Source organism: Maribacter spongiicola, assembly GCF_052119685.1.
Classification (GTDB): Bacteria; Bacteroidota; Bacteroidia; order Flavobacteriales; family Flavobacteriaceae; genus Maribacter; species Maribacter spongiicola_A.
Genome location: NZ_JBGQOO010000009.1, coordinates 115,343 through 155,995, shown reverse-complemented (window position 1 = coordinate 155,995; position 40,653 = coordinate 115,343). Strand labels below are relative to the sequence as shown.

Below are 40,653 nucleotides of genomic sequence, written 5' to 3'. Positions count from 1 at the left end.
CTTAATTCTTGTTCCTCTCGTTCAGGTCTTCACCCGAACTCGATTCTTATCTCCACAATATTTCAATGAACTTCTATCCACTCCGCATTAAATCTCTCGATTTCTTTGCTTCGTTTCCCTTAGGTGTTTCCCTAAGCGGCTGCAAATATACAACTGTTTTTTAACCTGACAACTTTTATCGAAAAAAAATGTTTTTCTTTTTTCTCCCAGACCTAATCAACATATATATGAACCTTTTTCCAACGCCCGATTCAGATATTATCCTCACCGTTTGCGGGGTGCAAATGTACACACTATTCTTAACTACACAACACTTTTTTAAATAAAATAAACAAAGTTTTTTAACCGCTCACTAACTGCATGATTTACCGAGGGTTAGGAATGACGAAAAACACATAAAAATCAAACAACAATGATTATCATAATACACAATACACTTACCAACGATTAAACTGGTTTTTGATTCTGATATTAAAACTGCAACAGAAACCCTAATAAGTGGTTTCAGCTTGTCATAATGTTAGATTTAAGACATAGAAAATATTGGAAACAGCGCATGATTGCATGTCAAAATTCAGATTTCAACTTCAAATATGTCTAGAAACTTATTTGGAAGTAATTGATTCTAAATATTACTCCTATATAGAGTATGGATTTCTTGTTATTAAACAAGATTGTAATCACATTACAACCTCATATCGTCAGTTATAATTTTCACTTAAAAATTGCTTCTGTCGCTATAAGATATAAATATTACCACCTATATTATATATAAAGTAAAAATTGAATTGATATATATTGTGTTATTAAGCAGGTTTGAAGCTTATACATTCAATAAATCTCTCAAAAACTCACGCCCAACACCTGATTTAAAATATTTCTCCTTATTACGTGCTTACAACCTTGTTTCAAATTCTTCTGAATACAATAAGACCCAAGGAAGAAATCCTTAAGTAGATTTATTCCTCCCTCAATTATGTTGTTCTATTATTTTCTGAAGATCATTGGTCATTCCTTTATAAAGACGCCCATCCACTTCACTTCTTAAAACATAATCATGATACATAACTTAAAATAAAAAAGGTCTTGCAAATGCAAGACCTTAATTTAAAAGTGTGACCTCGAAGGGATTCAAACCCCCAACCCTCAGAGCCGAAACCTGCCTGCCGGCAGGCAGGTCTGATGCTTATTAATTCAATAAATTTCTCAAAAACTCACGCCCAACACCTGATTTAAAATATTTCTCCTTATTACGTGCCTCTAACCTTGTTTCAAATTCTTCTGAATACATTAAGACCCAAGGAAGAAATCCTTTAGTAGATTTATTCCTCCCTAAATTATGTTGTTCTATTCTTTTCTGAAGATCATTGGTCATTCCTTTATAAAGACGCCCATCCACTTCACTTCTTAAAACATAAACGTGATACATAACTTAAAATAAAAAAGGTCTTGCAAATGCAAAACCTTAATTTAAAAGTGTGACCTCGAAGGGATTCAAACCCCCAACCCTCAGAGCCGAAATCTGATGCGCTATTCAGTTGCGCCACGAGGCCATTATTTATTTAGCAATTAGCAAGCACTTACTTATGCTAATTTCTTTTTTACTATTGTAGATATCAATTTACCGTCTGCTTGACCGGCTAATTCTTTAGAAACGATTCCCATAACTTTTCCCATATCCTTCATACCTGAAGCACCTATAGCATCTATAGTTTGTACAACAACTTTTTCTACTTCTTCTTCCGTAAGTTGTTCTGGCAAAAATTTCTCGATAACTGCAATCTGAGCTAGTTCTGGATCAGCAAGATCTTGTCTACCCTGCTCCGTAAAAATTGCAGCACTATCTTTACGCTGTTTTACCAACTTTTGAACAATCTGAATCTCATCATCTTCAGTAATTTCGCCAGCTCCACTTGTACTTGCTACCAACAATGCAGATTTAATAGCCCTAAGCGATTCTAGTGCTACTGAATCTTTTGCTTTCATAGCCAATTTCAACTGCTCCATTACTCTTTCCTGTAAACCCATTTGCTCTTTATTTTGGTCTGCGAAGATAAAAAATAAAACCCGAAAACTAACTTAGTTTTCGGGTTTTAAAATTATAGTAATCCTATTACTAATCTACATTATCATGTAAAAAAGAGTTATTAGAACGTAACTGAATATCATCATTACTATCGCCACTTAACGATGTTCTAGAAATCTTCTTTTCTCTAGGATTTTCGTTCAAATTAACACCTTGTCTTTGATATGCCGGCTTCTTTTCGTCATAACTGGTAGGTGCGTTATTTTTAAATTTATAGTTAAAATCTTTCAGTTTTCTTCTACGCTCATCAGCTCTATCTCTCAACAATTCCTCAATCGGAGTTTCCATTGGATCTAATTGCTCTTCTGGATGAATTTCTCTTCTTGGCGCTACTGTCTTTTTCTCGAAAATTAATTCATCTTCAATAACTTTTGGCTCATATTCTTCTGCCTTAGACCTTGCACCTGTCAATTTACTTTCTAGTTGCATGTAGTCATCTAAGCTATAGCGCTTTTCACCATTCTTATTATACTCTAATACCGGCACAATTTCGATACTATCGTTAACATCTATATCTTTTACTTCATCATGTAAATCGAACATGATTACATTTTCCTTTTCTTCTTCATCTCTAGCAGATGATTCGAAATTTATTGAAAATTCATCTTCTTCATCTTCAATTCTTAATACTTCTGGCTCTACGACTTCGATATTTCGAAAAGATGACGGTGCATCTACGATTACAAAATCTTCTTCAGATACATTTTCCGCCAATACTTCCTCATAAAAAACATTGAAATTTTTAATATAGTTCGTTGTAGGTATCAAGTCAAAATCTGCTTCCTCAACGAACTCATACTTTTTTACGGGTTTGACTTGTTTTACCTCCTCTTCCTCCTCGTCCATTTCTAAAGTATGAACAGTTTTAGTATTAGATAACAACATTGCCTCGGCACGTTGCCCTTCTTCCAAAGTATGAATGATTTTTTTTGATTCGGTATTTACAATATCATCTTGTTGCTCAATATTAAAACCAGTAGCAATTACCGTTACGGCAATAGCCTCACCTAAGCTTTCGTCTTCACCAACACCCATTATAATGTTTGCACCATAACCAGCTTCGATTTGAATATGATCGTTGATCTCACCTATTTCATCAATAGTAATTTCTTGCGAACCAGAAACAATCAATAACAATACGTTTTTAGCTCCTTGTATTTTGTTATCGTTCAATAACGGAGAATCTAATGCTTTCATGATTGCCTCATTAGCTCTTGCCGAACCAGATGAAATAGCAGAACCCATTATAGCAGTACCGCTATTGGATAATACAGTTTTGGCGTCACGTAAATCTATGTTTTGTGTATAGTGATGTGTTATAACTTCTGCAATACCTCTAGCAGCAGTTGCTAAAACTTCATCAGCTTTAGAGAAACCGGCTTTAAAACCAAGGTTACCATAAACCTCTCTTAATTTATTGTTATTGATAACGATTAACGAATCTACATTTTTGCGTAATTTTTCGATACCTCGTTGTGCTTGCTCAACCCGCATTTTACCTTCGAATTGAAACGGCATAGTAACGATCCCTACAGTAAGAACATCCATTTCTTTAGCAAACTTAGCAATTACGGGAGCAGCACCAGTTCCTGTTCCCCCGCCCATACCAGCAGTAATGAAGATCATTTTCGTAGTTGTATCCAACATACTTTTAATTTCTTCCATACTCTCCATGGCAGCCTGTTCACCTACTTCAGGATTGGCACCAGCCCCCAAACCTTCTGTCAATGATACACCTAATTGTATTTTGTTAGGCACAGGACTATTATCTAGGGCCTGAGAATCTGTATTACAGATTACAAAATCAACTCCGTTAATTCCTGCTTGGAACATGTGATTAATGGCATTACTACCACCGCCACCTACACCAATGACCTTTATAACGTTGCTTTGATTCTTTGGTAGATCAAAGGAGATATTATCAAATTCGATGTTCTTGCTCATATTCTAATTATTACTGGTTATGTATTCTCTTATGCTATGCTTATTACTCTGCGTTATCTAAAAATTCTTTCAACTTTTCAGACCACTTGTCAAAAACAGATTTTCTTTCTTTATGTAGGTTCGGGCGTGCTATAGCTTCTGTTTCACGTTCTGCGTATACCAATTCCTCTTCCTGTTCTTGCTCTACTTCTTGTATAATTTCTTCTTGCGTCAACTTCAACTTTTCTTGGTTTTTAATGGCATTCATTAAAAGACCTACAGCTGTTGCGTATAACGGACTTGCGACTTCTTCGTCAGAATCACCTGCCAAATGTTCGTTCGGGTACCCTATACGAGTATCCATACCTGTTATATATTCAACTAACTGCTTTAAATGCTTCAACTGGCTTCCACCACCTGTTAACACTATACCTGCAATTAATTTCTTCTTTTGCTCTTCGTGACCGTAGTTTTTGATTTCAACATAAACTTGCTCTATAATCTCAACTACACGTGCATGAATTATTTTAGAAAGGTTTTTCAAAGAGATTTCTTTTGGCTCTCTACCACGTAAACCTGGTATAGATACAATCTCATTATCTCTATTTTCTCCTGGCCATGCAGAACCAAACCTAGTTTTCAACAACTCTGCCTGTTTCTCTATAATTGAACAACCTTCCTTAATATCTTCTGTGATTACCCCACCACCAAAAGGTATTACAGCAGTATGCCTAATAATACCATCTTTAAAAATAGCCAGATCAGTTGTACCACCACCTATATCTATCAGTGCTACACCTGCTTCTTTTTCTTCTTGACTTAACACAGCGTCTGATGATGCTAATGGCTCTAGTGTTATGTTTCCTAAATCTAACCCTGCACTTTTAATGCAACGACCTACATTCTTAATAGAAACTACCTGACCAACTACTACATGAAAGTTAGCCTCTAGCCTACCACCATACATACCAACAGGCTCGCGTATTTCAGCTTGCCCATCAACCTTGTATTCTTGTGGTAAAACATGAATAATTTCTTCACCTGGTAGCATAATCAATTTGTGCACTTGATTACATAGTAAGTCTACATCTTCATCTCCGATTACTTCTTCAGAATCTTTTCTGGTGATGTAATCGCTGTGCTGTAAACTTCTAATATGCTGCCCGGCAATACCAACAACAACAGATCCGATTTTAAGTCCAGAATTTGCTTCTGCCTCTTCGACCGCTTGTTGAATAGATTTTATAGTTTGTGTAATATTGTTTACTACACCTCTGTGTACACCTAAACTTTTGGACTTACCGATACCCAAAATCTCAATTTTACCATATTCGTTTTGTTTCCCGATTATGGCAACGATTTTCGTTGTTCCTATGTCTAAACCGACTGAATATTTAGTTTGTTCCATTTTCTATTATATTTTAGTGCACACCACCTGGTTATTGAATTCTAAACTTACTACCGCATAATCTTCTAAGGTCTGATCCTTGTTCGCTTTGGCATAAAACGCCTTAAAATTGCTGAACTTAGCTTCTAAATCTTCAATACCGCCTACGTTCACAACAAAATTGTTGAGCCTTAATCGCAATTGATATTCCTTCTCACTTTTGATATGAATACCGATTACCGATTCACGAAAAAAATCATCCTTATTCACATGTTCCAATATGACATAGACATCCTCAAGGCTTTTACCACTGATATTGCCTGTTATGATGGGAACTCTTGCTGAATGATTATTTGAAAAAGGCATCCTCTTTCCTTCATCATCCAAATAAAACTTTGTATCCCCCTCTATGCGTCCGATTGGTTTGCGTTGAACTATTTTTGACGTTAGCTCACCATCTATTGTTAGATAGACTTGGGCACTTTTTACCATTTCATTGGCCTCAAGGGCCTTTTCTACAGTATTCAAAACTATATTTTCTTTAGGGACATTTTTGAGACTACCGTAATTTTGTATTAACAATTTATTAACCGTCCCCTCTGTGAGGTACAAATTCTGATCCCCAACGAATTCTACCTTCATTCCCGAAACGTTCTTAGCGTTATTTCGTTCATTAGAAAACGCGTATAACCCCATGATTACCAGAACCAAAGCAGCTAACTTTATTAAATTCCAATTAACCTGCATACGACATTTCTTTTTTTATGTTTACCACTTCTAAACCTATATCTCCAGCTCCCATTGTTATTAAAACTTCTGGATTCTGTTTTTTTATCTCAAAAAGGATTTGTTCTTTCGAAATTAATTTTCTATTGGTATTCGTCATCTTTTCTAACAACCATGCTGAGTCAACACCTGCAATCGGTTCTTCTCTAGCCGGATAGATATCTAGTAACAATACATTTTCGAACTGCGATAAACTTTCTGCAAATGCATCTGCAAAATCTCGTGTTCTTGAGAACAAATGAGGCTGAAAAATTGCCAGTACTTTTTTATTCGGATGCATTTCCGAAACTGCTTCAAAAACGGCATTTATCTCTGTTGGATGATGCGCATAATCATCAATAAAAATAAAGTCTTCATTCTTAATTTGATATGAAAAACGCCTTTGAACACCCTTAAATGTCGCTAGTGCCTCAGCAAGGCGATGCGGCGGGGAACCTGCTTGCATCGCCATTGCGAAAGCTACCAAACCGTTCAACAAATTATGTCGCCCAGGTTTGTTGAATTCAACCCCTTCTAGTTTGAGGTCGGGGGTCTCCAAATCGAATATGTAGGTGCCATGTTCTATTTTTATGTTCCGGATGCAATAATCCGAATCGTCTTCTATACCATAGGTCAACCCTTCTAAAGGCAAACCATTACGAACAAATAATTTACCGCCTGGCTTTAAGCGTTTGGTAAAATCAACAAATGTTCTTTCCAATTCTTGCGCATCACCATAAATATCAAGGTGATCAGCATCCATTGACGTAACACAGGCTACATTAGGCGTTAACTGCATAAATGAACGATCAAATTCATCTGCTTCTACTACCGAATACTCTGTTCCTTCTAAAAGGAAATTGCTATTAAAATCTTCTGATATTCCACCTAAAAAAGCGGTCATTTTAACACCTGTTTCTTGAAGCAAATGCGCCAAAATACTTGAGGTCGTTGTTTTACCGTGTGTACCCGCAACTGCCAAGCAGAAAGAGTCTTTGGTTATTAAACCTAAAACCTCTGAGCGTTTTTTAATCGTAAAACCATTATTTAAAAAATACTGATACTCTGAATGTTTTGAAGGTACTGCCGGTGTATACACCACCAAAGTATGTTCTGCATCATTCTTATATTCTTGTGGCACTGCATCGATATCATCTGTATAGTGAATATCAATACCTGAACTTGCCAATTCTTTTGTTAGCGGACTCTCGGTTTTATCGTACCCGGCAACCGCTTTATTTATGAACGCAAAATAACGCGCCAAAGCAGACATACCTATGCCCCCTATGCCTATAAAATACACCCTATGTATTTGCGTTACGTTCATCTTATTTTATCAATTTTTCTATTTCATCGCAGATATCAGACGTGGCATTCGGTAATGCCAATGCCTTAATATTCTTTGATAATTCTTGTTGCTTTTCTGCAGAATTCAATACCGATTCGAATTCAGATTTAAATTTTTCGTCCAGCTCTTTTTCTCTAATCATAATCGCAGCCTCATGCCCAACCAACGACAATGCATTCATGGTCTGGTGATCTTCTGCTACCACTGGCGACGGAATAAAGAATGTTGGTTTACCTACCAAACACAATTCTGATACCGCACCCGCACCTGCTCTTGAAATAATGAAATCTGCCGCTGCATAGGCTTTATCCATAGAATTTAAAAAAGCATGCACTTTACTATTTACTGACTGATGCAATTTGTAGGTATCGTAATACCCTTTTCCACATTGCCATATTACCTGTAAGCCTAATGCTTCAAAATATTCTAAATGATCCGCCACCAATTGGTTGATGCGTCTAGCTCCTAAACTACCACCCAATACCAACAAAACTTTCTTATCGGCATTCAATTCAAAATACTGTAAAGCTTCATCTTTACTAGCTTTCAACTCCACCAAATCTGAACGTACAGGATTACCCGTTTTTACAATCTTATCTTTCGGAAAAAACTTCTCCATGCCATCGTAAGCCACACAGATTTTTTCCACTTTATCTTTTAATAGTTTATTAGTAATGCCTGCAAATGAATTTTGTTCTTGCAACACACATGGTATCCCTTTTACGGTTGCCATCTTTAACAACGGACCACTAGCAAAACCACCCGTACCAATTACGGCGTGTGGATTAAACTTCGATACGATGCTATTTGCTCTCATTAAACTACTTATCAATTTTATTGGAAACAGTAGATTTTTAAGGGTCAGTTTTCGCTGAATTCCTGTAATCCACAATCCTTCTATTTTATACCCTGCTTGTGGTACTTTCTCCATCTCCATTCTATCCTTGGCACCTACGAACAAAAACTCAGCATCAGGATACCTCCTTTTCAGTTCGTTCGCTATAGCTATGGCAGGATAAATATGTCCGCCAGTACCTCCTCCTGATAAAATGAACCTATAATTGCCCACTTAAAATCTCTAAAGGGTTCGTTTCATCCATATCAATATCATTGCCAGAAGCACTCTCCTGAGCTATACTTTTATTACTTGCACTTAATATGATGCCTATCGCCAAACAGGTCATCCAACTTGATGTTCCTCCACTACTGATCAATGGTAAATTCTGACCTGTTACCGGAAACAACTCCACAGCTACCGCCATATTGATCAATGCTTGAAATACAATAGGCAAACCAACCCCCAGCACTAACAACTTACTAAAGACCGATGCGCAACCATTGGCAACTACCACTATTCTAAAGAGCAGAAACAAATAATACAACATGAGGATAAATCCTCCTATTAAACCATATTCCTCCACTATAATCGCATAAATAAAATCTGATGAACTCTGTGGTAAAAAGTTCTTCTGCACACTTTTACCTGCTCCTTTACCCATTACTCCGCCAGTAGCTATCGCTATTTTTGCTCTTTCAATTTGATAGGAGCCTTCGGTATCTTTAGGATTGGAGAAGCTATCTATACGGCTCATCCAAGTATCTACCCTATTCGGAAATAAATCTGGAAAAGCTTTGGCCGTTAATACGAAAATGGTCAGAAATAACATGCCCGCCCCAACAATGCCTAACAGGTATTTCATAGGATATCCTCCTAAAAAACACAACACCATAACCATGGCAAATACAATAGCAGCGGTAGAAAAGTTCGCCGGTAAAATAAGTGCTACCACCAAGAAAACTGGGAGCCATAAAGGCAATATGCTTTCTTTAAATGTTATTTTGATTTCTCTTACTTTAGAAAAATACCGTGCTACATATATCATTAATACTACTGCCGCCAAATTCGAGGGCTGAAAACCGAAACCTACCAATGGTAAACGGATCCAACGACTATCATTGGTACCACCACCAGAGGTGCCTTGTGCCAAAACGAATATGAGTAATACCAATACTATTGGCAGGGCAATCATTGAAAGCCCTTTAAAAAAGTGTGTCGGTATTTTATGTACCCCATAAATAATTCCAAAGCCTAAAAACAACAGTATGGCATGTTTTACCAAGTGCCCCACTGGGGTACCGTTACCTACTACATATACCAAATTACTACTGGCACTATAGACTGGCAAAAATGAAAATAACGCCAAAAGTGCCGCAATGGCCCAAATGGCTTTATCTCCTTTTATATTTTGGAATATGTTCAACACCTTATAGGTTTTTTACACAGTTCTTAAATTGATCTCCGCGATCTTCATAATTCTTAAACAAATCGAAACTTGCACATGCTGGTGATAACAAAACAGTATCGCCACGTTCTGCTATTTTATAAGCAACTTTCACTGCTTCATCCATTGCGTATGTTTCTACCAACAGATCCACCGCATTACCGAATACATGCTTTATTTTTTCATTATCCTCTCCCAAGCAAATAATTGCTTTTACTTTCTCTCGTACCAAAGGCATTAACTCCATGTACTCATTGCCCTTGTCTACACCACCTACGATCCATACAGTAGGGGTTTTCATGCTATCTAATGCGTAATAAGCAGCGTTTACGTTCGTTGCCTTTGAGTCATTGATATATTCAACATGATGTATCTTTAACACCTTCTCCAAACGGTGGGGAGCCCCTTGAAAATTAGAAACACAGGCTCTTATGGTCTCCTTACGGATGCCAACTAATTTTGCAATTGTTGCCGCTGCCATTGTGTTCTTTACATTGTGCTGACCTTCTAAGGCCAAAGTGTCTTTAATCATGCTAATAGTGTCTGTTGTTGTTTTTATTATTATCTCGTTTTGTTCTATAAATGCGCCTTGTTCAAATACTTTGTTCAGTGAAAAAGGCATTAATTTTGACCTGACCGGGTTTTTGTTCAACCATTCTACCAAAACGGTATCATCTGCATCATAAATCAAATAATCGTTTTCGTCTTGGTTTTTTGCTATTCTAAATTTTGATGCGATGTAATTTTCAAACTCATAATTGTACCGATCTAAATGATCTGGCGTAATATTCGTAATCACGGCTATGTGCGGTTTAAAATCTACAATACCGTCTAGTTGAAAACTACTGATCTCGAGCACGTAATACTCAAAATCATTCTCTGCAACCATTTTCGCATAACTATCACCTATGTTACCCGCCATACCTACATGTAATCCGGCATTTGCCAGAATATGGTTGGTTAACATGGTAGTGGTTGTTTTACCGTTGCTTCCCGTTATACCAATTATTTTGGCATCGGTATATTTTGATGCAAATTCTATTTCTGATATTACAGGAATGCCTTTCGCCACCAACTGTTTCACCAATGGTACTTTGTCTGGTATACCCGGACTCTTCATTACCAAATCGGCTTTTAGTATGCGGTTTTCAGAATGCTGTTCTTCTTCCCAATCAATTCCAAAATGTTCAAGAACGTTTTTATACTTCTCTTTTATTTTTCCTTTTTCAGATACAAATACATCGTATCCTTTTTTCAATCCTAAAATGGCGGTTCCTACACCACTTTCTCCTCCGCCTATAACTACTAACAGTGCCATTATCTAATTTTTAAAGTCACTATAGTTACAATGGCCAATAGTATTCCAACAATCCAAAAACGGGTTACGATCTTACTCTCGTGGTATCCCATTTTCTGATAATGGTGATGTAATGGCGACATTAAAAAAATACGTCTGCCCTCTCCAAATTTTTTCTTTGTGTATTTGAAATATCCTACTTGCATCATTACTGAAAGCGACTCGGCAAAGAAGATTCCGCATAACACGGGAATCAATAATTCTTTACGTACTATAATTGCTATAACTGCAATAACACCACCTATGGTTAAACTCCCCGTATCCCCCATAAATACTTGTGCCGGGAAAGCATTGTACCATAAAAACCCGATCAAGGCACCTACAAAGGCGGTAATGAATACCAACAATTCACCTACTCGTGGTATATACATAATATCTAAATAATCAGAGAATATGATATTACCAGATACCAGGGCGAATATGCCCAGCGTAAATACTATTATTGCCGATGTACCTGCCGCAAGGCCATCTATACCATCGGTTAAATTTGCGCCATTCGATACTGCAGTCACGATTAGAATAATAACCGGTATAAACAATAACCACGCATAATCTTTTGCATCATCACCTGCCCATGCTATTAAACTCTCATAATCAAACTCATTGTTTTTAAAGAAAGGAACCGTTGTCATGGTCGACTTTATCTCCTCTCCTTTTACCTGCTCTACGGTGTACGCTTGCGTAATTATTGTTTTGTCGTGATCACGCATGGTTACCTCTGGGTGAAAATAAAGTACTGCACCTACGATAAGCCCTAATACAACTTGACCTAATACCTTAAACTTACCTTTTAGACCTTCTTTGTTCTTTTTGAAAACTTTGATGTAATCGTCTAAAAAGCCGATTGCCCCCATCCACAGCATGGTGAATATCAACAACATGATATATATATTTTCTAATCTTGCGAAAAGTAATACCGGTATTAAGGTGGACATGATAATAATAACACCGCCCATTGTTGGCGTACCTGCTTTTTGCTTTTGACCATCTAAACCTAAATCGCGAATCGTTTCGCCTACTTGTTGTTTTTGTAGAAAAAGAATAACACGCTTACCGTATACTGTCGCAATCATTAGCGAAAACAGTATAGCCATTGCCGCACGGAATGTGCTGAACTGAAACAGTGACGCTCCAGGCAACTGGTATTGTTTTTCTAAATATTCGAACAGGTAGGTTAACATATAATCTGTATTCTTTGCTACTAAGCCTTGGTTATTTATCTAAGCTATTTAAAAGCTCTTTTACTATTTTAAAATCGTCGAAATCGATACGTACACCGTTGGTTTCTTGATAGGTCTCATGACCTTTACCGGCAATTAATATGATGTCGTTATCGTTTGCCAGTTGACATGCCGTTTTAATGGCTTGCTCCCTATTTTCAATAGACAATATTTTCTTTACATTCTGTGGCTCTACGCCTGCCTCTATCTCTGCAATAATCTCAGTTGGGGACTCGGTACGAGGATTATCAGAAGTGAAAATAATTTTATTACTCAATTCTGATGCGATATTACCCATTACCGGACGCTTTGATCTGTCTCTATCGCCACCACACCCCACAACGGTGATGACGTTTTCATTTCCAGTTCTCAACGTGTTGATTGTCTCAAGCACATTTTTTAGGGCGTCCGGCGTATGGGCATAATCAACTATTGCCGTAATTTTTTTCTTTGATATGTAATATTGAAACCTACCGTCTACATTTTCCAACTCGCTCAATAAGCGTAGGGTTTCTAATTGCTCCAATCCTAATAAATCTGCCGTTGCATAAATTGCCAGCATATTATACGCATTGAAATGACCTATTAATCTTGTCCACAATTCATGGTCATTGATTTTCAACAACTGACCGTCGAACTGATTTTCTAAAATCTGCGCTCTGTAATCTGCATAATTCTTTAAGGCATAGGTCGCTTTTGTTGCCTTCGTATTTTGCAACATTACCAACCCATTTTTATCATCGATATTGGTCAATGCAAATGCCGTTTTTGGCAACTGATCGAATAATATTTTCTTGGTATCGCGATACTCGGCGAATGTTTTATGGTAGTCTAGGTGATCGTGAGACAGATTCGTAAAAATCGCACCTTCGAATACTAAACCTTCTGTTCTTTTTTGATGAATACCATGAGAACTTACCTCCATAAAGCAAAACTCTACACCGGCATCGTTCATCATCTTCAGATGCTTATTGATTACCAATGCATCGGGAGTGGTATGTTTTGTTGGTAATTCAGTATCATCGACCATAATTTTAATGGTAGATAACAAGCCTACTTTGTAGCCTGCTTTTTTGAATAACTGATATAATAAACTAGATACCGTTGTTTTACCATTAGTACCCGTTACCCCTACTAATTTTAAGTTCTTAGATGGCGTACCATAGTAATTAGAAGCCATCAATGCCAAGGCCTGATTACCGCTTTCTACTTCTACATAGGTAACATCATCTTTCATATCTACAGGCAATTGCTCGCAAATAATTGCTCTTGCACCTGCTGCCACGACTGCATCTATATATTTATGACCATCGGTCAATGTGCCTTTTATAGCAACAAAGGCATCACCTTTTTGCACTTCGCGAGAATCGAAACGTACTGATGCTATATCGCAAGAGGTTGTACCGCTAACAGCAGTAATACGCACTCCATATAATATGTCCTTTAAATGCATCATATTAATTCTAACACTATTTTTTTCACCGAGCTTAAATCGGTGCCTTTAGAAATTGACTGGTTCTTCACCTTACCGTTTCCTTTTACTTCTACTTCAATACCTAAATTTTCAAGAATCGCAACGGCATCCATACCACACATACCTTTTACATTTGGCATTGATGAATATTTTTGTTGTGCTACCTTATAGTACCCTTGGTGCGAATCTTCATTTTTAGCGATCAACACATCTTTTACATCTACCTCGCTTGTTAATGGCGATGTAGCATATACTTTTTGTGCTACAGATTTAAATACGGGACCAGATACATCGGCACCATAATACCCCACACTTTTGTCTGGCTTATGAATAACCACGATACAGGAGTACTTCGGATTGTCTGCCGGAAAATAGCCTGCGAACGAAGAAATATATTCGTATTTCGATCTATCTCTAGATACGTAGTTCGTTTGCGTAGTACCCGTTTTACCTGCCATAGAAAAGTTTTTAGAGTACATACCATGACCGGTACCGTGCTCTTTCTCTACTACATTCTTTAATATCTGTTGTACTTTTTTAACCGTTGACTGAGAACAAATTGCAGGGTTCAAGACTTTTTTATCGAACTTCTCGATAGTCTTGTTCCACTCCTTCACTTCTTTCAGCAAACGTGGCTTTACCATTTCACCATCGTTCGCAATAGCATTATAGAATGCCAATGTTTGAAGCGGAGTTATAGAAACCTCGTACCCATATGCCATTTGCGCCAATGAAAGTCCTGACCACCCTTTATCGCCAGGGTACCGCAATACAGGTTTTCCTTCACCAAGAACTGGTAACCCCAATTCTTTATGAATACCCATACTCATTAACCTGTTCACATATTTTTCTGGATCGTTCTTATACCCATCATGTATCATTTTTGCGAATGCCACATTCGACGATACTTCAAAAGCTGTAGACATAGTAATTTTACCATGACCGCCACGCTTGGTATCTTTAATAGTATGCTTATATAATTTCCAAGCTCCTTTTTCTGTATCGATCACAGAACTGGTATCTATCACCTTATCTTCTAATGCAGCGACCAAATTCACCAACTTAAATGTAGAACCTGGCTCGTGCGATTCGCCAATGGCATAGTTTAAACGCTCGTAATATTTACCGTCTGCAGTCTGCCCTAAGTTCGATATTGCTTTTACCTCGCCCGTTTTTACCTCCATAACGATTACCGTACCGTGGTCTGCCTGATATTTTTCTAATTGGCCCAATAATGCATGATGGGCAATATCTTGTATATTAATGTCAATAGTAGAATACACATCATACCCATCTTTTGGTTCAATGATATTATCGTTACCGATCGGTTTCCACTGTCCCTTTGCGATTTTTTGCTTTAAACGTTTTCCAGAAATTCCTCTTAAGTATTGGCCAAAAGCACCTTCCATACCTACACGGGTGTAATATCCGTTCTCATCTACACGCTCATACCCAACACTACGCTCGGCAATTTTACCTAACGGATGCTCTCTTTTGGTATTCTGCTCAATGATCAATCCTCCTTTAAAAGCACCTTTATTAAACAGCGGAAATTGCTTTACCGCCATATATTCAGAATAGTCTAGGTTACGAACGATAAGTGCATACCTATTTTTATTCTCACGTGCCTTTCTTAGAATTTGCTGATAGTGAGAAGATGTTTTACCGAAATTCTTGGCTAAGGCATCTGCCAATGGTTTTACATTCGCTTTAAAATCTTCGTTAGATACCGTTACAGCATCAAAACGTATGGTGTATTTAGAAACCGATGTTGCCAAAAGACTACCATCGTCTGAATATAGATTACCTCTATTCGGCTCAATGGTGAACATACGCTCAGTACGCGTATCTGCCATTGCCTGATATTTTTCGCCGTCTACTACTTGTATAGATACCAGTTTAAACAAAACCGCACCTGCAAAAAGTACCATGAACCCGGCTACTACGTACAGTCTTTTTAATATGCTTTTATCTGTTGCCGCCATTAGTCCTCCGCATTTAAAGATTTCACCTTAATTTTCTGTGGGGGAGTTTCGGAAGGGAACAACCCTTTTGCCGAAATTTTACCGGTAATATTCGATTCTAATTTCAGCTGTTGCACATCTGATCGCATATCAACAAACTCGTTACGCAATTCTTTTACCTCTTCATTCAATAAAGCGATACGGTGTACTTTTTGATCGGCACTATGCGAGCTACTGATCATAACTGTTGCCAAAAAAGAAATGAAAATAATGAACAACCAATTTTTAGGGGCGTCACCGCTCACCAAAAATTTGCCCTTCAATAGGTCTAATACACCCGTTTTCATTTTATTTTTCGCCATTTCGCTCTGCTATCCTCAATTTTGCACTACGTGCCCTGTTATTCAATTTTATTTCTTCTCTGGTCGGTACTATCAATCCGCCAACCTTTTTCAACGGCACATCTATATTGCCGTAAAAATCTTTTTCTGGTTCTCCTTTAAACTGACCTGCTCTAATAAATCGCTTTACCAGCCTGTCTTCTAAAGAGTGGTAGCTAATAACACTTAGCCTACCTTTTTCATTCAATAATTCTGGCACTTGCTCTAAAAACTCTTTTATGACCTCGATCTCTTGATTCACCTCTATTCGAATCGCCTGATATATCTGTGCCAATATTTTATGCTGCCTATGCTCTGGTAAAAACTGCTTCAACGCTTCTTTCAATGCATCGGTAGTTTGTATCTGCCCTTCTTCTCTAGTTGCAACAATTACTTTTGCCATGGCGTTTGCGTTTCTAATATCGCCGTACTCGAACAACACTTTACGTAAATCGTCATATGAGTACTTGTTTACCACCTCAAAAGCCGATAATGTATTTCGCTTGCTCATTCGCATATCTAAATCTGCATCGAAACGGGTAGAGAACCCTCTTTCCGCTTGATCGAACTGATGCGATGAAACTCCGTAATCCGCAAGAATACCATCTACCTTCTTTATGCCATAGAACTTTAAAAACTGGGCGATGTATCTAAAATTTTCCGCTATCAGCGTAAATCTTGGATCACCTAATGTATTTGCCTGCGCATCTTCATCTTGATCAAAAGCATATAACCTGCCTTCTTTACCCAACCTTTTTAATATCTCTTTCGAATGACCACCACCGCCAAATGTTACGTCTACATACACGCCATCTTCTTTGATGTTTAAACCGTCTACCGATTCTTTCAGTAATACTGGGTTATGATACATCTCCACTTGGTTTTTCACCTAACATTACACGCTTGGCCAACTTTACTTTCTCTTCTTTTGTTGCACTTATAGATTCATCGTACGCTTTCTTATCCCAAATCTCTAATCGCTTACCTATTGGTGCTATCACCACTTCTTTAGATATGCCTGCCAATGAAATAATATCTTTTGGTATCAATAATCTACCGGTCGAGTCTACTTCTACTTGTCGCAACCCTGCCGTATACATTCTTATAAACTGTAGGTTCTCTTCATCGAACCTGCTTTTCTCGTTCAATTCTGCCATCACTCTGTGCCACTCATATGCCGGGTACAACTCCAAACACTCGCTCAAATATGATTTTTTAATGAAAAACCCATCTTTTAGGATCGGAGCCACTTGATTGCGCAGCGCAACTGGGAGCATAATTCGCCCCTTAGCATCAGCTTTACAGTTAAATGTCCCAAAGAAATAGATGTCCAAAATGGATGTGTTTTGTTTATATAACTCAAATATATAAATATTATTACCACATTTTACCACTAAAAACCACTTTGTTAATAAATTACCCCACTTTTGAACACCTTTTTGCACTTCATCGATATTTATAGGAAATTTTTACCACTCGGGCTTTATTTCTAGAAAATCTGAAATCTGAAAGAATCAACAATTCACCTTATCGAAAAGAGTTGTTTGCTATTCTCGGTAATTACCTATATTTGGAGAATTACTGATGAGTAGTGTGCATGGAAAACGATTTGATCAACGAAGGAGGATTTAAGTATATAGAGAAAGGCGAAGGCAAACCCATTATTATTCTTCACGGATTAATGGGCGGACTAAGTAATTTTCAGGGAGTATCAGACTATTTTCCTCCGAAAGGGTACAAGGTTCTTATTCCTGAATTGCCCTTATACGCTATGCCGATGTTAAAGACAACGGTGAAGAACTTTGCCAAATACCTTAAGAAATTTATAGATTATAAAGAGCTAGACGATGTTATTCTTTTAGGCAACTCATTAGGTGGCCACATTGGTCTATTACATACTAAAATGTACCCAACCAAGGTAAAAGCGTTGGTTATTACCGGTAGTTCTGGTCTTTATGAAAGCGCTATGGGCGACGGTTACCCTAAACGTGGTGATTATGAGTTTATTAAAAAGAAGGCGCAAGATGTTTTCTATGACCCAGAAGTTGCTACCAAAGAGATTGTAGATGAAGTTTTTGCTACCGTTAACGACCGTATAAAATTGGTGAAGACCTTGGCAATCGCAAAAAGCGCTATTCGTCATAACATGGCGCAAGATTTACCGAAAATGAAAACCCCTACTTGTATTATTTGGGGAAAAAATGATAGTGTTACCCCACCAGATGTTGCCGAACTGTTCGATGAGCTTTTACCTAATTCAGATTTATTTTGGATGGATAAATGCGGACATGCACCGATGATGGAGCACCCAGACGAATTCAATACCATTCTTGATGAGTGGTTGACGAAAAACAATTTCTAAATACCCTACGAATGAAAATAAAGTCGGCCGACTTTGTAATGAGCAACTCTGATGTTGCCAAATGCCCGAAAGAGCCTTTACCCGAATACGCCTTTATTGGTCGTTCAAATGTTGGTAAATCTTCTTTAATTAATATGTTGACCGAGCGTAAGAGCTTGGCAAAAACATCTGGCAGACCTGGTAAGACCCAATTGATCAACCATTTTAAAATCAATGAGAATTGGTTTTTGGTAGATTTACCTGGCTACGGTTATGCCCGTGTTTCTAAAAGAGATAAAAATACTTTTCAAAAATATATCACCAATTACTTTTTACAGCGAGAGCAGCTTGTTTGCTCTTTTGTACTTATAGATATTCGCCATGACCCACAACCTATAGACCTGGAGTTCATGCAATGGATGGGTGAAAACGGAGTACCTTTTGCCATTATCTTTACCAAGGCAGATAAATTAAAGCCAAAAGCTGTTGAGCGACAAGTAAAAAAATACCTAGATCAGCTAATAGCCGACCTGTGGGAAGAAGCACCGCCACATTTCGTAACCAGCTCAAGCCACCGTAGTGGTCGCGATGAAGTACTGGCATATATAGATGATATCAACGAGAAGTTTTTCGAGGCAACGAAATAGTTGTTGGTTGTTCGTTGTTGGTCTTTGCGAGGAGCTTTTCGCGACGTGGCAATCTGTTTAATGTGTGTTCTGTATTCAGTTTTCAGTAACAGTAGGCAGTTTTTTGTATTAAGTATTAAGTACAAAGTACTTAGTTGTTCGCGCTAGTACTTCGTACTGTTTACCTTTTGCTATTCACTTTACACTCCACATTCATTACTTAATACTCTTTACTTAGTACTTTGTACTTCTTACTTTGCACTTTGTACTTTCTCGCCAACGTCTTAGCGAGCATAGCGCGGCTATCTGCTTGTTTGGAACAAAAATCAATTCGGCTACGCTCAGCGACCGAGTAAGACCAACAACCGACAACCAACAACTATCAACCAAAACCAAATACAAAACACACATTCAACAGATTGCCACGTCGCAAAAAGCTCCTCGCAAAGACGAATATTTAAATTTCCCTGTCATAGCGAGCAAAGCGCGGCTATCTGCTTATTTGGAACAAAAATCAATTCGGCTACGCCCAGCGACCGAGTAAAACCAACAACCAACAACTAAAACCAAATACAGAACAAACATTAAACAGATTGCCACGTCGCGAAAAGCTCCTCGCAATGACGAACAACCATCAACTAAGCGTAGCGATCAACTCCTCCACCGTCTCCATAGCATTTAACTTCTCGGCAGACACCAAAACCTCTAAATCATAATCTGTTTCTACCAATATAATAGGATAGGTATACTTATGCCCAAACTTACTTTTGTACTTTTTTTGAAACTCATCTTTATGAAAGAATTCTAGCTCGTAGCCTTGCGCTAACAAACTTTCTCTAAACGCTGTCCATTGTTTGTTCTCTGTGAAGTTGCCGAAGGTTAATGTGCAGAGTGCGCAGTCGTACGTATCGGGACTCACAATTTTATGGGCGAAATCTAGCATTTTGCTACCAGCATCGCTATTGGCATTATAGATAAATAGAATTTTATTTGACATGAGCTTTTGGTCGTAAAAATACCCAAAACATACATAATTTTTGACCAATTATGGTTTCCCGTAATGTAGTGTGAAATGGAAATTGTAGGTTTATTCTTTAGTGGAATATTAGAGTTATCAATTATATACATTTCTTTAATTAACAAGATATATGTAGTTGTACATAAATCAATACGTTTACCCACTAGCTTAAAAAACATCGCGAATGAAATTAGAAAAGTTAGAACTTAGAGGATTTAGAAAGTGCAGTACTATTGACATTCAACTTGGAGATGCTACTTTCCTAATAGGAGAAAATAATGTTGGAAAATCATCAATTTTAAAAGCAATTGAATTGTTATTAACTGCAAATACACCTACCGAAGAGGATTACTCTAAGATTTTCAATGTAGACACAAATTGCATAGAAAATTCTAGCACAGAAATAGTTCTAGTTGGAACATTTAAAGATGTTCCTATGGAGGCTGACGGATGGACTGGCTTTAAAGGAAGGGTTTTCATAGAAAATAATAAAAGAAAAATTAAATACAGAAAAACTTTCTCAACAAATAAACCAAAATATGAAATTTGGGAACAAGACAAAAAGTTAAAAACTGCGATTCTTGATGGAAATAAAATAACTATTGACTCAATAATTGCTAGCGGAGTTGAAGAAGCCTTATTAAAACAACATTTCGGAGAAATTGAAAATACTCAAAATCTTACAATCACTAAACACAAAGGACTTCTTGAAACTTTTGTACCTGCGTGGGACTATCAAGAATCTTTCAATTGGATTAATAATCCAGGAGGTATTCCACAAAATGTTATATCCAAATTACCAAAGTTCATATTAATACCAGCCGAGCATAAAGCAAATGAAATTGATAGTGATAAGAAAACCGCACTTGGAGAAGTTATGTCTACAATCTTTGATGATGTTGTAGAAAGTTCAGAAAATTTTGATAAAGTCAAGGAGTACTTTGGTGAATTAGAGAAAGAAATTGATACCGAAAATACTGATACAATCTTTGGTAAATTAATGGTTAGAGTTAATACCACAATTAAATCGATCTTTCCAGATTCTGAAATACAAGCTAAAGTCAATCTTTCAGACCCAAGTAGTTTTCTAAAACCCAAATATGATATTAAATTAGGTTCTAATATTATGACTGACGTATCATATCAAGGAACAGGTATGATTCGTTCAACAGCTTTTTCTTTACTAAAATTCAGAGAAGATTGGAAAAAAGAGCGTGATGGAGATTTGAGAAATTTAGTTATATGTTTTGAGGAACCAGAACTTTTTTTACATCCAAATGCTTCAAACCAAATGCGAGATACCATTTATGAATTAGCTGGCTCAAGTAACCAAATAGTTTGTACATCGCATTCACCATATATGATTGACCTTTCGAGAGAAAAAGAAAATCAGGTAATCAATAATATCTCTATACAAAGTGATTCTTTTGTAAAATCAACAGCTTTTTCGGTTACTGAAAAATTTCTAGAGTTACAAGATAACGATAGAGATTATGTTAAAATGCTTGTGAAAATAGATGACTATTTTGCAAGAGCATTTTTTGCCAAAAAAATTGTAATTGTAGAAGGCGATACAGAAGACGTTGTTTTAAGAAAAACAATAAGTATTCTTCCTAAAAATAAGAAAGACAGAATTGTCTCGGACTATCAATTTATCAAAGCTAGAGGTAAAGCTACTATCCCACCACTTCTAAGATATTTTAGTTCATTAGGTATAACTGAGTATTTTGTTATACACGATAGAGACCAAGGAACACCTAGAGCTGAAGACGTTAACCCAAGAATTTTAACAGCGTTAGAAGAATCGGAAGATAAACGTGTAATGCTCAAAGAAAATATTGAAGATACTTTGGGTTATGTTGCGCCATCAAAAGACAAGCCTTTTAAAGCTCATTTAGAAACAAAGGATTGGCAGAAATTTGATGATATTCCTTTGGACTGGCAATCGGTAATAAATAAAGTCTTCAAAGATTATATGTAGAAATTGTATGGGTAAAAGTGTTTACAAGAAATAATGCAATTCATTGCTAACGCTAAGGTTTGGGTGTTTTTGGAAAGTTTCCAAATTTTAATTAATAACAACTTTCCAAATAAAAAATAAAAAAACTTAAAAACAAACGAAAATGAAATTATTAATAACGATCATATTATTTTGCGGAATTAAATCATACGCATCTGGTTTTAAAACCTTTGTTCCGAAGGAAAATGGATACGTTCCTGTTGAGATAAAAGTTGAAAAAAAATCAATAAATAATATCTGTAAATTTCTTAGTTACAATTCAGAAGAATTTTACACTTACAATGATTTTGATTTAAAAGACAATAAAATTTTTATAGTGATTTTCAAATCATTTTCAAATAAAATTATTTGCGTCTTAACCGAAGACATTGTCGATTCAATTGAACAAAAAGATGTTGATAGTTATCTGGTAAACTTCAATTTCAAAGATGATTTTAATTCATATGATATTGAAAGCACTCTTGAGGACGGGGTGAAAAATAGATCACTTTCAAAGGAATTTTTAAGCGAAGTACTTGACATTCCCATAACTGATAGCGATTCCTTTATTGCTATAGAAATTGGTTACGAATTACATTTTAAAAATGATATCCTTTCTTCTTACAATCCATCCGACGGACTAAATAAGTGGACAAAAAGTTGGAAAAATGAAACGCCAGAACGCTATCGAAAATATTACAATGAAGCATCTCGACACCAAACAAACGATACGGACATTTTAAAAGAATTGAACACTCAATCTGATGCATTTGCCAATACACCAGACGGTGTTAGAAATGAATACATAAAATTTCACACTAGCAATAGCGGCATTGTTAATTACAAAATGTTACTAGTTTCTCATTACAATGTGACGATTAATATAGACGAGTTTAAATTGATAAATAAAGGCAGATATGAACTATCAAATGAATTTAAAGACCAGGGCAATTACAGAAGGACAACTTTTCGAGTGAATAAAGGACTATATACTTTTGATGAAAAAGGTAAGTTCATTAATTCTTACATATCGAATTAAAAAACTATGCCAGACCATGGCTATAAATAATTGCTTGTTCTTGTTTACATCTAAAAACCAGAAGTTCTATGAAAAAAATAATCGAAATTATCTTATTAACTTTTATTATTTCTTGTAGCAATAAACCAAAATATGACTACATACTAATAAGTGAAGTAACCGACAGAGCCTTTAACAAAACAAGCATTGAAATCCAATTAAAAGAAGAGTTAAGCGAAGCAGACTTAAAAAATATTGCACTAGAAATAAAAGGCAGTAGAGATGATTTTGATAAAATTTGGATTTTTTACTTTCTGCCTGATCAAGAACCTGGGAATGGAGCTTGGGCTACTACGCATTTTAAACCGGAACTAAATGTAAAAATTCTCGGAGCAACCAAAGAAGCTTCGGTCAAAATGAATACAACTAAAGTTACAGGCGAAATAGTACATTCTTGGTTTGAAAATGACCCCATGCTTCCAAACAATAAGTATTTGGTCAAAGAAAATGACAAGCTATATATGAAATCGATTTATGCGAAAAGCAAGTTAGCTGGAGATAGTGGAGAAATGAAAGAAGAGGTTTTTATAAATAAATTAAAAAACGGGACAACAAGGTTCGATTACAAAAATAATCACGGAGAATACTATCTAATTGAAAAGAATGGAAACTTAGGTTTGTATGATGATTCTGGCAAATTTATGGAAGCAGAAAAGATTAATTAATCATAAAACATAGAAAGTTTTAATTAATTGAAAATAAGATAATTGTACAAACCACATCAAAACAATAACCCTAGCAACTATTATAATGAGGTATTTTCAACTAACATGCTTAGCTCTTCTAACATCCTTATTTTCTTACTCACAAACAGATAAGAAATTAAATGAATTAGAAAATCAAAAGAAAAATATTGAACTAGAGGTTGAAAACTTAACCGACTCAATAAGAAGTATTGATTTAAAAATAGCACAAATAAGGTCCCAAAAATTCTTGGACAAAATAAAAGATTCTTCACTTACTGCTATTGCGAGAAAAGGAGCTAAACTAAAAAACAGACCTAGTTTATATGCTGACATTATTTCAACTTTTATAGAAAACAAGGAAGTTATTATTCTAGAATATCACGACAGTTACTTTGAAGTATGTCAAGGCTCACTTTGTGGTTATATGAGCGAAATTTGGATTAAAAGTAATGACTCAACTTCCGAATTCATTAAATCAATTGACACAGAAAAAAAACTTAATAATAACCTTAATAATACTCCTTCATCTTTCAGTACATCAATAAAGAGTACAAATTCAAGTAGTTCTTCATATAAACCAAAGAGATATCGCTCTTCTAGAGCTTATTATAGAGGGTCAAGAGGCGGTTGCTACTATATAAATTCAAGTGGCAATAAAAGTTACGTCTCTAGAAGTTTATGCAATTAATACTAAAAACAACGTTAGCTAATTACACTTATAATAATTGTTGTCTTTGAGCTATTTCATTTTAAATATTTTCCAATTTCAATTTCTGCACTAAGCAACTAATCTTACACAAATACGTTTAAAAACATCATGAAAAAAACACTGTTAGTATTAATTATAGTTCTGACTTCAAACTTCGCTGAAGCTCAGTTTATAAAAAAAAAAATCAATAAATGCCCAAATTGGATATGGTATTAGCGCACCATTCAATAGCATTGACGAAATCGCCGACAAAGGTATTTTTCTACAAGGCGAACTCGTATTAAAAGTCACTTCGTGGTTTGAACTAAGACCATACGCGGGTTTTATATTGACAAATTCCAACGGGAAAGATTTATATAACAACCCAACTTTTGAAAAAGCCGAATCTAAAGCGGTTTTACTTGGTGGAAAAGCAAGAGTTCGTGCACCAATACCATGGGTTGCACCTTACGTTGAAATTGGACTAGGAACTTCTATTGGAAAATTTGAAACATTAACAGCTTTTGACAACGTTGATAAAGGTGGAATTATTTACCATATACCTTTTTCACTTGGTCTAGAATTGGGAAAAAATAATAATGTTGATTTAGGACTAGCATATTATTTTCAACCATCGGTCGAACAATTCGTTGGCGCTTTTGCAGTCGGAGTTACATTTCTGTTGAATACTAAATAATATGGTTTTAAAAATACAGTAAATAATTTATTGCTAGTTCTAACATACTTACGGAAATCAGAAGCAAAGAATACTGAAACTAAACTATACATCAATTATATTAGTTGTTTTATAAAAGCATAATCCACAAACACAACACATGGAACAACAAGGCTCAGATATCATTGCAAATAGATACCAAAAATTTATAAAAACGGTTTGCGAAACAGACATTGTTTATGCGCTACAAAATCATGACGGTTTTGCAACCTCAGCATCTGTGCAGTATGATGATGAAAATGACAGACCTGTTGGTGTACTTTGCTTTTGGGCAGAAAGTGGCAGAGCGAAATCTTGCACTATAAACCATTGGAGCAACTACCAAATTACAGAAATAGCATTAGTAGACTTTATCGAAAACTGGGGCGTGGGCATGGAAAATGACGGAATTATAGCCGGCATTGCCTTTGACCAAAATATGTTCGGCTACGAAGCAAAACCCCTAGATTTAATTCTTGCCTTAGTTGCTGAAATAAAAGCTACCAATAAAGAACTACCGCTTCAAAAATTCGAAAATATTGCTGATTTAGAAGAGCAGGCGAAAGAGGCGAATGGGTAACTAATAAGCGAAACGTTTATACTTGGTTTAAATTAGTATTACAATTATGAAGAAACTATTCGCAGCAATTCTTATTAGTCTTATGAGCTGCAAAAATAGCTCGTCAAGCACAACTTATATTCTGGGTAAAAACGATATTGAAATAACAGATTCTAAAGAACTAAATATTAATAATATTGTCAATGGAATTGACCCTATATTTAAAAGTCAAGGCTTAAATATTATTCTTGATAAAACGTATTCTGAACATTTTGAAGAAGATAATCGCCCAAATATATGGATATTGAATACAGCCGTTGATTTAAGTGTAATTGAAAAAGAATTATCTAAAACATATGAAATTCTTAGTCAAGCCAATACAGGTGATGGAACTAAGGATAAAAGTTTAACTCATAATTTTATGTTGGAATTTGATTCAAAACAGTATTCTATACTATTTAACACTAAAGTCATTAGGGATAAAACATATACTATATATTTCAAATCATTATCTGGCGAAAGTCTAAAAATGCGCGATGTTTATTTTAAATTTATAAATGAATTAAAGTAAGCTTACAGAAATCAATTTCTGAATTTCAACGCGCTTTAAACCAATCTAAGAACATGCCAGAAGCTCATTTTGGAATGGCAAAAGCATATGGTAAAACTGGAGAAATAGAAAAAGCCAAAGAGCATATTCAAAAAGCCGAAGAGCATATAGCCTCTAAACGTGAGGACCATTATAACGAGTTTCTAAATGAAATCTATTTGAATGAAATTTTAGATTTTAAAAAATCTTTAGAAGAATAGCCTTCAATCAAAAAACCACCGACCACCAACTTTAATAACCAAAAATGAAAAACTTAAAAATAGTAACAGCGCTTCTGATCGTATCATTCTTTATTTCTTGCACAGAGACTCCAAAAGAAACAGAAGAAACAAGTACAGAAGCAGCACCAATAACGCCACAAAGTTCTAGTATAAAAGTATTGAACTTTGCTACCTTCCACATGGGGTACACCAGCGATGCACACACCATGGACTTTGATGAAAACAACGAAAAAAACAAAGACTCTATTCACCAAATAGCTAAAATGCTCTCTGCGTTTAAGCCTACTGTTATTATTGTAGAAACCGTACCTGAATACAACGAGACTTTACAAAAGAACTACGCTACTTATTTAGAGGCGCCAGAGACTAATTTTGAAGAACCAAATGAAGTTGAACTTCTTGCTTTTGAATTGGGAAGACTAGCAGGTGTAAAACGTATTTATGGCGTTGATCATAAAATGGAATACAACTATGCTATTGGATCAGAAATTACAAATGCAATTGATTCTGTAACCTACAACGCATTTATGAAGAATCCGTTTGAGTCCGTTCCTGGTCAAAATATTTTTGAGGAAGGTATATCGTTATACGAGAAATTAGCTCGAATGAACAATCCTAAAATATTGGATCTACTTATTACCGCAAATGCTGACATGCTCACCTATGTAGGTACTGAAAATGGTTTTGAAGGTGCTGATGAAGCCGCAAAGTATTATCAGAGAAACCTAAGAATATACGCTAACCTAAATAGACTTAAACTAGCCCCATCTGAAAGGGTTTTTATTATATCTGGCGGAAGCCACACTGCTTTTCTTAGAGAATTTATGCGTAGAGATGCGAAGTACGACATGGTTGATACGTTTGAGTATTTGAAGTAGTAAACACCAGAAATCTATCCATAAAAGAGGTTATTCTAAAACTTGAAATTTTAAAAACTCTATGCTACACCTTATCGTCGGTAATACAGGATCCGGTAAAACGACCTATTCCAAGGAACTGAAAAAGAAAACCAAAGGTGTAATTTTCTCCATAGATACTTGGAACAACACCTTATTTCTGCCAGATAAAACGGAAACTGACGGATTAGAATGGTTTTTAGAGCGTATTGAGCGTGCAGAAACCATGATCTTAAATGTGGTAACGCAATTAGAAGAATCTCATATAGATGCCATTTTAGACTTGGGCTTATCGAAATTTGAACACCGAGAAAAGTTTAGAGCTTTTGCTGTATCTAATGGGTATAAGATTACTCTCCACTTTTTAGATATTTCTAAAGATACCAGATGGCAACGTGTACAACAGCGCAACACCAAAAAAGGAGACACTTTTGAGTTTGAAGTTACTCAAGAGAATTTCGAATTTATGGAAACTTGGTTTGAAAAACCTACCAAAAATGAACTTATGGGTAGTGTTGTTATCACCGAATAATACTAGCTTTGCGGAAGCGTTTTCGACTATCTATTTTTTTTAAAAACCATACTGTCAACCAAACCAACTACTTGAACGTAAAACATACCTTCGTCAACTTTTTTCTTAAGACCAGTAGTAAGCAAGAATGCCATGAGGTACTAACCATTTGGAATACGTACTACGCTGCATTATCTGAAAAACATCAAGAGTCTTTTGTAGTAAGAACACTACTGTTTTTAAATACTACAGATTTTGGTTCTACAGAAGGTTTTGATCTTACTACCGAAATGAAACTGGTAATTTCTAGTGCATTCGTTCAAATTACTTTTGGCTTAAAACAAGATATACTTAATATCTTCAAAACGATTTTCGTTACTCCGTCTTCATACGCATACACTAGCAGAGCTATTTTTTATGATGGTGATGTAAATATGGTGACCAAGCGTGTAAACCTCTCATGGCCCGCTGTAGAAAAAGGCTTCGTTATTACCAATGACGGGTTAAACATTGCTATTCATGAATTCAGCCATTGCCTAATTATCGAAAATTCTAAGGGTTCTTATTTCTCGAAAGTATTTAACGATACAGACCTCAACGCTTGGAAAGAATTGGCTACTCAAAAAATTCCGCTTATTCGCGAGGGTAACTTTACTATTTTCAGGGACTATGCCGGCACAAATTTAATGGAGCTTTTTGCTACGGCGTTAGAAACTTTTTTCGAGCAGCCACATGAGTTTTATTCATACGCACCTACCTTTTACCGTACTACAGCCAAAGTGCTAAAACAAGACCCTAGAAACGGTAAAAATCCGAAGTAAAGTACCTCTAAACAAGATACTAGCTATTTAAAGGAGATCAATCGTAAGTTTCGAGGTATTCTTCAAAGCATAAAAATCTCGATTATCGAGTAAAACAATACCAGCAGTATTGCGTTGTATTTCATGGTACACTAATTCACTTCGATTAAAATAGACTATCATCTTATGAAGAAATCGCTACTTTTTATCGCATTAATCTTATGTATACTATCCTCATGCAAAGAAGGTTCAGTTGATAAAACAGAACGCTCTGGCGAACCAGATGTTTACAATGTAGAAGACGATGATGCTAAAATGAACCAGGCTATGGTCAATGCCAAAAATTCTATCGATGAATTTAAGAATGCTCTTGCCAGCGACAACCCTAGTTTTGAATATTTTACCATCAAACAGAAATTCAATGCCGATGGTGGTGACGAACATATTTGGGTGGGTGATATTCAGCTCATAGATAACGATTTTATGGGCATAATTGCCAATGAACCTATATACACTAATAAAGTTCAATTAGGTGATACTATTACCGTAAACCCTGCTAATATTAGTGATTGGATGTACTACGACGACGGCAAAGTGGTCGGCGGTTATACCATTCGTGTTATTCGCGACGCACTATCGCCCGAAGAACAAGCTCAGTTCGATGCTGAAAACGGACTGATATTTAAATAATTACTTCTTCTTTTTTACTTTTCTACATAACATAACTAGCTGTATTTTATTGAAATAAAACGTACATTGTAGTTGACAATCAAATCAACCAATACTGTATGGAAACTATAAAAAAAACCTCGAAAGGCATCTTGTGGACTTCTTATATTCTACAAGGCATTGTTATTATTATGCTCTTAATGGGCGCTGTAAATAATGTTTTACAAACCGAAACGGCTGTTAAAGGAGCTGTAGAAATGGGATATCCATCAGAATATGTCATGCCTTTGGGCATTATTTTATTAGTATCTATTGTTCTATACGCCATGCCGAAAACCATGTTTATCGGTGGTTTGCTTGTAACCGCATGGTTAGGTGGTGCAGTGGCTACTCATGTAATTCATAAAGACCATATGACCTTAACTATTTTTCCGATTATTTTCGGTGTTCTTGTGTGGGTAAGTGTTTTACTCAGAAATAAGAAGTTGCGCGATTTGCTATAAAATCAATTGTATTTTTCAGTTCGCCATCTGGTTATCGTCTTGGTATGAGAAGCGTCATAGTTCTAGTTGCCGTTCATTATTACTTTTGAAAAAAGTACCATGCAAAAGATATCTTTTACCGAAAATTTAGATTTCAACGATACTAAAATTGTTACCAAAGTGCTATTGGAAACTTCGTTCTCAAAAGAGATTCGTATTCTATTGAAAAAAGGGCAGGTCATGAAAGAGCATAAAGCTCCTTTCCCCATCATAATACATATCGTACAAGGTGAAATTGAATTCGGAGTAGAAGGCACTCATCACACCCTAAAGCAAGGAGATATCATTACCTTAGCTGCAAATGTTCCGCACGACCTTTTAGCGAAATCTGACAGTATTGTTCGACTTACACTTTCTAAAAAAGATGCAGCTGAACGGGTAGAAAAAGTTGTTGCCGATTCTTAAATAAAGACCATGAGCGAAATTACCAATAGAGAAGATGTTAGCAAATTGGTGCATACTTTCTATGATAAAATACGGCAAAACGAAATGCTAGGTCCTATTTTCAACGGACATATTACCGACGAACAATGGCCTACCCACTTAAGCAAACTCACCGATTTTTGGGAATCGAACCTTTTTGGCGTCCGTACTTTTCGTGGGAGTCCGTCTAAGGCACATGTCAACGTCGATAAAAATCTTAACCATACCATTTCTCAAAATCATTTTGCACAGTGGTTACAACTATGGTCTGAAACTATTGACGAACTGTACGCGGGTGAATTGGCCAATAATGCAAAAGATATGGCCCGTAGAATGTCGACAGGGCAGTATATTCATATCTGGCAAAGTAGACCGGAGGAATTTAGGAATTAGGATTTAGGGGTTGGGATTTAGTAGGCAGTATTCAGTAACAGTTGGCAGGTTCAGTGTTCAGTTGACAGGGTGTTAGTGAATTAGTTTGATAGTGGATTAGTATAAATTTGCTTTTGGCTACTGGCTACTTAAACATCAACAATTTAGCTTTGCTAAATACTACAGTAAAAACAAGTCTATTCTCTATTTTCTAAATTCTAACTTTACAATAGATACTTAATACTGGCTTTTGGCTTTTGCAATAACAATAATTTAGCTTTGCTAAATATTTAAATCAAAATAAATCTATTCTCTATATTCTATTTTCTCTATTCCAACTTCGTTATAGTTACTTAAGACCTTGTACTCTTCACTTAATCACTGAATTTAAATAGACATAACAGCCATTGACGAAGCGAGTATGCCAAATCTATTTCGTAAATTGAACATGAAATAATTTGCTAATTTTCAGTATTATGAATTTTCTATCCCCTACCTATTTTTTTGATTATGAAAGTGAAGAGATTCAAGACTTGGTTTCTGAATTTAAAAATACGTCACTTTCTGATAAAGAAATTTCTATTGCGCTATATAACAAAGTGCGTGATGCATGGCGTTACGACCCTTACAGCTTAAGTTTCAATCAAGAAAAATACCGAGCTAGTGAAATTGCAAAACGCCCAAAAGGTCATTGCATTGATAAATCTATCATATTAATTGCTGGACTTCGTGCTCTGGGCATACCTGCAAGAATTCACTTGGCGAAAGTCAAAAACCATATTGGAGTAGAACGATTAATAGAGAAATTCGGATCTAATGAACTGACTCCCCATGGTATGGTCGATGCTTTTATAAACGGCAAATGGTTGAAGCTATCGCCTACATTTAATGCAACATTATGTGAAATGCTTAATGTAGCGCCCTTAGATTTTGACGGCGAAAATGATTCCATATTACAAGAATTCAATTCAGACGGAACACAGTTTATGGAGTACCTAGAAGACTATGGTCATTTTGAAGATGTACCTATGGAGTTTATGGAACGGAATGCACGAGAACACTACCCAAATATTTTTGACCCCAATAGCAACCAGACCGAGTTTCAGTTGTAGATTTTAACAAACTTTAATACTCAAAATTCTGGTCACCTACTGTACAGATTATTTTTTACAGTACATTCGATGAAAAATAAAATTCCCTTGAAAAAATTCATCTCTACTTTATTCATAGTATTCTCATCTTCATTGGTAATAGCACAAGAACCGATGGAATGGACACCCGATTACGAATTGCAACTGAGTGACTACCAATCTCCGGAATCGGAAATTAATGCCGCCCTTACCTCCTATTCTATTTATTCGGGCGCAAAAATCGATTTCAGCTTCAATATGAACTCGGTCTCTTTCATGTTCACCAAAAATTTTAACGACAAAGTGAGAGCCATTTTTCAACGAAACCTTGCTGTTCTTGTTGCTCCAGATTCATTGACGGCAAATCAATTACTCCGCTTTGGAAGGTATGACTTTGATTTGGTAGAGCTATACTCCAGAAAAATACGTAAGAAAATTTATGAGGAAAAAGGTGCTTTTAGCGATTCGAGTTTATTTCAACCTATTTTCAATGAACTACAAGAAGAAATGAATACGGTAAGTGCCCAAGTTTTTAAAGCCACCGATTTTGGTAAAGATGCCGAAATGTTACAAAAAGAACACGAAAAGGTAACACAAAAGATACATGCTTTATCCGACTTTTGTTTGAGTTGTAAGCCGAAGAAAATAAAGAAATAAATACATGTCTTTATGTATTGGTAAACAACTTTACTAAAACCAATACATATGAAAAATACTCTTCTGTTTTTATTAGTTATGACAACTTTACTTTCTTGTAAAGAAAATAAGTCAACTGCCCTATTAGTTGCCACAAATGATAATTCGGCTACTATAACCTCAAAATTTCCAGAGAGTGTTCGTACTTGCGGTGCCAATAACAAACTATTTGATGCCATACCGCATCTCGATACCTACGAAACCTATAATTTTAAAAATGTGGGCTGCACTAAGCGTGGTCTTATTGCCCAATACGACCACCCTACAAAAGAATTTTACGAATTTAATTTCACCATCAATGAAGAAGTAAGCGAAAACAAAACAATGCTCAACTATTTAAAAGTAGGTTACAATGGTGCAGTAAAATTAAAAATCGAAGGCACCTATGTTAGTGATCTACATATTTTTGACAATGCGTTTATAACTACCACCACCGAAGCCGAATACGAGGAAGCAAAGTATCATGCCACCTATAAAGATAAATACACTATCATATTATCTATTAGAGGTGAAAATCTAACTAACAAAGCAGCAATCGATAGTTTTGTAGCAAAATATCTTGAAACAATAAAAAAAGATTTACTTGATTAAGTAAAATACCTCTGGGCATGCACCTGAGAATGACTTTTCCATTGAATGAATATCAAACAGAGCGCAGTCAAAGGGAATGGAACACACAAGGGTCTTCGACTGCGCTCAGACTGACAGAAGCACTGACAACTCACATAGATACTTTGATTCAACAGATTGCCACGTCGCAAAAAAGCTCCTCGCAAAGACGTAACCTTTTACCTAAGACTTTATACTATTTACAATAGCAAAACGAAATGTCAGTTCGAGTGAATTTTTGAAGTATGAGAAAATTTGTATCGAGAACCATTGCGTGTACCAAACCTGTTCTCGATACAATTTTACGCCTCCGCTATGCTACATCGTAAAACCACTCGAATTGACATTGATAATATTAAGACCACAGATTGCCACGTCGCGAAATGCTCCTCGCAATGACAGATACTTTATACTTAAGACTTAAGATTTCTTACTTACTACTTTGTACTTTGTACCTCGTACTTTGATTCCTCGTACTTCCAAATTCAGCTCAGCACCCAAAACCTTCAATTGAGAACTATTTTTTATCTTATGGTTTGTGAATACTCCATCTTTGAGTAACATAAAACCAACAGACCATGGAAAATATCATTGAAATCTTTATTTACATACATGCCTTTTTTGGTGGTGTGGGGCTTATTACCGGTATCGCAAGTATCATGGTTAAAAAAGGAAGGTTAAACCATAAGCGATTGGGCAAATGGTTTTCGTGGTCTATGATAATTAGTTCTGCGATTTCTTTGGTAATTGCGAGAATGCCCAATCACATCAACACATTTTTATTCTTGATCGGCATTTTCACTATTTATATGGTTTTAGCCGGTAACAGGGCACTCACATTTAAATCTGTCAAAAAAACAAAAGCAAATTTGACCGATAAATTGGTTTCGGGTATTATGGCTTTCTCAGCGCTATTAATGATTGGCTTTGGAATAAACGGACTCATACATAACTACTCGCACAGTATTCTTTTTCTGTTCTTCGGAATTATAGGTCTCTTTTTACCTTATGGAGATTATAAACTATTTAAGACCACATTAGAAAACAGGAAGCTTTGGCTTATAAACCACCTAAGTAGAATGTTAGGTGCACTTATTGCCTCGATTACCGCATTTATAGTTGCAGGTATGCACCAAGACACGCTTTGGGCATGGATGACCCCGTCCGTTTTAGGAACTATCTATATTGTCTACTGGATTAAAAAAACGAAAGGTAAAAAGAAGTTAAAAACAGCTTAATCTTTTTCTTTAAGATTTAGGTTTTCTGCGAAGTAATCACAGAAATCTTTCATGGTAGCCGTCATTTTATCGTCTTGTGTCGCCTTTTGAAAAGTATCGGTCAAAGAAACTAAAGTCTGATGAAAGAATGTTTTCATCTCATCAACAGGCATATCTTTTGTCCATAAATCAATTTTTAAAGACTCTTGGTTTTTACTATCCCACACAGATAAAAGCATTGCCTTTGCTGCCTCATTCTCAATACCACCGTCTTGTGCAGACCAGTTTAATGTTTCCGGAATTCTATTTTCATCTAATCCTACGCGCAGTGTAATTTCTGAAGTATGTAAATCTGCCATCTAATTTCTCGGTTTGTAATTTGATTTCTTAAATATTTCATCTGCAGGCATGGTCATTAATTGTTTCATGCTTACATCATTATTTTCCATAAAGGCACGAACAATTTGCCATCCTATATAACGACCTAGCCTACCTGGCGATTCATTATCCAACTCCAATCCGAATTTCGAAAAAGGGGCAGGTTCTAAAAATCGTTGGTTCAATTTATTATCTGTACTGTATAAATATTCGTTCTCTATAAAATTTCTCCAAATAGGCTCTTCATTGGCAATTGCCCAATCGATTTCTGTTTGGGTGTATCCTATTTTTTTACCATCTTCAGCTTCTGGCATCAATTTATCCTTCAGGTATAATTCTTTACCAAAATAAATCATTCGAGCTAGATAGGTACGGTCTCTAGGTCTTGGCACCACTTGCTTGGCAAAAGAACTGGCAACATCGCTTACTAAAAAATTGCGATCTAATGATTGTGCTATATAACGTTGGAATCCGCCATAATACATATGCTCTGCACCCAAATAATTATCAAGACTAATGAATAATAAACTATCGGTTAAAATAATTCGGTTATTATAATCGACATCATTGGTTACCGTTATAATCTTTGGCAGGGTAAATTCTGGGAAGTAATATTTTATATGCTTAAAAAGTTGTTCTAAACCTTTTTCTTCATCTTCAAAACTGCGAAAAGCATTACCTACTTCTTGAAATAATTCAATTTGAAGAGAATCGTGCATTTTGGCTACCCAAACACTATCTGGTGCCGGAAACAAATATGGATACGTTTTACGCAATGCCGGTAATCCCTTTTCACCCGAAGCGGCAAACTCACGATCAAATCGCGAAATTTTAAGATCTACTGGTATAGCAGCAATCTCTTCAGCCACCTTATCACTATCATTACAGCTATAAAGAATGGTAAATACTGATAATAGTATAAAAATAGGTTTGACCTTGGCAAGTATTTTACAATACATTTTATTTTTCACAGTGTTCAACTTATTTTTATGGCAAAGTTAATTGATTTTACTAAATAATTAGAACGGTATGCAAACGGAAAAGGTAATTGAGCACATTGTTAATTGGTTAAGAGATTATGCTAACAACGCAAAACAGAAAGGTTTTGTCATCGGTATATCTGGCGGAATTGATTCTGCAGTTACTTCTACCCTTTGTGCAAAAACGGGTTTAGACTTGCTTTGCTTAGAAATGCCGATTCACCAGGCAGAGAATCAAAGTGACCGAGCATCTCGCCATATAGATTGGTTACAGGCTAATTTTTCTAATGTAAAAAGGCAGCCGGTGAATCTTACGCCAGTGTTCGATAGCTTGGTAGCTGCTTTACCATCTGTTGAAAATGAAGAAGAGCGTTTTATGTCTTTGGCCAATACAAGAGCTAGATTACGTATGACCAGTCTGTATTACTTTGCCGCATTTGAACGTTACCTGGTTGCAGGAACTGGAAATAAAGTAGAGGATTTCGGAGTTGGCTTTTACACCAAATACGGTGATGGTGGTGTTGATTTGAGCCCTATAGCCGATCTTATGAAGACCGAAGTGTATGCCATTGCAAAGGTTTTAGGCATTAACGAAGAGATAATAGGTGCTGCGCCAACCGATGGTTTGTGGGGCGACGATAGAACAGATGAAGACCAAATAGGTGCTTCTTACCCTGAGCTAGAATGGGCAATGGACATGAAAGACGAAGGCAAAACAGTTGATGATTTTGAAGGAAGGAAAAAGGAAGTTTTTACTATCTTTACCAGATTGAATACCATGAACCAACACAAAATGTTACCAATACCTGTTTGTGAGATCCCAAAAGAGTTAAAATAACAACTCAACTAAGAATCAAGGTATTAAATCGAAAATAAAGTCAAAATTTTTACGTTAATAAGAAAATAATGCAACTTTGACTTCTAATTTAGAATTTTAAGCCTTACATTGCATGTTGTCTTTTCAGACAAGAATAGGTCCTGAAATCTATATAAAAAAACAATTAATGATCAAAGTTTTAATAGCGGATAACCACCCTATCATTAGAATGGGAGTAAGGAAGGTTCTAGAATCCGCTGAGGGATTTGAATTGATCGATGAGGTAGCAACTACCGAAGAACTTTTTGAAAAACTTAAAGACACAACCCCCGATGTGGTCATGCTAGAAATGGATATTCCTGATGTTAACGGAATAGCAGCATTACGCAGAATTAAAAAAGATTACGCAGACGTAAAAGTTCTTATGTACAGCGGTCAATCTGAAGATGTTTATGCCTTAAGTGCTATTAGAGCTGGTGCTTTCGGATATTTATCAAAATCATCTGGTGTAGAATATATTACTGCAGCAGTAACTAAAGTAAGTGAAGGCAGCATGTTCATTACAAACGAACTTGCACAACGTCTTGCTTTTGATGAAGGGACTAAGAAACCTAGAAGGTTCTTTAGAAAACTTTCTACTAGAGAAATAGAAGTTTTAAAACTTTTAGCTAGTGGTAAACGTAACAAAGAAGTTGCATTAGGATTGAACCTAAATGAAAAAACAGTTAGTACCTACAAAGCTCGTTTAATGAAAAAGTTAAATGTAGACAATATGGTCGATTTATTACAACAGGCTAAAGCCTTAGAATTGTACTAAATTCTTACAACTGTCATATAATAAAAAAAGACCTGCTTTTAGCAGGTCTTTTTTTATGCACTCTATTTTTTTATACTATGATAAAACCCTATTCAATTTCTGATTAAGTAATTTATTCAACTGTATATAATTCATAATCTCCTCTAATGCCTCTCTATTATCTTTTTCTACCCCTTCTGTAGTATTTTGCAATGTTGCCATTCTTTTTTTAATTAAAAAGCAACGAAGTGTCAGTATAGTTTCACTGACCAATTGAGCTACACCTATTTCTTTTTTCTTCGGAAAAATCTCTTTACGCTCCCAGTCATCTAACTTATAGCGTTCCTCTTCCATTAAAATAGAAGAAATCTGATTCGCCATCTCTTGCTCTAAACCATTGACAAAATTGGTGATCGAAAATTCTTCTTTTTCATTTAAGGCTTCGATCAACCTTGAATACATTTTACGAAAATCTTCATTCGCCAATTCTATTTCGTCTTCTTGAAGATCTAAATAGATTTTCTCATATACCTTAATCTCAGATAACTCTGGCTCCAACACCAAATCTCCCGCCTCATTTTCTTTTAGTACAAGGTCTTCAAACTGCTCTTTGTGGTTTCCGTACAACATTAGCGATTCAATAATTTTTCGCTCTAACATATATTGTACATCTACTTTTTCTTCTTTCTGCTCATCGGTATTGCGAACAATATCAAAAGCCTTCTGTTCTTCTTTCTGCTGTACCTTTACATTATTCTCTTCTTTCTTCCCTATTTGGGCAAGTGTATTGTACAAAACCGCCTCAGATATATTCATGATCTGGGCGCACTCTTGAATATAAATCTCTTGCTGTATGCGATCCGGAATCTTAGCAATACTGTTCACGATATCTCTAACCGTATCTGCTCTTTTTATGGGATCGTTATCTGCCTCTTTTACCAGAAGCGACGCCTTGAACTGAATAAAATCTTTAGAGTTGTCATTAAGATAGGTCATGACATCTTCTAACTCATTATTCTTGGCAAAACTATCTGGATCTTCTCCTTCTGGAAATGTACATACCCGCACATTCATACCTTGCTCCAAAATAAGATCTATTCCTCGAAGCGATGCACGTAAACCTGCCGCATCACCATCAAACAATACCGTAATATTTTTTGTCAATCTGTTGATGAGCCTAATTTGTTCAGGAGTCAATGCCGTACCACTAGAGGATACTACGTTATCTATACCTCGTTGTACAAATTGAATTACATCGGTATACCCTTCTACCAAATAGCAATTATCTTCTTTAGCGATAGATTGCTTCGCATGGTAAATACCGTACAGTACCTTACTCTTATGGTAAATGTCGCTTTCGGGGGAATTCAGGTATTTAGCTGCCTTTTTATCGTTCGTTAAAATACGACCACCAAAACCTAATACACGACCACTTAGGGAATGTATTGGAAACATCACCCTACCTTTAAATCGGTCGAATTTTCTAGACCCATTCGGGTTGTTAGGATCTTCTTTAACTATGGTCAATCCTGTTTTTGAAAGGTACTCTAGTTTATACCCTTTATCTAAAGCTGCAGTTGTAAATCCGTCCCATTGATCTAGACAATACCCTAACTCAAATTTCTTGATGATCTCATCTGTAAAGCCACGCTCCTTAAAATAACTAAGACCTATTGCTTTACCGAGCTCTGATTCCCACAGCATTTCTTTAAAATGCGTTTGGGCAAATTCTGACACCAAGTACATGCTCTCGCGTTCGCTAGCTTGTTCTTTTTGTTCATCTGATTGCTCGGTCTCTTCTACTTCAACATTATATTTCTTCGCTAAATATTTTATAGCCTCAGGATAGGTAAAATGCTCATGCTCCATTAAAAAAGCAACTACATTACCTCCTTTTCCACTACTAAAATCTTTCCATATCTGCTTTACCGGCGATACCATAAAACTTGGTGATCGCTCATCAGAAAAAGGGCTTAGTCCTTTAAAGTTAGACCCTGATTTTTTTAGCTGCACAAAATCACCAATAACCTCTTCTAATCGAGCAGATTCATATACTTTATCTATGGTAATTTTTGAAATCATATTCCTCCCTTAATCCCTCATAAGGAGGGAAATAAATTTGTGTAAATTAGAACCTCAAAAGTACACATTATGATTCTATTCTTTGGCACTAGACCAGGAAAGCCAGAAACTAAAAAACTTTTTAATAGCACGTGTCCGTATTGCCATCATCGCGAGACGTTAACAGCTGTTACCCGAAAGAACTATTTTCATATATTTTGGATAAAGCTCTTTAAAATATCTAGCACAACTACAATAGAATGCAGCCATTGTAAACGTGGGTATTATGAAAATGAGTTTACCGAAGAGATGAACAGAGAACTATCTAATACAAATAATTAGCTGTAGTAACCGGTTATTACACACGGCACCACAGCTAATTTGATTGATGAATATTTTATTAAAGGTCGAAACGAAGACCTAAAGAAATGTTATGTTGCTCGACGGTGGCATCTTTAAAAATAGGATTCAAATCATATTTCATATACAACAGAAAGCCGTCAACCCCTGCATATGCACTTACCCCATAAATTAAGTCATTAGTGTTATAGCTACGCTTAAGTTTATCTTTTACATTATCACCGTCAAGGTTATATTTTAATTTTTGACGTGTCCCCAAATTAAATCCGCCATAGCCACCTATTCCCACTCTAAATTGATTTTTTAAAGAATATCGCATGGTTTTATCTGTTGTTTTCAACTTGGACGGACCAAATTCTAAATGCATAGGAAAAACCAGATTATCCATTCTAAACTTTGATTTATCTAGCTCATAATCGAACTCCTGAAGTTCTGATTGTCCGTTTTCAAGAGAGACTAAATACTGATTATCTTTTGGTTTTAAACCGTTAAACTGAAATGAAAAACCATAATTAAATCTCAACAAATTGGTGTTTTTAAATACCCGAGTTCGCCATTGCCATCCCATTTCAAAAAATCTACTACCACCTATCTTATATGGAGAATCATTTAAAGATTGCCCGTCTACAATAGCATTATTCAAACCTACAGCAAGAACCAAATCTGAGT

44 protein-coding genes and 1 tRNA gene (1 of these 45 running past the window's edge) are annotated in these 40,653 nt (G+C 36.0%); 24 read left to right on the top strand and 21 right to left on the bottom strand.

Annotation, left to right across the window (positions count from 1 at the left end; translation table 11 throughout):
- Positions 1-1,189 precede the first annotated feature (1,189 nt).
- From ACEN2N_RS13965 to ACEN2N_RS13890, 16 genes are all read right to left on the bottom strand, one after another.
- Entirely contained in the window at positions 1,190-1,429 is a 240-nt protein-coding gene (locus ACEN2N_RS13965; RefSeq protein ID WP_441824898.1) for a GIY-YIG nuclease family protein, read from the bottom strand.
- Positions 1,430-1,479: 50 nt separating this feature from the next.
- Positions 1,480-1,553 (bottom strand) — tRNA-Arg (locus tag ACEN2N_RS13960).
- Between the two features lie 31 nt (positions 1,554-1,584).
- On the bottom strand, positions 1,585-2,028 hold the full coding sequence (locus ACEN2N_RS13955) for a GatB/YqeY domain-containing protein (protein ID WP_424002085.1): 444 nt from the start codon (positions 2,026-2,028) through the stop codon (positions 1,585-1,587).
- An 88-nt stretch (positions 2,029-2,116) separates the two neighbouring features.
- Positions 2,117-4,030, bottom strand: coding sequence for a cell division protein FtsZ (gene ftsZ / locus ACEN2N_RS13950; RefSeq protein ID WP_441824897.1), 1,914 nt, complete (start codon positions 4,028-4,030; stop codon positions 2,117-2,119).
- 43 nt (positions 4,031-4,073) lie between these two features.
- Positions 4,074-5,417 (bottom strand): cell division protein FtsA, encoded by a 1,344-nt coding sequence (gene ftsA / locus ACEN2N_RS13945; RefSeq protein WP_133685521.1) that lies wholly within the window; start codon positions 5,415-5,417, stop codon positions 4,074-4,076.
- A gap of 6 nt (positions 5,418-5,423) precedes the next feature.
- Positions 5,424-6,143 carry a cell division protein FtsQ/DivIB gene (locus ACEN2N_RS13940; protein ID WP_441824896.1) on the bottom strand — a complete coding sequence of 240 codons (720 nt, stop codon included), beginning with the start codon at positions 6,141-6,143 and terminating at the stop codon, positions 5,424-5,426.
- On the bottom strand, positions 6,133-7,488 hold the full coding sequence (gene murC, locus ACEN2N_RS13935; RefSeq protein ID WP_441824895.1) for a UDP-N-acetylmuramate--L-alanine ligase: 1,356 nt from the start codon (positions 7,486-7,488) through the stop codon (positions 6,133-6,135). Before murC ends, ACEN2N_RS13940 begins: the two co-directional genes overlap by 11 nt.
- 1 nt (position 7,489) lies before the next feature.
- Positions 7,490-8,578 (bottom strand): undecaprenyldiphospho-muramoylpentapeptide beta-N-acetylglucosaminyltransferase, encoded by a 1,089-nt coding sequence (gene murG / locus ACEN2N_RS13930; protein ID WP_441824894.1) that lies wholly within the window; start codon positions 8,576-8,578, stop codon positions 7,490-7,492.
- On the bottom strand, positions 8,565-9,773 hold the full coding sequence (locus tag ACEN2N_RS13925; RefSeq protein WP_441824893.1) for an FtsW/RodA/SpoVE family cell cycle protein: 1,209 nt from the start codon (positions 9,771-9,773) through the stop codon (positions 8,565-8,567). The genes murG and ACEN2N_RS13925 overlap by 14 nt, the downstream gene beginning before the upstream one ends.
- A gap of 1 nt (position 9,774) precedes the next feature.
- Entirely contained in the window at positions 9,775-11,109 is a 1,335-nt protein-coding gene (gene murD, locus ACEN2N_RS13920) for a UDP-N-acetylmuramoyl-L-alanine--D-glutamate ligase (RefSeq protein WP_441824892.1), read from the bottom strand.
- Complete coding sequence (gene mraY / locus ACEN2N_RS13915) at positions 11,109-12,329, bottom strand: phospho-N-acetylmuramoyl-pentapeptide-transferase (RefSeq protein ID WP_441824891.1); 1,221 nt, start codon at positions 12,327-12,329, stop codon at positions 11,109-11,111. Before mraY ends, murD begins: the two co-directional genes overlap by 1 nt.
- A gap of 31 nt (positions 12,330-12,360) precedes the next feature.
- On the bottom strand, positions 12,361-13,824 hold the full coding sequence (locus tag ACEN2N_RS13910; protein WP_441824890.1) for a UDP-N-acetylmuramoyl-L-alanyl-D-glutamate--2,6-diaminopimelate ligase: 1,464 nt from the start codon (positions 13,822-13,824) through the stop codon (positions 12,361-12,363).
- A complete protein-coding gene (locus tag ACEN2N_RS13905) occupies positions 13,821-15,827 on the bottom strand; it encodes a penicillin-binding protein (RefSeq protein ID WP_441824889.1) in 2,007 nt (668 codons plus the stop codon). The genes ACEN2N_RS13910 and ACEN2N_RS13905 overlap by 4 nt, the downstream gene beginning before the upstream one ends.
- Positions 15,827-16,153, bottom strand: coding sequence for an FtsL-like putative cell division protein (locus tag ACEN2N_RS13900; RefSeq protein ID WP_133685551.1), 327 nt, complete (start codon positions 16,151-16,153; stop codon positions 15,827-15,829). Before ACEN2N_RS13900 ends, ACEN2N_RS13905 begins: the two co-directional genes overlap by 1 nt.
- Position 16,154: 1 nt before the next feature.
- On the bottom strand, positions 16,155-17,057 hold the full coding sequence (rsmH, locus tag ACEN2N_RS13895) for a 16S rRNA (cytosine(1402)-N(4))-methyltransferase RsmH (protein WP_441824888.1): 903 nt from the start codon (positions 17,055-17,057) through the stop codon (positions 16,155-16,157).
- The gene (locus ACEN2N_RS13890) at positions 17,047-17,520 is read right to left on the bottom strand and encodes a division/cell wall cluster transcriptional repressor MraZ (RefSeq protein ID WP_133685530.1); all 474 of its coding nucleotides are present in this window, start codon (positions 17,518-17,520) and stop codon (positions 17,047-17,049) included. The genes rsmH and ACEN2N_RS13890 overlap by 11 nt, the downstream gene beginning before the upstream one ends.
- A 263-nt stretch (positions 17,521-17,783) precedes the next feature.
- Here ACEN2N_RS13890 and ACEN2N_RS13885 point away from each other — a divergent pair, with 263 nt between their 5' ends.
- Both ACEN2N_RS13885 and yihA read left to right on the top strand, forming a co-directional pair.
- Complete coding sequence (locus ACEN2N_RS13885) at positions 17,784-18,548, top strand: alpha/beta fold hydrolase (protein WP_441824887.1); 765 nt, start codon at positions 17,784-17,786, stop codon at positions 18,546-18,548.
- Positions 18,549-18,559: 11 nt separating this feature from the next.
- Positions 18,560-19,174, top strand: a complete 615-nt coding sequence (yihA, locus tag ACEN2N_RS13880; protein WP_441824886.1) for a ribosome biogenesis GTP-binding protein YihA/YsxC — start codon at positions 18,560-18,562, stop codon at positions 19,172-19,174.
- 613 nt (positions 19,175-19,787) lie between these two features.
- Here yihA and ACEN2N_RS13875 read toward each other — a convergent pair.
- Entirely contained in the window at positions 19,788-20,150 is a 363-nt protein-coding gene (locus tag ACEN2N_RS13875; RefSeq protein WP_441824885.1) for a GTPase, read from the bottom strand.
- A 205-nt stretch (positions 20,151-20,355) separates the two neighbouring features.
- On the opposite strand from ACEN2N_RS13875, the gene ACEN2N_RS13870 reads away from it, so the two are divergent.
- The 19 genes from ACEN2N_RS13870 to ACEN2N_RS13780 all read left to right on the top strand — a co-directional run bounded on the left by ACEN2N_RS13870 (position 20,356) and on the right by ACEN2N_RS13780 (position 34,613).
- A complete protein-coding gene (locus ACEN2N_RS13870) occupies positions 20,356-22,152 on the top strand; it encodes an ATP-dependent nuclease (protein WP_441824884.1) in 1,797 nt (598 codons plus the stop codon).
- Positions 22,153-22,294: 142 nt separating this feature from the next.
- Complete coding sequence (locus ACEN2N_RS13865) at positions 22,295-23,209, top strand: hypothetical protein (protein ID WP_441824883.1); 915 nt, start codon at positions 22,295-22,297, stop codon at positions 23,207-23,209.
- Between the two features lie 68 nt (positions 23,210-23,277).
- Complete coding sequence (locus ACEN2N_RS13860) at positions 23,278-23,913, top strand: hypothetical protein (protein ID WP_441824882.1); 636 nt, start codon at positions 23,278-23,280, stop codon at positions 23,911-23,913.
- An 85-nt stretch (positions 23,914-23,998) separates the two neighbouring features.
- Positions 23,999-24,622: a hypothetical protein gene (locus ACEN2N_RS13855; protein WP_441824881.1), complete on the top strand. Its 624-nt coding sequence runs from the start codon at positions 23,999-24,001 to the stop codon at positions 24,620-24,622.
- A gap of 349 nt (positions 24,623-24,971) precedes the next feature.
- Positions 24,972-25,319, top strand: coding sequence for a hypothetical protein (locus ACEN2N_RS13850; RefSeq protein ID WP_441824880.1), 348 nt, complete (start codon positions 24,972-24,974; stop codon positions 25,317-25,319).
- A 139-nt stretch (positions 25,320-25,458) separates the two neighbouring features.
- Positions 25,459-25,917, top strand: a complete 459-nt coding sequence (locus ACEN2N_RS13845) for a DUF2750 domain-containing protein (protein WP_441824879.1) — start codon at positions 25,459-25,461, stop codon at positions 25,915-25,917.
- Positions 25,918-25,963: 46 nt separating this feature from the next.
- The gene (locus tag ACEN2N_RS13840) at positions 25,964-26,467 is read left to right on the top strand and encodes a hypothetical protein (RefSeq protein ID WP_441824878.1); all 504 of its coding nucleotides are present in this window, start codon (positions 25,964-25,966) and stop codon (positions 26,465-26,467) included.
- Complete coding sequence (locus ACEN2N_RS13835) at positions 26,458-26,706, top strand: tetratricopeptide repeat protein (RefSeq protein WP_441824902.1); 249 nt, start codon at positions 26,458-26,460, stop codon at positions 26,704-26,706. The genes ACEN2N_RS13840 and ACEN2N_RS13835 overlap by 10 nt, the downstream gene beginning before the upstream one ends.
- A gap of 44 nt (positions 26,707-26,750) precedes the next feature.
- The gene (locus tag ACEN2N_RS13830; RefSeq protein WP_441824877.1) at positions 26,751-27,605 is read left to right on the top strand and encodes a DUF5694 domain-containing protein; all 855 of its coding nucleotides are present in this window, start codon (positions 26,751-26,753) and stop codon (positions 27,603-27,605) included.
- A 61-nt stretch (positions 27,606-27,666) separates the two neighbouring features.
- Complete coding sequence (locus ACEN2N_RS13825; RefSeq protein WP_441824876.1) at positions 27,667-28,155, top strand: AAA family ATPase; 489 nt, start codon at positions 27,667-27,669, stop codon at positions 28,153-28,155.
- Positions 28,156-28,226: 71 nt separating this feature from the next.
- A complete protein-coding gene (locus ACEN2N_RS13820; protein ID WP_441824875.1) occupies positions 28,227-28,955 on the top strand; it encodes a zinc-dependent peptidase in 729 nt (242 codons plus the stop codon).
- 165 nt (positions 28,956-29,120) lie between these two features.
- The gene (locus ACEN2N_RS13815; protein ID WP_441824874.1) at positions 29,121-29,624 is read left to right on the top strand and encodes a YegJ family protein; all 504 of its coding nucleotides are present in this window, start codon (positions 29,121-29,123) and stop codon (positions 29,622-29,624) included.
- Positions 29,625-29,722: 98 nt separating this feature from the next.
- Positions 29,723-30,106 carry a DoxX family protein gene (locus ACEN2N_RS13810; RefSeq protein WP_441824873.1) on the top strand — a complete coding sequence of 128 codons (384 nt, stop codon included), beginning with the start codon at positions 29,723-29,725 and terminating at the stop codon, positions 30,104-30,106.
- Positions 30,107-30,205: 99 nt separating this feature from the next.
- Entirely contained in the window at positions 30,206-30,550 is a 345-nt protein-coding gene (locus tag ACEN2N_RS13805; protein WP_441824872.1) for a cupin domain-containing protein, read from the top strand.
- A 9-nt stretch (positions 30,551-30,559) separates the two neighbouring features.
- The gene (locus tag ACEN2N_RS13800) at positions 30,560-30,961 is read left to right on the top strand and encodes a group III truncated hemoglobin (RefSeq protein ID WP_441824871.1); all 402 of its coding nucleotides are present in this window, start codon (positions 30,560-30,562) and stop codon (positions 30,959-30,961) included.
- 455 nt (positions 30,962-31,416) lie between these two features.
- Positions 31,417-32,052 carry a transglutaminase-like domain-containing protein gene (locus tag ACEN2N_RS13795; RefSeq protein WP_441824870.1) on the top strand — a complete coding sequence of 212 codons (636 nt, stop codon included), beginning with the start codon at positions 31,417-31,419 and terminating at the stop codon, positions 32,050-32,052.
- An 87-nt stretch (positions 32,053-32,139) separates the two neighbouring features.
- A complete protein-coding gene (locus tag ACEN2N_RS13790) occupies positions 32,140-32,727 on the top strand; it encodes a hypothetical protein (protein ID WP_441824869.1) in 588 nt (195 codons plus the stop codon).
- Positions 32,728-32,775: 48 nt separating this feature from the next.
- Positions 32,776-33,357 carry a hypothetical protein gene (locus ACEN2N_RS13785; RefSeq protein ID WP_441824868.1) on the top strand — a complete coding sequence of 194 codons (582 nt, stop codon included), beginning with the start codon at positions 32,776-32,778 and terminating at the stop codon, positions 33,355-33,357.
- A gap of 596 nt (positions 33,358-33,953) precedes the next feature.
- Entirely contained in the window at positions 33,954-34,613 is a 660-nt protein-coding gene (locus ACEN2N_RS13780; RefSeq protein WP_441824867.1) for a hypothetical protein, read from the top strand.
- Here ACEN2N_RS13780 and gldC read toward each other — a convergent pair.
- On the bottom strand, positions 34,610-34,951 hold the full coding sequence (gene gldC, locus ACEN2N_RS13775) for a gliding motility protein GldC (RefSeq protein WP_133688849.1): 342 nt from the start codon (positions 34,949-34,951) through the stop codon (positions 34,610-34,612). The two genes, ACEN2N_RS13780 and gldC, sit on opposite strands and share 4 nt — an antisense overlap.
- Complete coding sequence (gldB, locus tag ACEN2N_RS13770; protein ID WP_441824866.1) at positions 34,952-35,929, bottom strand: gliding motility lipoprotein GldB; 978 nt, start codon at positions 35,927-35,929, stop codon at positions 34,952-34,954. It lies immediately after the preceding gene.
- Positions 35,930-35,999: 70 nt separating this feature from the next.
- Between gldB and nadE the strand changes: the two genes are divergently transcribed.
- Both nadE and ACEN2N_RS13760 read left to right on the top strand, forming a co-directional pair.
- Positions 36,000-36,788: an NAD(+) synthase gene (nadE, locus tag ACEN2N_RS13765; protein WP_441824865.1), complete on the top strand. Its 789-nt coding sequence runs from the start codon at positions 36,000-36,002 to the stop codon at positions 36,786-36,788.
- Between the two features lie 166 nt (positions 36,789-36,954).
- The gene (locus ACEN2N_RS13760) at positions 36,955-37,584 is read left to right on the top strand and encodes a response regulator (RefSeq protein ID WP_073247012.1); all 630 of its coding nucleotides are present in this window, start codon (positions 36,955-36,957) and stop codon (positions 37,582-37,584) included.
- A gap of 75 nt (positions 37,585-37,659) precedes the next feature.
- Here ACEN2N_RS13760 and dnaG read toward each other — a convergent pair whose 3' ends face one another.
- On the bottom strand, positions 37,660-39,645 hold the full coding sequence (gene dnaG / locus ACEN2N_RS13755) for a DNA primase (protein WP_441824864.1): 1,986 nt from the start codon (positions 39,643-39,645) through the stop codon (positions 37,660-37,662).
- Between the two features lie 69 nt (positions 39,646-39,714).
- On the opposite strand from dnaG, the gene ACEN2N_RS13750 reads away from it, so the two are divergent.
- A complete protein-coding gene (locus ACEN2N_RS13750) occupies positions 39,715-39,966 on the top strand; it encodes a zinc-ribbon domain-containing protein (protein ID WP_441824863.1) in 252 nt (83 codons plus the stop codon).
- Between the two features lie 58 nt (positions 39,967-40,024).
- On the opposite strand, the gene ACEN2N_RS13745 is transcribed toward ACEN2N_RS13750, so the two are convergent.
- Positions 40,025-40,653 carry the 3' portion of a hypothetical protein gene (locus ACEN2N_RS13745; protein WP_441824862.1) on the bottom strand. It continues 454 nt past the right edge of the window, so 629 of the gene's 1,083 nt are visible here — the last part of the coding sequence; its start codon lies off the right edge, out of view; the stop codon is at positions 40,025-40,027.

What these genes read in the sequence shown, in the direction of transcription:
- ACEN2N_RS13965 (WP_441824898.1), bottom strand. Translation starts at nt 1,429, where the DNA reads ATGTATCACGTTTATGTTTTAAGAAGTGAAGTGGATGGGCGTCTTTAT.
- ACEN2N_RS13955 (WP_424002085.1), bottom strand. Translation starts at nt 2,028, where the DNA reads ATGGGTTTACAGGAAAGAGTAATGGAGCAGTTGAAATTGGCTATGAAA.
- ftsZ (WP_441824897.1), bottom strand. Translation starts at nt 4,030, where the DNA reads ATGAGCAAGAACATCGAATTTGATAATATCTCCTTTGATCTACCAAAG.
- ftsA (WP_133685521.1), bottom strand. Translation starts at nt 5,417, where the DNA reads ATGGAACAAACTAAATATTCAGTCGGTTTAGACATAGGAACAACGAAA.
- ACEN2N_RS13940 (WP_441824896.1), bottom strand. Translation starts at nt 6,143, where the DNA reads ATGCAGGTTAATTGGAATTTAATAAAGTTAGCTGCTTTGGTTCTGGTA.
- murC (WP_441824895.1), bottom strand. Translation starts at nt 7,488, where the DNA reads ATGAACGTAACGCAAATACATAGGGTGTATTTTATAGGCATAGGGGGC.
- murD (WP_441824892.1), bottom strand. Translation starts at nt 11,109, where the DNA reads ATGGCACTGTTAGTAGTTATAGGCGGAGGAGAAAGTGGTGTAGGAACC.
- mraY (WP_441824891.1), bottom strand. Translation starts at nt 12,329, where the DNA reads ATGTTAACCTACCTGTTCGAATATTTAGAAAAACAATACCAGTTGCCT.
- ACEN2N_RS13910 (WP_441824890.1), bottom strand. Translation starts at nt 13,824, where the DNA reads ATGATGCATTTAAAGGACATATTATATGGAGTGCGTATTACTGCTGTT.
- ACEN2N_RS13905 (WP_441824889.1), bottom strand. Translation starts at nt 15,827, where the DNA reads ATGGCGGCAACAGATAAAAGCATATTAAAAAGACTGTACGTAGTAGCC.
- ACEN2N_RS13900 (WP_133685551.1), bottom strand. Translation starts at nt 16,153, where the DNA reads ATGAAAACGGGTGTATTAGACCTATTGAAGGGCAAATTTTTGGTGAGC.
- rsmH (WP_441824888.1), bottom strand. Translation starts at nt 17,057, where the DNA reads ATGTATCATAACCCAGTATTACTGAAAGAATCGGTAGACGGTTTAAAC.
- ACEN2N_RS13885 (WP_441824887.1), top strand. Translation starts at nt 17,784, where the DNA reads ATGGAAAACGATTTGATCAACGAAGGAGGATTTAAGTATATAGAGAAA.
- yihA (WP_441824886.1), top strand. Translation starts at nt 18,560, where the DNA reads ATGAAAATAAAGTCGGCCGACTTTGTAATGAGCAACTCTGATGTTGCC.
- ACEN2N_RS13875 (WP_441824885.1), bottom strand. Translation starts at nt 20,150, where the DNA reads ATGTCAAATAAAATTCTATTTATCTATAATGCCAATAGCGATGCTGGT.
- ACEN2N_RS13870 (WP_441824884.1), top strand. Translation starts at nt 20,356, where the DNA reads ATGAAATTAGAAAAGTTAGAACTTAGAGGATTTAGAAAGTGCAGTACT.
- ACEN2N_RS13865 (WP_441824883.1), top strand. Translation starts at nt 22,295, where the DNA reads ATGAAATTATTAATAACGATCATATTATTTTGCGGAATTAAATCATAC.
- ACEN2N_RS13860 (WP_441824882.1), top strand. Translation starts at nt 23,278, where the DNA reads ATGAAAAAAATAATCGAAATTATCTTATTAACTTTTATTATTTCTTGT.
- ACEN2N_RS13855 (WP_441824881.1), top strand. Translation starts at nt 23,999, where the DNA reads ATGAGGTATTTTCAACTAACATGCTTAGCTCTTCTAACATCCTTATTT.
- ACEN2N_RS13845 (WP_441824879.1), top strand. Translation starts at nt 25,459, where the DNA reads ATGGAACAACAAGGCTCAGATATCATTGCAAATAGATACCAAAAATTT.
- ACEN2N_RS13840 (WP_441824878.1), top strand. Translation starts at nt 25,964, where the DNA reads ATGAAGAAACTATTCGCAGCAATTCTTATTAGTCTTATGAGCTGCAAA.
- ACEN2N_RS13830 (WP_441824877.1), top strand. Translation starts at nt 26,751, where the DNA reads ATGAAAAACTTAAAAATAGTAACAGCGCTTCTGATCGTATCATTCTTT.
- ACEN2N_RS13825 (WP_441824876.1), top strand. Translation starts at nt 27,667, where the DNA reads ATGCTACACCTTATCGTCGGTAATACAGGATCCGGTAAAACGACCTAT.
- ACEN2N_RS13815 (WP_441824874.1), top strand. Translation starts at nt 29,121, where the DNA reads ATGAAGAAATCGCTACTTTTTATCGCATTAATCTTATGTATACTATCC.
- ACEN2N_RS13810 (WP_441824873.1), top strand. Translation starts at nt 29,723, where the DNA reads ATGGAAACTATAAAAAAAACCTCGAAAGGCATCTTGTGGACTTCTTAT.
- ACEN2N_RS13805 (WP_441824872.1), top strand. Translation starts at nt 30,206, where the DNA reads ATGCAAAAGATATCTTTTACCGAAAATTTAGATTTCAACGATACTAAA.
- ACEN2N_RS13800 (WP_441824871.1), top strand. Translation starts at nt 30,560, where the DNA reads ATGAGCGAAATTACCAATAGAGAAGATGTTAGCAAATTGGTGCATACT.
- ACEN2N_RS13795 (WP_441824870.1), top strand. Translation starts at nt 31,417, where the DNA reads ATGAATTTTCTATCCCCTACCTATTTTTTTGATTATGAAAGTGAAGAG.
- ACEN2N_RS13785 (WP_441824868.1), top strand. Translation starts at nt 32,776, where the DNA reads ATGAAAAATACTCTTCTGTTTTTATTAGTTATGACAACTTTACTTTCT.
- ACEN2N_RS13780 (WP_441824867.1), top strand. Translation starts at nt 33,954, where the DNA reads ATGGAAAATATCATTGAAATCTTTATTTACATACATGCCTTTTTTGGT.
- gldC (WP_133688849.1), bottom strand. Translation starts at nt 34,951, where the DNA reads ATGGCAGATTTACATACTTCAGAAATTACACTGCGCGTAGGATTAGAT.
- gldB (WP_441824866.1), bottom strand. Translation starts at nt 35,929, where the DNA reads ATGTATTGTAAAATACTTGCCAAGGTCAAACCTATTTTTATACTATTA.
- nadE (WP_441824865.1), top strand. Translation starts at nt 36,000, where the DNA reads ATGCAAACGGAAAAGGTAATTGAGCACATTGTTAATTGGTTAAGAGAT.
- ACEN2N_RS13760 (WP_073247012.1), top strand. Translation starts at nt 36,955, where the DNA reads ATGATCAAAGTTTTAATAGCGGATAACCACCCTATCATTAGAATGGGA.
- dnaG (WP_441824864.1), bottom strand. Translation starts at nt 39,645, where the DNA reads ATGATTTCAAAAATTACCATAGATAAAGTATATGAATCTGCTCGATTA.
- ACEN2N_RS13750 (WP_441824863.1), top strand. Translation starts at nt 39,715, where the DNA reads ATGATTCTATTCTTTGGCACTAGACCAGGAAAGCCAGAAACTAAAAAA.